This is a genomic window from Methylorubrum thiocyanatum, from assembly GCA_014138645.1.
GTDB lineage: Bacteria > Pseudomonadota > Alphaproteobacteria > Rhizobiales > Beijerinckiaceae > Methylobacterium > Methylobacterium thiocyanatum.
In genome coordinates, this window is sequence record JACJIB010000004.1 from 617817 (window position 1) to 672100 (window position 54284).

57 protein-coding genes and 2 tRNA genes (2 of these 59 cut by a window edge) are annotated in these 54284 nt (G+C 68.7%); 27 read left to right on the top strand and 32 right to left on the bottom strand.

Going from position 1 to position 54284, the window contains the following annotated elements; all coding sequences use genetic code 11:
• Positions 1-487: the 3' portion of a cytochrome b/b6 domain-containing protein gene (locus tag HNR51_RS14115; RefSeq protein WP_182555312.1), read on the top strand. The gene continues 203 nt to the left of window position 1, outside the view; 487 of the gene's 690 nt are visible here — the last part of the coding sequence; its start codon lies off the left edge, out of view; the stop codon is at positions 485-487.
• Entirely contained in the window at positions 484-1227 is a 744-nt protein-coding gene (locus HNR51_RS14120) for a molybdopterin-dependent oxidoreductase (RefSeq protein WP_012456015.1), read from the top strand. The genes HNR51_RS14115 and HNR51_RS14120 overlap by 4 nt, the downstream gene beginning before the upstream one ends.
• 103 nt (positions 1228-1330) lie before the next feature.
• On the opposite strand, the gene HNR51_RS14125 is transcribed toward HNR51_RS14120, so the two are convergent.
• Genes HNR51_RS14125 through HNR51_RS14135 form a run of 3 tightly spaced genes read right to left on the bottom strand, consistent with a single transcriptional unit; the run spans position 1331 to position 4181 of the window.
• A complete protein-coding gene (locus HNR51_RS14125) occupies positions 1331-2101 on the bottom strand; it encodes an ABC transporter ATP-binding protein (RefSeq protein ID WP_012456014.1) in 771 nt (256 codons plus the stop codon).
• Positions 2098-3147, bottom strand: a complete 1050-nt coding sequence (locus HNR51_RS14130; protein ID WP_182555313.1) for a FecCD family ABC transporter permease — start codon at positions 3145-3147, stop codon at positions 2098-2100. Before HNR51_RS14130 ends, HNR51_RS14125 begins: the two co-directional genes overlap by 4 nt.
• Positions 3144-4181 (bottom strand): ABC transporter substrate-binding protein, encoded by a 1038-nt coding sequence (locus HNR51_RS14135; protein WP_182555314.1) that lies wholly within the window; start codon positions 4179-4181, stop codon positions 3144-3146. The genes HNR51_RS14130 and HNR51_RS14135 overlap by 4 nt, the downstream gene beginning before the upstream one ends.
• A 150-nt stretch (positions 4182-4331) precedes the next feature.
• Here HNR51_RS14135 and HNR51_RS14140 point away from each other — a divergent pair, with 150 nt between their 5' ends.
• Positions 4332-5198: an alpha/beta fold hydrolase gene (locus tag HNR51_RS14140; protein WP_182555315.1), complete on the top strand. Its 867-nt coding sequence runs from the start codon at positions 4332-4334 to the stop codon at positions 5196-5198.
• Positions 5199-5274: 76 nt separating this feature from the next.
• Here HNR51_RS14140 and HNR51_RS14145 read toward each other — a convergent pair whose 3' ends face one another.
• The gene (locus HNR51_RS14145) at positions 5275-6417 is read right to left on the bottom strand and encodes a hypothetical protein (RefSeq protein WP_182555316.1); all 1143 of its coding nucleotides are present in this window, start codon (positions 6415-6417) and stop codon (positions 5275-5277) included.
• Between the two features lie 467 nt (positions 6418-6884).
• On the opposite strand from HNR51_RS14145, the gene HNR51_RS14150 reads away from it, so the two are divergent.
• Positions 6885-7265: a hypothetical protein gene (locus tag HNR51_RS14150; RefSeq protein ID WP_239681596.1), complete on the top strand. Its 381-nt coding sequence runs from the start codon at positions 6885-6887 to the stop codon at positions 7263-7265.
• 102 nt (positions 7266-7367) lie between these two features.
• Positions 7368-7649 carry a hypothetical protein gene (locus HNR51_RS14155; protein ID WP_182555318.1) on the top strand — a complete coding sequence of 94 codons (282 nt, stop codon included), beginning with the start codon at positions 7368-7370 and terminating at the stop codon, positions 7647-7649.
• Positions 7650-7906: 257 nt separating this feature from the next.
• Here HNR51_RS14155 and HNR51_RS14160 read toward each other — a convergent pair whose 3' ends face one another.
• The 6 genes from HNR51_RS14160 to HNR51_RS14185 form a co-directional block, all read right to left on the bottom strand.
• Complete coding sequence (locus HNR51_RS14160; protein WP_182555371.1) at positions 7907-9286, bottom strand: HD-GYP domain-containing protein; 1380 nt, start codon at positions 9284-9286, stop codon at positions 7907-7909.
• Positions 9287-9521: 235 nt separating this feature from the next.
• A complete protein-coding gene (locus HNR51_RS14165; protein WP_182555319.1) occupies positions 9522-10064 on the bottom strand; it encodes a YciE/YciF ferroxidase family protein in 543 nt (180 codons plus the stop codon).
• A gap of 197 nt (positions 10065-10261) precedes the next feature.
• Complete coding sequence (locus HNR51_RS14170; protein WP_012456005.1) at positions 10262-11266, bottom strand: magnesium transporter CorA family protein; 1005 nt, start codon at positions 11264-11266, stop codon at positions 10262-10264.
• A 25-nt stretch (positions 11267-11291) separates the two neighbouring features.
• Positions 11292-12161 (bottom strand): SDR family oxidoreductase, encoded by an 870-nt coding sequence (locus HNR51_RS14175; RefSeq protein WP_182555320.1) that lies wholly within the window; start codon positions 12159-12161, stop codon positions 11292-11294.
• Positions 12158-13009, bottom strand: coding sequence for an SDR family NAD(P)-dependent oxidoreductase (locus HNR51_RS14180; protein ID WP_182555321.1), 852 nt, complete (start codon positions 13007-13009; stop codon positions 12158-12160). Before HNR51_RS14180 ends, HNR51_RS14175 begins: the two co-directional genes overlap by 4 nt.
• Positions 13010-13016: 7 nt before the next feature.
• Positions 13017-13781: an enoyl-CoA hydratase-related protein gene (locus HNR51_RS14185; protein ID WP_182555322.1), complete on the bottom strand. Its 765-nt coding sequence runs from the start codon at positions 13779-13781 to the stop codon at positions 13017-13019.
• Positions 13782-14228: 447 nt separating this feature from the next.
• Between HNR51_RS14185 and HNR51_RS14190 the strand changes: the two genes are divergently transcribed.
• The 3 genes from HNR51_RS14190 (at position 14229) to HNR51_RS14200 (ending at position 16641) form a co-directional block, all read left to right on the top strand.
• A complete protein-coding gene (locus tag HNR51_RS14190; protein WP_182555323.1) occupies positions 14229-14672 on the top strand; it encodes a DMT family transporter in 444 nt (147 codons plus the stop codon).
• A 351-nt stretch (positions 14673-15023) separates the two neighbouring features.
• Positions 15024-15554 carry an ImmA/IrrE family metallo-endopeptidase gene (locus HNR51_RS14195; protein WP_182555324.1) on the top strand — a complete coding sequence of 177 codons (531 nt, stop codon included), beginning with the start codon at positions 15024-15026 and terminating at the stop codon, positions 15552-15554.
• Between the two features lie 277 nt (positions 15555-15831).
• Positions 15832-16641, top strand: a complete 810-nt coding sequence (locus tag HNR51_RS14200) for a hypothetical protein (RefSeq protein ID WP_182555325.1) — start codon at positions 15832-15834, stop codon at positions 16639-16641.
• A gap of 882 nt (positions 16642-17523) precedes the next feature.
• On the opposite strand, the gene HNR51_RS14205 is transcribed toward HNR51_RS14200, so the two are convergent.
• Positions 17524-18549 (bottom strand): KpsF/GutQ family sugar-phosphate isomerase, encoded by a 1026-nt coding sequence (locus tag HNR51_RS14205; RefSeq protein ID WP_182555326.1) that lies wholly within the window; start codon positions 18547-18549, stop codon positions 17524-17526.
• A gap of 271 nt (positions 18550-18820) precedes the next feature.
• Between HNR51_RS14205 and HNR51_RS14210 the strand changes: the two genes are divergently transcribed.
• Positions 18821-20626: an outer membrane beta-barrel protein gene (locus HNR51_RS14210; RefSeq protein ID WP_182555327.1), complete on the top strand. Its 1806-nt coding sequence runs from the start codon at positions 18821-18823 to the stop codon at positions 20624-20626.
• A 9-nt stretch (positions 20627-20635) separates the two neighbouring features.
• On the opposite strand, the gene HNR51_RS14215 is transcribed toward HNR51_RS14210, so the two are convergent.
• From HNR51_RS14215 to HNR51_RS14245, 7 genes are all read right to left on the bottom strand, one after another.
• Positions 20636-21199: an AprI/Inh family metalloprotease inhibitor gene (locus tag HNR51_RS14215; protein WP_012455996.1), complete on the bottom strand. Its 564-nt coding sequence runs from the start codon at positions 21197-21199 to the stop codon at positions 20636-20638.
• Between the two features lie 269 nt (positions 21200-21468).
• Complete coding sequence (locus HNR51_RS14220; RefSeq protein WP_012455995.1) at positions 21469-22293, bottom strand: succinate dehydrogenase iron-sulfur subunit; 825 nt, start codon at positions 22291-22293, stop codon at positions 21469-21471.
• Positions 22294-22361: 68 nt separating this feature from the next.
• On the bottom strand, positions 22362-22931 hold the full coding sequence (locus tag HNR51_RS14225) for a hypothetical protein (protein ID WP_239681597.1): 570 nt from the start codon (positions 22929-22931) through the stop codon (positions 22362-22364).
• Positions 22932-22953: 22 nt separating this feature from the next.
• Positions 22954-24771 carry a succinate dehydrogenase flavoprotein subunit gene (gene sdhA / locus HNR51_RS14230; RefSeq protein WP_182555328.1) on the bottom strand — a complete coding sequence of 606 codons (1818 nt, stop codon included), beginning with the start codon at positions 24769-24771 and terminating at the stop codon, positions 22954-22956.
• A gap of 32 nt (positions 24772-24803) precedes the next feature.
• Positions 24804-25223, bottom strand: coding sequence for a succinate dehydrogenase, hydrophobic membrane anchor protein (gene sdhD, locus HNR51_RS14235; RefSeq protein WP_012455990.1), 420 nt, complete (start codon positions 25221-25223; stop codon positions 24804-24806).
• A gap of 11 nt (positions 25224-25234) precedes the next feature.
• Complete coding sequence (gene sdhC / locus HNR51_RS14240) at positions 25235-25636, bottom strand: succinate dehydrogenase, cytochrome b556 subunit (protein WP_182555329.1); 402 nt, start codon at positions 25634-25636, stop codon at positions 25235-25237.
• 133 nt (positions 25637-25769) lie between these two features.
• On the bottom strand, positions 25770-27095 hold the full coding sequence (locus tag HNR51_RS14245) for an SLC13 family permease (RefSeq protein WP_182555330.1): 1326 nt from the start codon (positions 27093-27095) through the stop codon (positions 25770-25772).
• Between the two features lie 173 nt (positions 27096-27268).
• Between HNR51_RS14245 and HNR51_RS14250 the strand changes: the two genes are divergently transcribed.
• Positions 27269-28162: a LysR family transcriptional regulator gene (locus HNR51_RS14250; RefSeq protein ID WP_012455987.1), complete on the top strand. Its 894-nt coding sequence runs from the start codon at positions 27269-27271 to the stop codon at positions 28160-28162.
• A gap of 12 nt (positions 28163-28174) precedes the next feature.
• On the opposite strand, the gene HNR51_RS14255 is transcribed toward HNR51_RS14250, so the two are convergent.
• Complete coding sequence (locus HNR51_RS14255; protein WP_152278178.1) at positions 28175-29509, bottom strand: Nramp family divalent metal transporter; 1335 nt, start codon at positions 29507-29509, stop codon at positions 28175-28177.
• Between the two features lie 407 nt (positions 29510-29916).
• Between HNR51_RS14255 and mntR the strand changes: the two genes are divergently transcribed.
• From mntR to HNR51_RS14270, 3 genes are all read left to right on the top strand, one after another.
• Positions 29917-30453, top strand: a complete 537-nt coding sequence (gene mntR, locus HNR51_RS14260) for a manganese-binding transcriptional regulator MntR (RefSeq protein WP_041371650.1) — start codon at positions 29917-29919, stop codon at positions 30451-30453.
• A gap of 44 nt (positions 30454-30497) precedes the next feature.
• On the top strand, positions 30498-30806 hold the full coding sequence (locus HNR51_RS14265; protein WP_141953126.1) for a hypothetical protein: 309 nt from the start codon (positions 30498-30500) through the stop codon (positions 30804-30806).
• A gap of 101 nt (positions 30807-30907) precedes the next feature.
• Positions 30908-31111, top strand: a complete 204-nt coding sequence (locus tag HNR51_RS14270) for a hypothetical protein (protein ID WP_012455983.1) — start codon at positions 30908-30910, stop codon at positions 31109-31111.
• A 37-nt stretch (positions 31112-31148) separates the two neighbouring features.
• On the opposite strand, the gene HNR51_RS14275 is transcribed toward HNR51_RS14270, so the two are convergent.
• Positions 31149-31361 (bottom strand): hypothetical protein, encoded by a 213-nt coding sequence (locus tag HNR51_RS14275; protein WP_012455982.1) that lies wholly within the window; start codon positions 31359-31361, stop codon positions 31149-31151.
• A 183-nt stretch (positions 31362-31544) separates the two neighbouring features.
• Between HNR51_RS14275 and HNR51_RS14280 the strand changes: the two genes are divergently transcribed.
• Both HNR51_RS14280 and HNR51_RS14285 read left to right on the top strand, forming a co-directional pair.
• Positions 31545-31736, top strand: a complete 192-nt coding sequence (locus HNR51_RS14280; RefSeq protein WP_012455981.1) for a hypothetical protein — start codon at positions 31545-31547, stop codon at positions 31734-31736.
• A 272-nt stretch (positions 31737-32008) separates the two neighbouring features.
• Positions 32009-32084, top strand: a tRNA-Ile gene (locus tag HNR51_RS14285).
• Between the two features lie 62 nt (positions 32085-32146).
• Here the strand turns inward: HNR51_RS14285 and HNR51_RS14290 are convergent.
• A complete protein-coding gene (locus HNR51_RS14290; RefSeq protein WP_012455980.1) occupies positions 32147-32584 on the bottom strand; it encodes a DUF3597 domain-containing protein in 438 nt (145 codons plus the stop codon).
• A gap of 197 nt (positions 32585-32781) precedes the next feature.
• On the opposite strand from HNR51_RS14290, the gene HNR51_RS14295 reads away from it, so the two are divergent.
• From HNR51_RS14295 to HNR51_RS14315, 5 genes are all read left to right on the top strand, one after another.
• Positions 32782-33807 carry an ABC transporter substrate-binding protein gene (locus HNR51_RS14295; protein WP_182555331.1) on the top strand — a complete coding sequence of 342 codons (1026 nt, stop codon included), beginning with the start codon at positions 32782-32784 and terminating at the stop codon, positions 33805-33807.
• A 16-nt stretch (positions 33808-33823) separates the two neighbouring features.
• Complete coding sequence (locus HNR51_RS14300) at positions 33824-34576, top strand: ABC transporter permease (protein ID WP_012455978.1); 753 nt, start codon at positions 33824-33826, stop codon at positions 34574-34576.
• Positions 34577-34614: 38 nt separating this feature from the next.
• Positions 34615-35382, top strand: a complete 768-nt coding sequence (locus HNR51_RS14305; RefSeq protein WP_182555332.1) for an ABC transporter ATP-binding protein — start codon at positions 34615-34617, stop codon at positions 35380-35382.
• Positions 35383-35489: 107 nt separating this feature from the next.
• Positions 35490-35924: a tellurite resistance TerB family protein gene (locus tag HNR51_RS14310; protein WP_012455976.1), complete on the top strand. Its 435-nt coding sequence runs from the start codon at positions 35490-35492 to the stop codon at positions 35922-35924.
• A 106-nt stretch (positions 35925-36030) separates the two neighbouring features.
• Positions 36031-36222 carry a hypothetical protein gene (locus HNR51_RS14315; protein WP_012455975.1) on the top strand — a complete coding sequence of 64 codons (192 nt, stop codon included), beginning with the start codon at positions 36031-36033 and terminating at the stop codon, positions 36220-36222.
• Between the two features lie 49 nt (positions 36223-36271).
• Here HNR51_RS14315 and HNR51_RS14320 read toward each other — a convergent pair whose 3' ends face one another.
• Both HNR51_RS14320 and HNR51_RS14325 read right to left on the bottom strand, forming a co-directional pair.
• Positions 36272-37894, bottom strand: a complete 1623-nt coding sequence (locus HNR51_RS14320; protein ID WP_182555333.1) for a peptide chain release factor 3 — start codon at positions 37892-37894, stop codon at positions 36272-36274.
• A 104-nt stretch (positions 37895-37998) separates the two neighbouring features.
• Entirely contained in the window at positions 37999-38748 is a 750-nt protein-coding gene (locus HNR51_RS14325) for an SDR family oxidoreductase (RefSeq protein WP_210280012.1), read from the bottom strand.
• A 184-nt stretch (positions 38749-38932) separates the two neighbouring features.
• Here HNR51_RS14325 and HNR51_RS14330 point away from each other — a divergent pair.
• Positions 38933-39007 (top strand) — tRNA-Gln (locus HNR51_RS14330).
• Positions 39008-39153: 146 nt separating this feature from the next.
• The gene (locus tag HNR51_RS14335) at positions 39154-39342 is read left to right on the top strand and encodes a hypothetical protein (RefSeq protein WP_182555374.1); all 189 of its coding nucleotides are present in this window, start codon (positions 39154-39156) and stop codon (positions 39340-39342) included.
• A 97-nt stretch (positions 39343-39439) separates the two neighbouring features.
• Here HNR51_RS14335 and HNR51_RS14340 read toward each other — a convergent pair whose 3' ends face one another.
• The 3 genes from HNR51_RS14340 to HNR51_RS14345 form a co-directional block, all read right to left on the bottom strand.
• Positions 39440-41455 (bottom strand): hypothetical protein, encoded by a 2016-nt coding sequence (locus HNR51_RS14340; protein ID WP_182555334.1) that lies wholly within the window; start codon positions 41453-41455, stop codon positions 39440-39442.
• Complete coding sequence (locus HNR51_RS27010) at positions 41374-41589, bottom strand: hypothetical protein (protein ID WP_373325223.1); 216 nt, start codon at positions 41587-41589, stop codon at positions 41374-41376. The genes HNR51_RS14340 and HNR51_RS27010 overlap by 82 nt, the downstream gene beginning before the upstream one ends.
• A 238-nt stretch (positions 41590-41827) precedes the next feature.
• Complete coding sequence (locus HNR51_RS14345) at positions 41828-42730, bottom strand: LysR family transcriptional regulator (protein WP_182555335.1); 903 nt, start codon at positions 42728-42730, stop codon at positions 41828-41830.
• 95 nt (positions 42731-42825) lie between these two features.
• Here HNR51_RS14345 and HNR51_RS14350 point away from each other — a divergent pair, with 95 nt between their 5' ends.
• Entirely contained in the window at positions 42826-43938 is a 1113-nt protein-coding gene (locus HNR51_RS14350; protein ID WP_182555336.1) for an aldo/keto reductase, read from the top strand.
• Positions 43939-44254: 316 nt separating this feature from the next.
• On the opposite strand, the gene HNR51_RS14355 is transcribed toward HNR51_RS14350, so the two are convergent.
• Both HNR51_RS14355 and HNR51_RS14360 read right to left on the bottom strand, forming a co-directional pair.
• Positions 44255-44728 (bottom strand): SRPBCC family protein, encoded by a 474-nt coding sequence (locus tag HNR51_RS14355; RefSeq protein ID WP_182555337.1) that lies wholly within the window; start codon positions 44726-44728, stop codon positions 44255-44257.
• Between the two features lie 41 nt (positions 44729-44769).
• Positions 44770-45636, bottom strand: coding sequence for an SDR family oxidoreductase (locus HNR51_RS14360; RefSeq protein ID WP_182555338.1), 867 nt, complete (start codon positions 45634-45636; stop codon positions 44770-44772).
• 102 nt (positions 45637-45738) lie between these two features.
• On the opposite strand from HNR51_RS14360, the gene HNR51_RS14365 reads away from it, so the two are divergent.
• Together HNR51_RS14365 and HNR51_RS14370 are read left to right on the top strand one after the other, a co-directional pair.
• Positions 45739-46629 (top strand): LysR family transcriptional regulator, encoded by an 891-nt coding sequence (locus HNR51_RS14365; protein WP_182555339.1) that lies wholly within the window; start codon positions 45739-45741, stop codon positions 46627-46629.
• 227 nt (positions 46630-46856) lie between these two features.
• Positions 46857-47513 carry an NAD(P)-dependent oxidoreductase gene (locus tag HNR51_RS14370; RefSeq protein ID WP_182555340.1) on the top strand — a complete coding sequence of 219 codons (657 nt, stop codon included), beginning with the start codon at positions 46857-46859 and terminating at the stop codon, positions 47511-47513.
• Between the two features lie 35 nt (positions 47514-47548).
• Here HNR51_RS14370 and HNR51_RS14375 read toward each other — a convergent pair whose 3' ends face one another.
• Positions 47549-48301, bottom strand: a complete 753-nt coding sequence (locus HNR51_RS14375) for an SDR family oxidoreductase (RefSeq protein ID WP_182555341.1) — start codon at positions 48299-48301, stop codon at positions 47549-47551.
• Positions 48302-48396: 95 nt separating this feature from the next.
• Here HNR51_RS14375 and HNR51_RS14380 point away from each other — a divergent pair, with 95 nt between their 5' ends.
• A complete protein-coding gene (locus tag HNR51_RS14380) occupies positions 48397-49302 on the top strand; it encodes a helix-turn-helix transcriptional regulator (protein WP_182555342.1) in 906 nt (301 codons plus the stop codon).
• Positions 49303-49502: 200 nt separating this feature from the next.
• On the opposite strand, the gene HNR51_RS14385 is transcribed toward HNR51_RS14380, so the two are convergent.
• Complete coding sequence (locus tag HNR51_RS14385) at positions 49503-49895, bottom strand: winged helix-turn-helix transcriptional regulator (protein ID WP_182555343.1); 393 nt, start codon at positions 49893-49895, stop codon at positions 49503-49505.
• 82 nt (positions 49896-49977) lie between these two features.
• On the opposite strand from HNR51_RS14385, the gene HNR51_RS14390 reads away from it, so the two are divergent.
• Complete coding sequence (locus tag HNR51_RS14390; RefSeq protein ID WP_182555344.1) at positions 49978-50709, top strand: SDR family NAD(P)-dependent oxidoreductase; 732 nt, start codon at positions 49978-49980, stop codon at positions 50707-50709.
• Positions 50710-51190: 481 nt separating this feature from the next.
• Here HNR51_RS14390 and HNR51_RS14395 read toward each other — a convergent pair whose 3' ends face one another.
• Both HNR51_RS14395 and HNR51_RS14400 read right to left on the bottom strand, forming a co-directional pair.
• Positions 51191-53278 carry a response regulator gene (locus tag HNR51_RS14395; RefSeq protein WP_182555345.1) on the bottom strand — a complete coding sequence of 696 codons (2088 nt, stop codon included), beginning with the start codon at positions 53276-53278 and terminating at the stop codon, positions 51191-51193.
• Positions 53275-54284, bottom strand: partial view of a HAMP domain-containing protein gene (locus tag HNR51_RS14400; protein WP_182555346.1) — the end only. Its footprint extends 4804 nt past the window's final position; only the last 1010 of its 5814 coding nucleotides appear in the window; its start codon lies beyond the right edge, outside the window; the stop codon is at positions 53275-53277. Before HNR51_RS14400 ends, HNR51_RS14395 begins: the two co-directional genes overlap by 4 nt.

The window sequence follows — 54284 nt, forward strand, 5'->3', positions numbered from 1 at the left end:
CTGGGGCCGCAACCTCCACTTCCTCGCCGCCTGGATCTTCGTGATCAACGGCGCGCTCTACGGGCTCGCCGCCCTGGCGAGCGGCCATCTCCTGCGCCGCCTGACCCCCGACCGCGACCAGCTCCACCCCCGCCACATCGCGGCCGACCTGCGCGCCCACCTGCGGCTCACGGGCTCGGGCGCGGCCGGAGCGTCCCGCTACAACGTCCTGCAGAAGCTCGCCTATCTCGCCGTGCTGCTCGTGCTGGCGCCGGTGATGCTGCTCTCGGGCCTCACCATGTCGCCCGGCGTCACGGCGGCCTATCCGGAGCTGTTCACCCTGTTCGGCGGGCGGCAATCGGCGCGCACGGTGCATTTCCTGTCGGCCGCCCTGCTCGTCGCCTTCCTCCTCGTCCATGTCTGGCAGGTGCTCGCCAACGGGCCGCGCGCCCTGATGCGCGGCATGATCACCGGGCGCCCGGTCGCCCCGCGGGAGGAGACCCGATGAGCGCGTTCACCCGCCGCCGGCTGCTCCTCGGCTCGTCCGCGTTCGGGCTCGGCGGTGTTCTGGGGGGCTGCGAACTGATCGAGCAGGGCCCGCGCCGGCCGGGCCTCTACGGCTTGAGCGACACCCTGACCCTTGCCACGCAACGCTTCCTCCTGCGCGACCAGCCGCTGGTGCGGGAATTCGGGCCGGAGGCGATCTCGGCGGTGTTTCCCACCATCAACACCACCGATCCGGACGATCCCGCCTATCGCCGCTCGAAGGCGTCGGGCTTCGCCGACTGGCGCCTGCCGGTGCGCGGCCTCGTCGAGCGGCCCGCCGCCTTCTCGCTCGCCGAGCTGAAGGCGATGCCGGCCCGCACGCAGGTGACGCTGCACGCCTGCGAGCAGGGCTGGTCGGCGATCGGCGGCTGGACCGGGGTGCCGCTCTCGCACGTGCTGGCGAGCGTGGGGCTCAAACCGGAGGCGCGCTTCATCGTGATCCGCACCGTGGACGGCTGGTGGGACAGCTACGACCTGTTCGATGCCCTGCACCCGCAGACGATCCTCGCCTACGGCATGAACGGCGGCGATCTGCCGGTGGCCCACGGCGCCCCGGTGCGCCTGCGGGTGGAGCGCCAGCTCGGCTACAAGTCGCTCAAGTACCTCGCCAGCATCGAGGCGACGGACCGGGTCGACGGCCTCGGCCAGGGCCGGGGCAGCATGGTCTCCGAACTCGGCTTCTCGTGGTACGCGGGGATCTGAGCCGCTTCCCGTGTCATTCGGGAGAGTGCCGCTGGGTTCCCCCTCTCCCCGCACGCGGGGCGAGGGGATGCGCTCGGCCGGATCGGGCAAACCGGAAGCAGGCTCACCCGATCACCGGCGTGCAGACCGCCCGCCCCCCCGGCAGCGGCAGCACCGCGACCTCGACCCCGTAGAGCAGCCGCAGGGTCTCCGGCGTCACCGTCTCCGCGGGCGGCCCCAAGCCCGCGAGGCGCCCGCCATGCAGCAGCGCCACCCGGTCGGCGCAGAGGAAGGCGTGGCCGGGATCGTGGGTGGAGAGCACCACGGCGATGCCGGCCTCCGAGAGGCGCCGCACCTGGGTCAGCACGCGCGCCTGGTTGCCGAAATCGAGGCTCGCCGTCGGCTCGTCCATCACCAGGAGCCGCGGCTCGCCCGCCAAGGCGCGGGCGATCAGGGCGAGCTGGCGCTCGCCGCCGCTGATCTCGGTGTAGATGCGGTCCGCCAGATGGCCGATGCCCAGCGTCGCCAAGGCCCGCTCGGCCGCCGCCCGGTCGGCCGGGCCGGGGCTGGCGAAGGCGGACAGCCGGCTGGCGCGGCCCATCAGGACGACGTCGCGCACGCTGAAGGGGAAGAAGGCGGCGTGCGCCTGCGGCACGTAGGCGATTCTTTTTGCGATCTCGCGGCGCGGCCGCTCCGAGAGGTCGCGGCCGTCCAACAGCACTCGCCCGGCGAGCGGGCGCAGCAGGCCGAGCAGGGTCTTGAACAGGGTGGTCTTGCCGCCGCCGTTCGGCCCGAGCAGGCACAGCGCCTCGCCCTCCCCCACGGTCAGGCTGACCCCGGAGCCCACCGCGCGGGCGCCGTAGCCGAAGGCGAGGTCGCGGGCCTCCAGGATCACGCCCAGCCTCTCTTGCCCGCGGCCAGCAGCCAGAGGAAGAACGGCGCCCCGACGAGCGCGGTGAGGATGCCGAGCGGCACCTCGATCGCGGCGACCGTGCGGGCGAGGAGATCGACCGCGGTGAGGTAGCCCGCGCCGAGCAGCATCGAGGCCGGCAGCAGGCGGCGGAAATCCGGCCCGACGAGGAGCCGGGCGACGTGGGGCACGATCAGCCCGATCCAGCCGATCACCCCCGTCACCGAGACCGCGGCGGCGGTCACCAGGGTCGCGCCCGCCACCAGAACCGGGCGGAGCCGGCGCGTCTCGAGCCCGAGCGCCCGGGCCTCCTCGTCGCCGAGGCTCATCAGGTTCACGCGCCAGCGCAGCAGCACCAGCGGCGCCAGCCCGAGGCCCAGCGCCGGCAGGATCGCGGCGATGTCGCCCGTGGTGACCGAGGCGAGGCTGCCGAGCAGCCAGAAGGTGATGGCGGGGAGTTGGTTGTAGGGATCGGCGAGCACCTTCAGCAGCGAGATGCCGGCCCCCAGCAGCGCGCCGACGGCGACGCCCGCGAGCACCAGGGTCAGCACCGGATCGTGCCGCCGCACCGCGAGGCCGACGGCGTAGACCGCGCCGACCGCGGCGAGCCCGCCGGCGAAGGCGAGCCCCTGGATCGCCGCCACCGGCAGGGCGAGCACGATGCCGAGCACCGCCCCGAGGCTCGCCCCCGCCGAGACGCCCAAAATGTCCGGCGAGACGAGGGGATTGCGGAACAGCCCCTGATAGGTCGCTCCTGCCGCCGCGAGCCCGGCGCCGACCACCAGCGCCCCGAACACCCGCGGCAGGCGCACGGACCACACCACGGTCTGCGCGGCCGGGTCGAGGGTCGAGGTCTGGTTGAGGAGCTTGGCGACGAGCACCGCGACGACGTCGGCGGGCGGCACGGGGTAGCGGCCGATGCCCAGCGAGACCAGCACGAGGAGGAGCAGCGCCGCCGGCCCCAGCACCGCCAGGGACAGGCTGCGCCGCCGCGCGGGGGCGACGGAGGCGGGGCTTGCGGCCTCGCTCACCGGGTCGGCCCCGGCCCGGCGGCGTCGCGCAGCAGCTGGTCGAGCTGCTCGGGCGTGAGTTCGACCCGGTAGAAGCGGCGGTAGAAGTCGCGCACGGCGTCGCCCAGCGTCTGCGGGAACTGCTCGGGGAAAAACAGGCCGGCGAGCCAGCGCAGGCCAATCAGGCGGTTGACCCCCGGCGGCGCATCGACCCAGCCGAAGGGCAGGGTCGGGATGGCGTGGACGCGGCCCGCCCGCACCGCCGTGAGCCCGTTCCAGAGCGGGTCGGCGGCGGCGAGCTTGGGGAAGTCGGGGTCGAGGGCGATGATCACGTCCGGGTTCCAGACCAGCACCTGCTCCGGCGAGACCGCGGCGAGCCCGCCCGCCCCGGCGCCCGCCACGTTGCGCCCGCCCGCCGCCTCGATGATCTCGGTGTTGATCGAGCCGGCAAGCCCCGTCTCCAACCCGCGGGGGCCGCGCCCGTAATAGACCCGCGGGCGCTTCTCCTCGGGGACCGCCTCCACCGCCGCGGCCACATTCCGCAGGATGGTCTCGGCTTCCGCGGCGAGCGCCTCGCCCTCCTCCGCCGCGCCGATCAGCGCACCGAGGCTGCGGTAGGTCTCGGGCGTCGCCTTGAACCGCCCGTCGAGCAGCAGGTAGGGGATGCCGGTCTGGGCCTGCACCCGGTCGGCGAGCGAGGCGTAGGTCGCCGCCGTGCTGCCGACATCGACGATGAGGTCGGGCTTCAAGGCCAGCACCGCCTCGACATTGGCGCTGCCGCCGCGGCCCGTCAGCCGCCCGGAGGCCGGCAGGTCGCGCAGCGCCGGGTTCAGGAAGGCCCGCTCCTCCGGGCTCGGGGCGCGGGGCCATGCGATCATCTTGTCCGGCGCCAGGGTGGCGAGCAGCACCGCGGCGGGCGGGCCGGCGGCGAGCACGCGCGTCACCCGCTCCGGCACCTCGACCCGGCGCCCGGCGGCGTCGGTGAAGGGCCGTGCCGCGGCGAGGCCGGAGGCGCACAGGCAGGCGAGCGCGAGAAGGCAGCGGAGCAGCGGCATCGGCGAAGGGCGTCCCCCGTGATCGAGGATGACCTATAGCGCGTCCGCACCCGAACCGCTCCGGCCCTCTCGGGTTGGCCCATCACATTGACCAAGCACCGAGACCCCGATCCGTATCCCGATCGATAATCTGCGAGTTCACCCCGACCGATGCCCGATCCGGCCGCCAGCCATCGCCACGTCGACCTCCGCGGTCTGCGCCTGCACCTCGCCGAGGCGGGCCCGGCGGACGGGCCGCCGACGATCCTGCTGCACGGCTTTCCCGAATCGAGCTACGGCTGGCGGCGCCAGATCGGGCCGCTGGCGGAAAGCGGCCTGCGCCTTCTCGTCCCCGACCAGCGCGGCTACGGCCTGAGCGACCGGCCGAAGGGCATCGCCGCCTACCATCTCGACCGGCTCGCGGGCGACGTGATCGCGCTCGCCGACGCCTGCGGCGCGACGCGGTTCAACCTCGTCGGGCACGATTGGGGCGGGCTCGTCGCGTTCTGGGTCGCGAGCTTCCATCCCGAGCGCGTCGAGCGGCTCGCGGTGCTGAACGCCTGCCATCCGGGCGTGTTCGGCCGCTATCTCCGGCGGCATCCGGGCCAGGCGCTGCGCAGCGCCTATGCCGGCTTCTTCCAAATCCCCGGGCTGCCCGAGCGGCTGCTGACGGCGCGCCGGGCCCATCTCCTGCGGGAGCTGATGCGGCGCTCGAGCCGTCCGGACACGTTCAGCGCGGCCGATCTCGACACCTATGCCCGGGACTGGCTGCGCCCCGGCGCGGTCACGGCGATGCTGAACTGGTACCGGGCGCTCGCCCAGTTGCCCCGCGCACGCCATCCGCCGCGGATCACGGCGCCGACCCTGATTCTGTGGGGCGAGCGCGACCAGGCGCTCCAATCGGGGCTCGCCGAGGCGAGCCTGGACCTCTGCGAGCGCGGCCGCCTGCAGCGGTTTCCGCAGGCGACCCACTGGGTGCAGCACGACGCGCCGGAGGCGGTCAACGCCGCGCTGATCGGTTTCTTGCGGTCGTCCTGAACGAAAGAAGGCCGGGGCTTTCGCCCCGGCCCCCGCCGAAGGGAAGATCCCTTCGGTCGTCCCTTCGGCAATCGAATTAGCGGCCGCCCATGCCGGCGCCGCCCTCGGCACCGCCGCGCGAGCCGGATTCCATGCCGCCGCGCTGCGCGCCGCCACGGTTGCCGCCGCGCTCGCCGCCGCTCATGCTGCCACCCTGCTCGGAGGCGTTGCGGACGCCGCCGCGCTCGCCGCCCTCGCCGCGCATGCCGACGTTGCGCATCCCCTCGCCGCCGCGGCCCTGCTCCATCGAGCGGCCGCCGCGCTCACCGCCCCGCTCGGTGTTGCGGGCCTGCTCGGAGCCGCGCATCTCGTTGCGCTCGCTGCCGCGGGTCTCGCTGCTGCGAACGTCGGTGCGGGTCGCCGATCCGCGGATCTCGCTGCGCTCGCGGAAGCCCGCGTTGACGGTGCCGCCGCGCCGCTCGGTGGTCGAGACGGTGGTGGAGAGGCGGCGGTACTCGGGCGAGCCGTAGAGGACGCGCTGGCCGCGGATCGTGACGTAGCGGCGGGTCTCGCCGACGCTGACGAGGCGGCGATATTCCGGCGAGCCGTAGATCACCCGCTGGCCGCGGATGGTGACGTAGCGGCGCGGACCGGTGCTGCGGCGCTCGGTGACGATCAGGCGGCGATATTCGGGCGAGCCGTACACGACGCGCTGGCCGCCGATGAAGACGTAGCGGCCCTCGCGGCGATAGCCGCCGTCGACGGTGGTGGAGCGCACGTCCGTGCGGCTGCTGACATGGGTGCGGTCGTGCGTGCGGTCATGGATGCGGTCGGTGCGCTCGGCGCGCGCGCCGCTGCGGACCGTGTCGCTCCGGTCGCCGCGCTCGGCGGTGTCGCGGCCGGCCCGGCCGTCCACGCCCCGCTCGGCACCGCGCTCGCCGCGGGCCATGTCGCCGCGAGTGGCGTCGCCGCGGTTCGGATCACCCCGGTCGGCGCTGCGCTCGCCCCCCATGGTGCTCCCGCCCCCGCGGGCCTCGCCGCCGCGTGTGCCCGTGTCGCCGCGGGCCGCCATGCCGCCGCGCTCGCCGCCCGACATCGCACCTTGTCCGGCACCTTGTCCGCCGGACTGCTCGCTGCCGGCCCGCATGCCGCCGCGCTCCGACCCGCCGGTCGCCGCGCCCTGAGCGTAGACCGACGTGCTCACCAGCAGCGCGGCGAGACCCATCGCAATCGTCTTCATAGCGTCACCTCCAAATTCTCAAGTCGCCTCAAAACGTCACAAGTGTCGAAAGGGTTCTGCGGGAAAATTCGAAATGAGAAAAAGTCCGATGCCAGGAATCGGGGTTGCTCTTTGTGAATAAGCTTGGCCGTATCGAGTCATGAACGTTGCGGTTGTTCTGTTATTCATCCTCGATTACGGCGCGAATGCTGTCCTATGCCGGGGATGGTCAATCCTCGCCTGCCCCGCGCCGCTCCGGTGCTGGGGCGTCCGGTCTCCTCGGAGGACTGCGCGGCGCTCGAGCGAGGACTCGATCCGCCCTCCCGGAGGGATCGAACGGATCGGGGATGAGACGATCTCCACAGCCGCTTGCGACGGCGGCCTCGACGGCTTCGTCGGCGCCGTGCCACCCTCACCCGGTGAGGACAGCCAAGCATCAGCTCGCCGCCCTGCTCGCCGGCGCGCATCACGTCCCGGAGCGTGCGCGCGTGGCGGCGTTCCTTGAGGATACGGCGACGCAGCTCATCGACAACCCGTTCCCCTCCGCCCGCGCCGCGGCCGCGCGCAGTATCTGGGCCGGCCGCGGCTTCGACCTCCGGGCGATGGGGGCGGAGATCGCCGGCCTCGCGGACCTGCTGGGCGCGCTCGCCGCTTTGCCCGCCTCCGAGCCGCTGATCGAGGAGGTCGCGCGATCCGGCCCGCACACGGCCTCCGTCTTCCTCTCGGCCGACCGCGGCCGCGTCGTCGGCGTCGCCCTCTACGGCAAGCCCGGCACTGCGCTCCCGGGCTTCACGCCCCCCCGCACCCGCCGCCGCACCCGCAGCCCGGCGGCGTCGGCGCAGCTCGACCTGTTCGCCGACTTGCGCTGAGGCGGGCCGATCCCCGAATCCTGTCCCCGAAACCTGCCCAGCTCGCGCGGAACGGGACCGGCGACGGCGTCGTTTCCCTCGCCACGACCTGGGAGGAGCAGCATGCGGATTTTTGCGACGGCGGCGATGCTGGCGGTCATGACGGGCCTCGGCGCCGGGGCCGCCGAGGCCAAGGGATGCATCAAGGGCGCTATCATCGGCGGCGTGGCCGGGCATTATCTGGCCGAGCGCGGCGTGGTCGGCGCGGTGGCCGGCTGTCTGGCCGGGCGCGCCCTGGCGAACCGGCGGGCGCGGCGGGACGTCGATTACGGCTCCCGCGTCCAGCCCCGCGGGGCGGGCTATGGCGGCGGGCCAGCCTATCCGCGCCGGGACTATCAGTACTGATGCAAAGGGGCGCCCGACGGCGCCCCTTTTTGTTCCGGTTGCGGCGCGGCGCGAACCGTGTGCGGACTTCGGATGTCCGACGGCCCTTCAAAACACGGCGGGTGAGACGGTCCGAAACGGTTGTGTCGTTGACGGATTCGCGATGCGGCCGGTGGATCGGCTGCAACGAGGACCGGGCCGGACGGTGCCGATCCGGCCTCGACTCCTGACGGGTCTGCACGCCTCTCGGCTGCCCGGCTTGAGCGGCGTGCTTCGCTTCAGGCTGCCTTGCTGAACGGCTTCAGCTCCGTATCGAGTTTGGCGATCGCCCGTTCCAGTGCGCCGAAGCAGTCCGCGTCGAAGGCCGTATCGACCTCCCGCCGCATGATCTCGACGGCCTGCTCAACGGGCATGGCCTTGCGGTAGGGACGATCGGCGGTCAGCGCGTCGAACACGTCGGCGACCGAGACGATGCGGGTCTCGAGGGCGATCTCATCGCCCCTCAGCCCGCGCGGATAGCCCTTGCCGTCCAGCCGTTCGTGGTGGCCGCCGCCGATGCGGGCCATTTCGTGGAAGGCGGCGACGCGTGTGAGGATGGTCTCGGACAGGGACGCGTGGTTGCGCATGTCTCGCCACTCCGCATCATCCAGCTTGCCGTTCTTGTCGAGGATCGCGTTCGAGACCCCGAGCTTGCCGACGTCGTGCAGCAGCGCCGCGCGCTTGAGCCAGCGACGGCGTTCCGGCGTATAGCCGAGTTCGGCCGCGATCATGTCGGCGTAGACCGCAACGCGTTCCGAATGGCCGGAGGTGAACGGACTCTTGGCGTCGATGATCTGCGCGAAGGCGCGGGCGACGTCGTCGAGGTAGTCTTCGTCCACGAGGATCGGGCTGCGGGGGGCCAGAGCGAAAACCGCCGCCTCGACGTCGTCGGAGGCCAGGGTCTCCCAGAAACCGGGCTCGTCCGAGGCCCGCTCGAAGCAGGCGACGACCTGCGGATCGAACCATGTGCCCGAGCGTGCCCGCACCTCAGCGATCGCTGCCGCAGGTCCGGCCGCCGTATGGAAGACGTCGACCACCTGGGCGAGCAGCGCGACGCGTGCGTAGAGCGGGATCGCCGGGCCGGCGAGTCGGTCCGGCCGGCCGCCGCCATTCCAATGCTCGTCGAGTGCATGGATCGCATCGCAGACGCTCCCGGGGAAGCGGAGCTGCCGAGCGATCTCGGCGCCGCGTTGACAGCGGGTCTGGATCAGCTCGTCGACGATCGCGCCCCCATTCTGCAGGATGTTGAGCACCGCCCGGAAGCGCTCGGCCAGCCCTGCCTTGAGACCCGTATGAGAGAAGACGAAGCCGAGCACCTTCGGAAGGCTATCGCTTACAGTCTTGAAATCACGCTTGAAGCTGAGATCGTCCGAGAGATAGAGTTCGCAGATGCGTGCCGCATTGCTGGAGCAGCCGAGATCCTTCAGCATGACGGTGTGGTAGAGTTCCCAGAGCTGCAGCTCCGGCAGGCCCATGTGCCGGCCGACGTGGAAACCGATCCAGGTCGCGCGCACGCAATGGCCCACGGGCTGCCCTTCCGTCAGGTCGAGGGCATGGCTCAGGGCGCCGAGGATCTCCGAGAGGCGAACCGTCTGAGGTTCCGCCGCGCCTTCCAACATGACCCGCATCCTGCCCGCCGCATCCTGACTTCGTCGGGCGGGAGCATTGCCGGTTGAGCCTGATCAAAGTGTTGCGCGGCAACAGCCGTTCAACCGCATGGTGAACGGACACTGAGCCTGGCGCATCTCGCAGGGCCTGCGGGTGCTTGCACGCGCCGGCCCGCGCCTCCACGTGCGATCCAAAGGGAAGGGGCGCTCCCGCGGAGCGCCCCTTCCCGTCGCGACCGGACCCGCCTCAGGCGCTCTTGCGACCGCCCTTGCCCTTCGCGGCATCGGCTTCCGCCGACTCGGAGCCCTCGGCGTTGATGCGCTCGGCGAGCTGCGTCAGCAGCTGATCGGTCTTCTTCTCCTCCTGGAGGGTCTCGTCGAGGAGCTTGGCGGCGTCGGCGTAGCCGAGCTGGGTTGCCCAGGTCTTGAGCGTGCCGTAGCGGGCGATCTCGTAATGCTCGATCGCCTGGGCGCAAGCCGCCAGCACCGCGTCGGCGGCCGGGCTGTCCTCGAAATCCTCCAGATCCTCCTCCATTTCGGAGGTCAGCCCCTGCATCGCCTCGCAGGTCTTGCCGCGGGCCGGCTTGCCGATGATGTCGAACACCTGCTGCAGGCGCTCCACCTGGGTCGCGCTCTCCTCGGCATGGGTCTCGAAGGCTTGGCGCAGCTCCTCGTGCTCGGCGGACTTCGCCGACTTCTTCAGCGCGCGCACAGACTGTCGTTCGGCGTAATACACGTCCTTCAGCGTCTCGTAGAACGCATCCTGCAAGGTCTTCTGCTTGGTGGCCATGGTGAAGTGTCTCCCGATGCTTGAACGCGTGGGGCTGCGGGAGTGATCTCACCGGCAGCCGGCATCGTAAGAACGTGATCTCGGGCGACAGGGTCCGAAAATTAACCTGGGAAAGGCCGGAAAAATCTTGGAACTCCGGCCTGCCGTGAGGGGATGTCCGGGATTCGGGCGGGCGGGACGCCGGCCGTCGGCGCGCGCTACAGCCACTTCTTCCAGCGGAAGAACACGTAAGGCAGCACGGCCGCCACCACCATCATGCCGACCGCGGCCGGATAGCCGAAATGCCAGTCGAGTTCCGGCATGGTCTTGAAGTTCATGCCGTAGATCGAGGCGATCAGGGTGGGGGGCATGAACACCACCGCCATGACCGAGAACAGCTTGATGATGTTGTTCTGCTCGAGGTTGACGAGGCCGAGCGTCGCGTCGAGCAGGAACTGGATCTTGGCCGAGATGAAGGTCGCGTGCTCCTCCAGCGATTGCAGGTCGCGCAGGGTCGAGCGCACGTCCTCGCGCAGCTCGCGGGGCGCCTTGGCCGTGCGGTAGGTCGCCGAGAGCGAGAGCAGGATGCGCTCCATCGAGACCAGGCTCTCGCGCTGCTTCGAGATCAGGTCGCCGTGCCGTCCGAGCGAGCGCAGCGTGTCCTGCAGCGCGGTGTTGCGCGAGGACGGGTCGCCCTTCTCCTCGAAGATCTTTCGCGAGAGGCGGTCGATCCGCTCGCCCTGGAGCTGGAGCACGTCCGCCGCGCGGTCGATCACCGCCTCGATCAGCCCGGCCAGGATCGACTCGCCCGAGACCGAGCGGGACGGGCCGTTGCCCGTCGCCCGGCCGGCGCGCTGGGTGTACATCCGGAAGGCCTGCGGCTCCTCGTAGCGCACGGTGATGAGCCGGTTGTCGCGCAGGATGAAGGTGATGCCGGCCAAGCCCGGCTCCTCGGAATCGTGGACGCGGGAGAGCACGCGCCCCGTCATGTAGCGGGCGCCGGCCTCGACATAGAGCAGCTCCGAGGGCTCGATGTCCTTCATCTCCTCGCGGGTCGGCACGGTGATGCCGAGGAAGGATTCGACCTTCACCTCCTCCTCCCGCGTCGGACGCACGAGGTCGAGCCAGACCGTGTCCTCGGGGATCGGCTCCTGCAATTCGAGGTAGCGGCGCTCCAGCACCGTCTGGGAGCCGCCCGCGACGGGCTTGTGGGTGAAGATCAACGGATGTGACCTGTCGGATGGCGATTCAGTCGAGCGCCCCGGGCGGGGCGAGGCTTGTCTCCGGCACGAAGAAGTCCGGCGCAAGCGGGACGCCCGCTGTGACGCGGTATTTTGAAAACTCCGTGACGCCTTCCTCGGAGAGGAACGTGTCGTCGATCAGGAAGCGCCCGGTGAAGGCCTTGGCGTCCTTCAGGAACACGGCGTGGGCGGCATCCGCCATGATCTCGGGCCGGCGGCTCGCCTGCATCAGGGCGTCGCCGCCGAGCAGGTTCTGGACGGCGGCCGTGGCGATGGTGGTGCGCGGCCACAGGGCGTTGACCGCGATCCCCCTGCTTCGGAGTTCGCCGGCAAGCCCCAGGACGCAGAGCGACATGCCGAACTTCGCCATGGTGTAGGCCAGATGCGGCGCGAACCACTTCTCCGCCATGTCGAGGGGCGGCGAGAGCATCAGGATGTGCGGGTTCTCGGCCCGCTCCAGATGGGGAATCGCGTATTTGCTGGTCATGTAGGTGCCGCGCGCGTTGATCTGATGCATCAGGTCGAAGCGCTTCATCTCGGTCTTGGGCGTGTTCGACAGCGAGATCGCGCTCGCATTGTTGACCACGATGTCGATCCCGCCGAATTCCTTCGCGGTGCGGTCGAGGGCGTCCTTCACGGCGTCTTCGTCGCGGACATCCACGGTGAGCGGCAGCGCCCGGCCGCCGGCCCGCTCGATCTGTTCGGCGGCGGTGAAGATGGTGCCTTCGAGCTTCGGGTGCGGTTCGGCGGTCTTGGCGGCGATGGCGACGTTGGCGCCGTCGCGGGCGGCGCGCAGGCCGATGGCGAGCCCGATGCCGCGCGAGGCGCCGGTGATGAACAGCGTCTTACCCTTCAGGCTCTTGCCCTTGAGACTCATGGCATCTCCTCTCCGATCCGGAAGCGCTCCGGCTGGCGTCCGTCGGCGTCGGTGAACCCGTAGGCGCGGGCGAGGTCCCCGACATGCAGCGTCGCCCCGGCCCGGTCCAGCACGGACGGGTCGGCGGCCAATGCCGCGAGCGCGCGGCCGGCATAGAGCGGGCTCTCGGTGGCGAGCGCCTCCTGATCCAGGTCGCGCACCCGCTCGGTGGCGACGAAGCCCGGCGAGAGCCCCAGCGCGCAGACCCCGTGCGGCGCCAGTTCGGCGGCGCAGGCGAAGGCGAGGCGGTTCGTCGCCGCCTTGGCGAGGTCGTAATAGAAGTCCCCGAGAAACCCGTCCTCGGTGCCGAAGGAGACGAAGGCGATCAGCCCCTGCCGGGCCGCCACCATGGCCGGCGCCACGGCCCGCGCCAGCAGCAGGGCCGGATACGGCCCGGTGCCGAGGAACTGCGCGAACGGCTCGGCCGAGCGGCGCCAGAACGGCGTGCCCCAGGCGGCGCCGTCGGGGTAGCGCGCGCCGTCATAGCCCTCGTTGCCGCCCCAGACCGAGGAGGCCGCGACGTCGATCCGCCCGAACCGGCGCAGGCACCAGTGCACGAGTTCGTCCACCGCCCGCTCGCTGGTGTGGTCGCACAGGTAATGGTGCCCCTCGCCGCCCGCTGCGTCGACGGCGCGGGCGGTGTCCTCGATCGTCTCGGGCCGGGTCTCGGTGCGCCGCCCGGTCTCGGAGGAGCGGGCGGTGACGATCACCGTGGCGCCGGCCTCCCCCAGCCCCCGGGCGAGCCCGCGCCCGACCCCGCGCGAGGCCCCGGCCACGAGGCAGACCTTTCCCCGCAACGACGGCACCATGCCGCGCTCACGCCTTGCCGGAGAGGAAGCGGGCGAGCCGCGCTTGCGTCTCCGGATCGCGCAGGCCCGCCTCGAAGGCCTGCGCCTCGGCCTCGATCGCCGCCTCGACGGCACCCTGCTCGCCGCGCATCAGCGCGCGGGTCGCCTGCACCGCCCGGCGCGGCAGGGCGGCAAGCCGCGCGGCCTGCGCCAGGGCGTGCGCTTCCACCTCCTCGGAGGGCAGCAGCCCGTTGGCGAGCCCCATCGACACCGCCGCCGCCCCGTCGAACGGCTCGCACAGGAGCAGCAGCGCCGCGGCGCGGGCAGGCCCGATCCGCCGCGGCAGGAGGTGGCTCGCGGCGGCCTCCGGCACCACGCCGAGTTCCACGAACGGCATGCGGAAGCGCGCCTGCGGCGAGACATAGACGAGGTCGCAATGCAGCGTCAGCGTCGTGCCGACGCCGATGGCGAGCCCGTCCACCGCCGCGACCAGCGGCGTGCGGGTGCGGGCGAGCTGCCGGATGAAGCGCAGGGCCGGCATCTCCGCAAACGCCGCCCGCGGCTCCGTGCCGGCGGCGAAGAAATCGCCGAGGTCGTTGCCGGCGGTGAAGGCGCCGGGCAGCCCGGCGAACACCACCGCCCCGATTTTTTCCGCATTGGCGTCGGCGTCTTGCAGGGCCGCGGTGGCGGCGTCGTACATCGCCCCGGTCAGCGCGTTCTTCTTCGCCGGCCGGTTCCAGCGGATCAGCCGGACCCCGCCCGCGACATCCTCGATGGTGATGGCCTCAGTCATCCGCCCTCGCATCCGCCCTCGCCCCGCGCGCTCGGTCCCAAGACGTCCGAGCCGTCGCCCACCCTTCTTCCCACCGCACCGCTTTGTCGAGGGGCCATCGGCGGCGCTCGGGCCGCGCCGCGGGCGGCGTCGCCTGACCCGAGCGCCGCCCCGGTTCTTGGAGCTATCCTTTGGGCCTGTCCTTCCGGGGCCGCGGAGCGGAACCCGGAACCCACCCGTGAGGCACCGTGCGCCGCGGGTGGGTTCCGGGTTCGCTTGTCAGCGCCCCGGAATGAGGGGGGAGGATCCAGGCCGAGCGGTTTTCCGAAAAGGCCCTGCCTCGACCCGCCCACTCGCTCGATCCAGTGGCGCGACCCTGGCCCCGCCGCGCCGGGCGGATCACGCGGCCGGGACGGCGCCGGTGTCGCACCCCCGAAACTTGAGGGGAGGCCCGCCGGATGTCCGGCCATGTGGTTCCTCTACGCTCTCACCATCGCCGCCGGGCTCGCCAACGCGATCCAGCCGGGACAGAACGCGACGTTGTCGAAGTCGCTCGGCCTGCCGGTCACGGCGGCCCTCCTGACGCTGCTCGTCAGCACCGCCGGCCTGCTCGCCGGCGGCCTCGCGCTCGGAAAACTCGAAATCCCCACCGGCCAGCAGCTCGCACAGGTGCCGTGGTGGGCGTGGCTCGGCGGCTTCCTGAGTATTTTGCTGATCCTGGCTCAGCTCTACGCCTCCCCCGCCATCGGCGCGGCGACCTTTTTGGGGATCATCGTGACGGTGGGCGTGCTCGCCTCGCTCGTGTTCGACCACTTTGGGTGGATCGGATTTCAGGTGCACCCGGCGAGTTTTTGGCGCGTCGCCGGGGCGGTGTTGATGGTGGTTGGGGTGGGGTTAGTGGCCGTGTTTTGATTTGAGGCCGCAGGATTTTATTTTTACATTGCATGTGCCCTTTTCCGCATTATAGTTATATCTGTGCTGTAAAATTTGATGATAAAGATTCTATGATGCTAGGAATTGTTCGACGGAATTGTCTTTGAAAATTTTAACTAAATGAACTTTGTATTGAAAATATGGTCTATAGCTTTGCTGTGAGCCAACGGTCCAAGTCCAGATGGCCCGATGTGGCATTTCGATCACCGTCACCCGCCGGGTGTGAGAAAGCACCAGCTAGGCTCGAATGCTGCTATATGGGTGTGCGTTCTTGCTTTGTTCTGCTAGACAGCGGAGATCCGCCATCGGCATCGTGAATCGAGGTGCGACGTGGAGCCGAAACAACCCATACCTTCAAGGCTGCTAAAGCCGCAGGTGCATAGATTCGCCGAGTCGGTTGCTTCCGAGCTCGGATATGCCCCTGGCGCAGCGCTTGAGCCTATACTGGGCCGCCTCAACGGCAGCCTAGAGTATCGGTCTTTGTTTGGTTCTAGCGATAGTGCAGACTCAATCCATGTAACTCCTGACGGCAATTTCACTATTTTTATGTCTGGTCTCACGTCTAGTGAGAGAGACCGGTTCACCATAGCTCATGAATTGGGGCATTATTTTTTACACTTTCCTCTTGTTCGTAAGAAATTCCCTGGCGCCTCGATGGTCGCGACGCGTTGGGTGGATGAAACAGATACAGATCAGCGTAGAGCTGAGTGGGAAGCAAACTGGTTTGCGGCAGCATTTTTGATGCCCAATGATTTATTTAAAGCTGATGCTGATCTAAGTAGCAATGACATTCAGTATCTTTCTTTGAAATATGGCGTAAGCATGCACGCGGCGCAAATTCGGCTTGCCACTCTGTCTTGAGGCATACGTTTTGTCAGGCTGTCCAAAATACCGGATTAGGCTGTTTCTGTCCGTCGATCTTGTTGGTTCAACCTCTTATAAAGCTGGCGTTGGTCGAGAAATAGTACGAAATACTGCCCGGCAGAGATGGGTCGATGAAACTCGCCATTTTTATCGAGAGTTTCCTAAGTATCTTGAGCAGCAGTTCAGAGTGTTTCCAACCAGCGGTGACCTAAACGATGGGCTATGTCCGCAAATTTGGAAGACTGTAGGTGACGAAATAATATTTTGCGTTAGGTTGGATCATCTTCAGCACCTTGGAAGATGTATATGGGCATTTATCAGGACGTTAGAGGTATATTCTAAATATCTTGAGGCTTCTAGCATCGAGCTCGATGTAAAAGGTGTCGCCTGGATTGCTGCGTTTCCGGCGCCAAACGTTACTGTACCAGTTTCTTCAAAACATGTCGAAAGTGCGGAGGACGAGTCCGGATTAAGGGATCACGAGCAAACTGAGATCGAAGCAGACAAGGAGCCATCAAATTTCGAGTTTTTGGGAAAAGAGATTGATATCGGGTTCAGGGTTGCAAAGCATTCAGGATCAAATAGACTTGCGCTCTCGATCGAGGTCGCTTATTTGTTGTCGACTTTATGTGCAAGAGGCGATTACAATTTTATTTTCACGTATTCTGGTCGAGAGAGCTTGAAGGGAGTGATTGGAAGCCGCCCTTACCCGATACTGGCAATTGATACGGAACGCCGAGAGCATCGGCGGCAAGTCCAGGCATTCGAACAAGCTCTGATTGGCGACAAACATGCACCTCCGCACCTACTTGAGAGTTTTCTTGGTGCGTTCATGCAGGATGAAAAGATAGAATTTCCTATTCTGACTTCCAAAGGGTCGGAATCCGCAGAAGAAAACCTACCTGATAGTTACAGAAATTTCGCTGTTTTATGGCTTGCTGGTAATCGAGAGGATAAACAGAGAATAAAAGTCGAGGAGCAGTCAAAAGAGGCTGAAGAAGTTGCCGAGCCGGACGCAGAATCTCTTGCTGCCATAGAGGCTAGTGCGCAAGAGGTATTTAAGAGATTTAGGGAACCCGGCTGATTAAATCGGAATGAGCAAACTTAGGTCTATATCTGCATTTTGTTATATTTATTTACTTTCGATTACTTTAATTCTAGACCAGTCCTGGTTTGCGTGCTGAATTTCCTAGGTCTCTTGACACCATAGACAAAAAATCCTACAACCAGCGCGCTCACCTCCCGGACCAACCGGGGGAGCTTTTCCGGTGACCGGCCGGCGAGGCTCGCAGGGAGGTGGGGCGGTTCCCGCGTCGGTGGCCCGGTCGCCATCGCCCCGGGCGCTGTGCGCGACACAACGCTGTCTCGGGATGGGGCCATAGGCCGGTCTCGGGTCGGCGCCCAGGAACAACCGGAGCCGGGCCCACTACGAGGTCCGGTGCGGACGAGACCGACGAAGCCGGTTCCTGGCCGAGGCGTCCTCGCCCCTCACGGGGCGGCGCGCCGGAGAGCACCAGGCCCGCGGGTCCGGGGTCGATGCCGGTGGAGCGACCGTGACGCAAAAACGGAAGGGCGGCGTCTCCTGATAAGGACGCGGCCCCTCCGCGGGACGCCGGGAGACCGGCACAGTGTCAAACAAGCATCCGGAGGTCTCGCGGCGTCCCGCGTCCCCCTCGGGGTCTTTTGAAGCGTGTGGCGTTCCCAGCCGGCCGATCGGCCAGCCGTCCTCCGGGCCTTCAGGCCGCGGGGGGAACCGTGTTTTTCCGCAGACGCTCTTTGACCGGTCGGGGAGACGGGCGCGATGTTCGAGCCGCGGTTCCAAGCCTCGGCCTCATCCTGAGGTGCCGGCGCGGAGCGGCGGCCTCGAAGGGTCCCCCAGAGCCCGCGCGATCCCTGGAGCACCGCTCAAAGCCGCGGCGCGGCCCCTCAGGATGAGGGCGTGAGTGGGCGGACGGTGCGAGGCGCCTCAGGCCACGCCGGTGCGCAGCAGGTCGTGGTAATGGACGAGGCCGACGGGGCGGCCGTCCTCCACCACCACCAGGGCGGTGATCTTCATCGCCTCCTGGATCTGCAGCGCCTTGGCGAGCAGGGTCTCGGGGGTGATCGTGCGGGGATTCTTGGTCATCACCGCCTCGACCGGCATCCGGTCCAGGCCCTCGCGGGAGAAGATGGCGCGGCGCACGTCGCCGTCGGTGAGGATGCCGGCCAGCGCGCCCTCCGCATCGACCACGAGGACGGAGCCGAACCCCTTGGCGTCGATCTCGGCCACCGCCGCCCGCATCGCGGTGCCGAGCGCCACCACCGGGAGGTTGGCCCCGCCATGCATGACCTCGCGCACCTGCCGCAGGGAGGCGCCGAGGCGGCCGCCGGGATGGAACACGGAGAAGTCGCGGGCGGAGAAGCCGCGGGCCTCCAGGAGCGCCACGGCGAGCGCGTCGCCGAGCGCGAGCTGCATCGCCGTCGAGGTGGTGGGGGCGAGCCCGTTGGGGCAGGCCTCCTTCGCCTTCGGCAGGGCGAGGCAGGTATCGGCCTCGCGGCCCAGCGTCGAGGCGGCGTTGGAGGTGATCGCCACGAGGCCGACGCGGTAGCGCCGCGTGTAGCCGATGATGTCGGCCAGTTCCGTGGTCTCGCCCGACCACGACAGCGCCAGCACCACGTCCTCGGGCTGGATCATGCCGAGATCGCCGTGGCTCGCCTCGGCCGGGTGGACGTAGAGGGCCGGCGTGCCGGTGGAGGCGAAGGTCGCCGCGATCTTGCGGGCGACGTGGCCGGACTTGCCCATGCCGGTGCAGATCACCCGGCCGCGGGCCGCGCCGATCCGCTCGACGGCCTGGGCGAAGGGCTCGCCGAGCCCGTTGTCGATCGCCGCCATCAGGCAGGCGAGGCCCTCGCGCTCGGTCTCGATGGTGCGCAGGGCCGAGGCGATGGCGGGCGCCCGCACCGTCGCCTCGCGCGCCTCGTCTCGATCCTCGATCCGCTGTGCCAGGGCCATGAAGGGTTCGTTCCGTCTCGGGGCCGGGCGCCGCGCACGGGCCCAGGGTCTCTCGTCGGCGCCGCGCGGCGCGAAGCGCCCTCTTCGCCCGCGACTGTGGCCGCAAGGCGGCTGCGAGGGCCGCGACGAGGGCGGGACAGGGCGGGGGGACGCGCCGCAACCGGGCGTTAACCATGTCTGGCGCAACGCTCTTAACCATGGAGCGCCGGCCGGACAGGGACGCCGCTCCGTCGACGGGCCGCCGGCCGCATCCAGGGAAAGAGCGCTGCCGGTGTCACGCGAGCGGCCGAACGGGGACAGGCGCGAGGGGCACCGCGGCAGGTCGGGCAGCGCGGGCGCGCTTGCTCCGGTGCTGTTGCCGGCGCTGCTGGCCGCCCTGCTCGCGGCCCCTGCCCTCGCCCAAGACCGCGACGCCCGCGACGCCCGCGACGCCCGCGACGCCGCGCCTTCCGACACCGCGCAGCAGGCCGCGCCGAACCTGCGCGGCACCGGGCCGGCCCCCGCCGGCCGCCCGCGCGCCTCCGCCTTCGACGCGCCGACTTCCCTGCGCGGCTCCGGCGCCTTCCCCGCCCCGCTCGGCAGCGGCGGGCCGACCAATCCCGCCGCCACCTCGCCCTCCGAGGAGGAGCCGACGGTGGCGCGCCTGCCGCGCTTCCGCAGCGCGACGAGCCTGCCCGGCTCCACCGCACAGGGCACGCCGGCCCGGCCCTCGCTGCTGCGCCTGCGCGCGGCGCCCCCGCGCCGCCTCGGCTCGGCGACCCGCCAGATCACCCAGACCCGCACGCAGCAGATCGTCACGGATCTGCGCCTCACGCCGGTGATCCAGAACCCGGTCTCCGGCGTGCCGCTGCCGACGCCGATCCTCGGGCTCGGCCTGCCGAACGCCGCCGGGCTGCTGCTCGGCAACACCTTGCGCCGGCCGATCCCCGCCGACAGCGCCTACGCGCCGCTCGGCATCCGGCTCGGCACCTTCACGCTGCTGCCGGCCTTCACCCAGAGCATCGGCTACGATTCGAATCCGGACCAGATCGGCGGCACCCGCCCGCGCTCCTCCCTGGCGCTGCGCAGCGAGGCGGAACTGGCGCTGCGCAGCGAGTGGTCGGCCTCCGAACTCACCGCCGAGATGCGCGGCAGCTACCTCGAATATCCGCAGAACCCCGAGGCGAGCCGCCCCAACGCGGTGGGCACCGCGCGGATGCGCATCGACGTCGACCGCGACACCCGCGTCGATCTGGAGACCCGCTTCCTGCTCGACAGCCAGCGCCTCGGCAGCCCGGATCTCGGCGCGGGCGGGGCGACGAGCCGGCCGCTCTTTGCCACCTACGGCGCGACCGCGGGGGTGCAGGAAAGCTTCAACCGGCTGCAACTCTCCCTGCGCGGCTCGATCGACCGCTCGGTCTTCGAGGATGCGCAGCTCGGCGACGGCACCACGATCATCCAGAGCGACCGCAACGCCAACCAGTACGGTCTGCGCCTGCGCGCCGGCTACGAGATCTCGCCGGCGATCACCCCCTTCGTCGAGACCTTCCTCGACACCCGGGTCTACGACACGCCGGTGGACCAGTTCGGCCTGCGCCGCGATTCCGACGGCATCGCCTTCGCCGTCGGCGCGGCGGTGGCGCTCAACAGCACGCTGACCGCGGAGATCTCGGGCGGCCTGCAGCACCGCTCCTACATCGACCGCACGCTGCAGGACATCACCGCGCCGGTCCTCAACGCGACGCTCGTCTGGTCGGTCTCGCCCCTCACCACGGTGCGGTTCAACCAGCAGACCGGCGTGATCGAGACCTCGGTGCCGGGCTCCAGCGGCGCCTTCACCGAAGCCGCCACCCTCGAAGTGCAGCACGACCTGCTGCGCAACCTCTCGATCACCCTGGGCGGTGCCTACCTGTCCACCGACTACGACGGCGTGCGCATCCGCGAGCGGGGCTTCTCTGCCATCGCCCGGCTCGACTACCGCTTCAACCGCTGGCTCGCCCTGCGCGGCAGCTACATCTACTCGACACTCAACAGCACCATCCCGCTCTCGACTTACGACGCGCACACGGTGCTGCTCGGCGTGCGGGTGAACCCCTGACCGAAGCGGCTAGCGGGCGAGCGAGAGCGGCGCGCCCGATTTCGAGAGGGCGCCGTCGAGGCTGCCGCCGGCCTGCCGCAGGCGCGCGGCCACCGTGCCGCCCGGCTGGTAGAGGTAGACCTCGCCATCGCGAAAATCCCAGGCTGAGACTTTGGCGAGATCCTTGTTGCCGCACCCCGCGGTCGTGGCCTTGTAGAGGTCGAGCGAGGGCGTGCTCGACAGGGAGACCTTGCAGCTTCCCGCCGCGTCGGTGGCGTTCCACGAGCCCACCACCGCGGAGCGGCCGGTCGCGACCACCGGCGGTGGCGCGGGCGGGGGGGGCGGTTCGAGCGCCGGGGACGGTGCGGCCGCGACGCTCGGGGGCGGCGGCTCGCCCGGGGCGGCGGAGGCGCCCGGCGGAGGCGCGAGCGGCTCGCTCGTGACCGTGCCGGCGGGCAGCGCGGGCGTGGCGGGTTCGAGCGCCGCCTGCGGCCGCGGACGCTCGCGCGGCCCCTCGAAGCGGTTCGAGGCGCAGGCGCCGACGCTCGCGGCGAGCGCGAGACAGGCGGCTTTCGACAGGAACCCACGCGTCATCAAAGACCCCTCACCCCAAACACGCAACGGTCGCGCTTGCCCTCGCGAGCAAATGCGCTTGCGGCAAGGCAGGCTGCACGGCGAGGCCGGGAAAAGCCGCGCTTGAGCCGGTTTTCGAGGGGGTGTGGCGGTGCTGCCGCACTCGGAGCAACCGCTCGCGGCACGGGCTGTTCGTGGCGGGCTGAAACCGCAAAGAGCCGCGCCCGGATCGGAACGCGGCTCTCGCGAAAGGCGGGGTGCTTGGAGAAAAGCGGTGTGCTTGGAGAAAATCAGACCTCGCGTTCGACCATCATCTTCTTGATCTCGGCGATGGCTTTTGCCGGGTTGAGGTTCTTCGGGCAGGTGTTGGCGCAGTTCATGATCGTGTGGCAGCGGTAGAGCCGGAACGGATCGTGCAGCCCGTCGAGGCGCTCGCCGGTGTTCTCGTCGCGGCTGTCGATCAGCCAGCGATAGGCCTGGAGCAGCGCCGCCGGACCCAAAAACTTGTCGCCGTTCCACCAGTAGCTCGGGCAGCTCGTGGTGCAGCAGGCGCACAGGATGCACTCGTAGAGGCCGTCGAGCCGGGCGCGGTCCTCCGGGGTCTGCTTCCACTCCTTCTCGGGTGCGGGCGTCTCGGTCTGGAGCCAGGGCTCGATCGCCGCGTGCTGCGCGTAGAAGTTGGTCAGGTCCGGCACGAGATCCTTGAGCACCGGCATGTGCGGCAGCGGATAGATCCGCACCGCACCGTCCTTGTCCTTGCGGGTCAGGAACGGCAGGGCGTTGTCGGGGGTCTTGCACTCGTCGATGCCCATGGTGCAGGCGAGCGCGTTCTGGCCCTCGATGTTCATGGCGCAGGAGCCGCAGATGCCCTCGCGGCAGGAGCGGCGGAAGACCAGGGTCGGATCGACCTTGTTCTTGATCCACAGGAGCGCGTCGAGGACCATCGGGCCGCAATCGTCGCGATCGACCCGGTAGGTGTCGATGCGCGGGTTCTTCCCGTCATCCGGATTCCAGCGGTAGATCCGGAACACCTGCACGTTCTTGGCGCCGTCCGGCGCCGGCCAGCTCCTGCCTTCAGTGACCTGGGAGTTCTTCGGAAGATTGAACTGGGCCATGTCCTGTGCCTTGTTCCTTTGCCTTCGAGGTGCGGCGGCCTTGCGGCGCGCTCCGATCTTGAGAAAACCTATTGCCGGTCGAGCCAGTCGGTCATGAACCGCTCGGCCTCCGCCTTCGGAAGCGGCTTCGCGGCGGGACCGGACAGGCGGAATTTCACGAACTTCCCGCGCAGGCCGGTGAGGCAGAGCAGGCTCTCGGTGGGGCCAAGGGCCGGATGGTCGATGGTGAAGCCGCGGCAGGCGAGCCGGGCTCCGGCAGAGCCGGGCACCTGCACCGCGCCGCGATAGATGCCCTGCGCCACCGCCGTTCCGATGTCGGCGGCCGCCTGCGTGAGCTGCCCGGTCACCGGGGGCGAGGACGGCCCGTCGGGGATGTTCCCGACGCCGCCGTCATAGACGTAGATGTCCGCCTTCCAGCGACCGTTGGTGTAGGCGACGGAGGTGCCGAGGCCCGGCGCGCGGGACTCGTAATCCGTACGCGGGCCACGGGCGAAGCCGGCGACCGCCGCGGGGAAGTCGAAGTCCGGCCCCCGTGCCGCCGCCGGCAGAGGCGACAGCAGCGCTGCCGCGGCGCAAAAGGCAGCGCGGGCGATCGGGCGCGAGGCCGGGATCATCGCCCGCAGAGCCCCCCGTTCCACCGCTTGGCCGCCGCGCACCGCATCAGTACACCCGCGCCTTCGGCTCGATGTACTGGATGTCGTTCGACATGGTGTAGGTGTGGACCGGACGGTAATCGATCTCGACGCCGTGCTTGGACTGATCGAGCCACGCCAGGGTGTGCTTCATCCACTCCTTGTCGTCGCGGTCGGGGAAGTCCTCGCGGGCATGCGCCCCGCGGCTCTCCTTGCGGTTGACCGCCGATTCCATCGTCACGACCGCCTGGCCGATCAGATTGTCGAATTCGAGCGTCTCGAGCAGGTCGGTGTTCCAAACGAGCGAGCGGTCGGTGATCTTGATGTCCGAGACGCCGCGCCAGACGTCGTGGATCAGACCCTTGCCCTCCTCCAGCACCTCGCCGGTGCGGAAGACGGCACAGTTGTTCTGCATCGTCCGCTGCATCCGGTCGCGCAGCTGCGCGGTCGGGGTGGCGCCGTCGGCGTAGCGGAAGTGGTCGAGGCGCGCGAGCGCCTTGTCGGCCGAGTCCTTCGGCAGTTCCGGCTGGCGAGCATCGGCCTCGACGATGTCGGCGCAGCGCAGGCCCGCGGCGCGGCCGAACACCACGAGGTCGATCAGCGAGTTCGAGCCGAGGCGGTTGGCGCCGTGCACCGAGACGCAGGCCGCCTCGCCCAGCGCCATCAGGCCCGGCACGACGGTGTCGGGGTCGCCGTTCTTGAGGGTCAGAACCTCGCCGTGGAAGTTCGTCGGGATGCCGCCCATGTTGTAATGGACCGTCGGCAGGACCGGGATCGGCTCCTTGGTCACGTCCACGCCCGCGAAGATCTTCGCGCTCTCCGAGATGCCGGGCAGGCGCTCGTGCAGGATCTTCGGGTCGAGATGGTCGAGGTGCAGGAAGATGTGGTCCCCGTCCTTGCCGACGCCGCGGCCGTCGCGGATCTCCATGGTCATCGAGCGGGAGACCACGTCGCGGGAGGCGAGATCCTTGGCCGACGGCGCGTAGCGCTCCATGAAGCGCTCGCCCTCGGAATTCGTCAGGTAGCCGCCCTCGCCCCGCGCCCCTTCGGTGATGAGGCAGCCGGCGCCGTAGATGCCGGTCGGGTGGAACTGCACGAACTCCATGTCCTGCAGCGGCAGGCCGGCGCGCAGCACCATGGCGTTGCCGTCGCCGGTGCAGGTATGGGCCGAGGTCGCCGAGAAGTAGGCGCGGCCGTAGCCGCCGGTGGCCAGGATCGTCTGCTGGGCGCGGAAGCGGTGGATCTCGCCGGTGGCCTGATCGATGGCGATGACGCCGCGGCAGCGTCCGTCCTCGTCCATGATCAGGTCGAGGGCGAAGTACTCGATGAAGAACTGGGTCTTGTTCTTCACCGCCTGCCCGTAGAGCGTGTGGAGCATGGCGTGGCCGGTGCGGTCGGCCGCGGCGCAGGTGCGCTGCGCGGTGCCCTTGCCGTAATCGGTGGTCATGCCGCCGAAGGGCCGCTGGTAGATCTTGCCTTCCTCCGTCCGCGAGAACGGGACGCCCCAATGCTCCAGCTCGTAGACGGCGGCGGGCGCGTTGCGCACGAGGTACTCGATCGCGTCCTGGTCGCCGAGCCAGTCCGAGCCCTTCACGGTGTCGTACATGTGCCAGCGCCAGTCGTCCGGGCCCATATTGCCGAGCGAGGCCGAGATGCCGCCCTGCGCCGCAACGGTGTGCGAGCGGGTGGGGAAGACCTTGGTGATGCAGGCGGTGCGGAGGCCGGCTTGCGAGCAGCCGACCGTGGCGCGCAGGCCCGCGCCGCCGGCGCCGACGATCACCACGTCGAAGGTGTGGTCGGTGATGGCATAGGCGGGGGTGCCGCCGTTCGATCCGTTGGAGGCCATGGGCGATGAATCCTCGGTTTCGATGACGGCGATCAGGCGAGGCCGCCCAGGCTCACGCGGATGATCGCGTAGAGGCAGGCGGCGGCCACCGCGACCGCGTAGAAGGTGTTGGCGATGAGCGCCGCGAACTTGAGGCCGTGGCTGTGGACGTAGTCCTCGATCACCGTCTGCATCCCCAGACGCATGTGGATCGTCACCGACACCACGGCCAGGATCAGGATGATCGCAACGAGCGGGTGCGACACCAGCGCGACCGCCTGCGGGTAGGTCCGCCCGGCCATCAAGGCGATGATGACGACGAAGGCGAGCATCAGGAGGGCGTTCGAGGCGCCGGTCAGGCGCTGCAGCCAGAAATGACTGGCCCCGTGGCCCGAGGCGCCGAGCCCCTTCACCCGGGCGCGGGGCGTGCGCATCGAGAGCGCGGTGTTCTGGCGGTTATCGACCTGGGACATGGGCGAGCCTCTCAGCGCACGAGCAGGGCGATCGCCCAGATCACGACGGTCAGGGTGACGGAGCCGATCAGCGTGGCGCGGGCGAGCCCGAGGCGCCGGTCACGGTCGAAGCCGTAGCCCGCGTCCCAGATGAAGTGGCGGATGCCGCCGAGCATGTGGTGCATCAGCACCCAGGTGTAGGCGAACAGGATCGCGCGCCCGATCAGCGAGCCGAAGAACCACGCCACCGTGTCGTAGGCGCGCGGACCGGAGGCGAGCGCCACGAGCCAGACCGCGACGAGGAAGGTGCCGCCGTAGAGCGCCGTGCCGGTGATGCGGTGGAACACCGACATCGCCATGGTCCAGGTCCAGCGGTAGATCTGGAGATGGGGCGAGAGCGGCTGGGCGACCGTAGGTCTGACGGTTGGGTTCATCGCGGCTCACGATCCTCGCGTCGAAGACTGGATAAATTCCAGGGAAGGGTTAGGGCGGCGGGCTCTGTGCGGCAATGGCCGTGCTGCAGTGCAGCATTGGTCAAGCTGACGATCGCGCGGATCTGTCTCATGCTCACGCGAGCCTCCCGGTCAGCCTGAACCAGAGATAGGCGAGCGGGGTCGCGATCAGCAGCGACGCGACGCCCGTGGCCAGCGTCAGCTTGGTGGCATCGGCGAGCGAGAGGCGCCCGAGATCTATCGTCATGATGATCGGCGGGGCCTGATAGGGCAGGAACAGGGTCGAGTAGCCGACCACCTGAACCATCAGCACGCTCATCAGGTCGAAGCCGCTGGCCTGCGAAAACTCCTCCGCCAGCGCCGTGTAGAGGGCCGGCGCGCCGTTGGCGGTGGCGGTGAACAGGAAGCCGATCGACAGGCCGGTCAGCGTCGCGAAGTTCTTGGCGGGTGCGCCCGGCTCAAGCGGGGCGACCGAGAGGAGCGCGTGGCCGAGATCGGCCCCGAGCCCGGTCTCGTTGACGGTGGCCGTCAGCCCGAACAGGGCGGCGACGTAGAAGCAGGTTCGTAACGGGATCTCACCGAAGCTCTGGGACGACAGGACGCCGATGCGCGGCAGCAGGCAGATCACCGCCGCGGCCAGACCGATCCAGGCGGGCGGGATGCCGTGCCAGCCGTCGGTGAGCCAGAGTGCCAGCATCACCGCGAGGATCACGGAGAGGCGCCGCTCCGCGCCCGAGGGCGGCGGCAGCGGGGCCAGTTCGGGCCGCTTCCCGTCGAGTCGATCGGGGAAGATCAGCACCGTGCAGGCGACCAGCAGCGCGCCCTTCACGAACCCCAGAACGGGAGCGTGCAGAAAGAGATAGGGCAGATAGTTGAGGTGGATCCCAAACAGCGTCTCGGCGGTGCCGGCCATGACGAGGTTGGGCACGTTGGCGGGCAGGATTGCCGCCGAGAGCATCGGCGTCGCCACGCCGAAGGCGAGCAAAGCCCCCGTCCGGCCCGGCCGCCCGGCCTCGAGCCCGAAGGCGTCGCACAGCGCGATCACCACCGGCACCATCAGGGCGATGCGCCCGAGATTGGACGGCATGACGAAGGCGAGCGCGAAGGAGAAGGCGACGAGCCCGGCGACGAAGCCCGGATAGGAGGCCGGCAGCCGCACGGCCAGCGCGCGTGCCAGCCGGTCGCCCAGGCCGGTGCGGTTCATGGCGAGCCCGACCACCATGCCGCTCGTCACCAGCCAGAAGGCGGAGGAGGCGAAACCGGAAAACACCGTCTGCGCCGGGGCGAGCTTGAGCAGCATCGCCAGGGCGAAGAACATCAGCGCGGTGACGATCTCGGCCACGAGGCCGGTCGCCCACAGCCCCATGCACAGCACGAGCAGGCCCCCGGCCGCGACGACCGTGCCCTGTCCCCCGATGATGCTGGCGGCTGCAGCTCCCATGGGCGCGCTTCAAACGCGAATTGGAACCGTTCGCAATTCGGCTTTGGTGGTGGGTGCCTTCGCCGTTCGCGAAGGCTGGTGCCGCGCTCACGAGGGCGTGATAGACCGTATGGCGGATCCTGGCTCCACGTCGCGCGAAAGCAGGCATCCGAGGTTTGTAACCGGGCTCACCCATGATGCGCTTCGACCTCGTCGATCTGAGCCTGTTCCGTCACATCGTCGAGGCGGGCTCGATCACACACGGCGCGGAGCGGGCGAACCTCGCGCTCGCCGCCGCCTCGGCGCGGGTCAGGGCGATGGAGGCGTCGCTCGGCGCCGCCCTCCTGCTGCGCGGGCGCCAGGGCGTGACGCCGACGCCCGCCGGCCGCGCCCTGCTGGCCCATGCCCGCGAGATCTTGGGGCAGATCGAGCGGCTGCAGGGTGATCTCTCTGTGTTTGCCGGAGGTGCGGTGGGCCAGATCCGGGTCCTGTCGAACACCAACGCGCTCACCGAATTCCTGCCCGAGGCGCTCTCCGCCTATCTGGCGCTCCACACCGGCATCAGCGTCGATATCGAGGAGCGCACCTCCGACGAGATCGTCGGCATGGTGGCCGACGGGGCGGCCGATCTCGGCATCGTCGCGGGCACCGTCGACACCGGGACGCTCCAGACCTTCCCCTTCCGCCACGACCGCTTCGTCGTGGTGATCGCGACCGGCCATGCCCTGGCCCGCCGCGGCAGCCTCGGCTTCGCGGAGGTGCTGGAGCACGACCTCGTCGGCCTCGACCGGCCGAGCGCGCTGACTCGCTTCCTCGCGGAGAAGGCCTCCCGCATCGGCCGGCCGATGCGGCTACGGGTGCAGTTGCGCAGCTTCGATGCCGTCTGCCGCCTCGTGGAATGCGGCGTCGGCCTCGGCATCGTGCCGGAGACCACGGCGCGGCGGGCGTGGCGCACGATGGAGATCGCCCTCGTACCCCTGGAAGACGCTTGGGCGGCGCGCGACCTCAAGCTCTGCCTGCGCGATCTCGCGGGCCTGCCACCCTTCGCGCAGGACTTCGTGGCACACCTGCGCGCCGCCGACGCGTGAGGCGAGGCGGCGTCAGCTGCCGGCGAGCGTGTCGACCAGCAGCTTCAGGTTCAGCACCACGATGATGGCGGCGATGACCCAGGACAGCCCCTTCAGCCAGCCCGGGATCACGAAGCGGCCCATCAGCCGCCGATCCGAGACGAAGTGCACCAGCGGGATCACCGCGAAGGGCAACTGCATCGAGAGCACGACCTGGCTCAGCACGAGAAGCCGGGCGGTGCCCTGCTCGCCGTAGAGGGCGGTGACGACCACCACCGGCACGATGGCGATGCCCCGGGTCACCAGCCGCCGGGCAAACGGCGGCAGGCGCAGCCGCAGGAATCCCTCCATCACGATCTGGCCGGCGAGCGTCGCCGTCACCGTCGAGTTGAGGCCCGACGCCAGTAGGGCCACGGCGAACAGGGTCGAGGCGAGGCCGACGCCGAGCAGCGGCGAGAGCAGTTCGTAGGCCTGCTCGATCTCCTCGACATCGGTGCGCCCGCCCGCGTGGAACACCGACGCCGCCATGATCAGGATCGCGGCGTTGACGAACAGCGCCAGCATCAGCGCCACCGTCGAGTCGGTGACGGCGAAGCGCAGGGCCTCGCGGCGGCCCTCGTCGGTGCGGGGATAGGCCCGCGTCTGCACGATCGAGGAGTGGAGGTAGAGGTTGTGCGGCATCACGGTGGCCCCGATGATGCCGATGGCGATGTAGAGCGCGGCCGGGTTGGTCACGATCTCCCTCGAGGGCACGAAGCCGCCGAGCACCGCCTGGAGCGGCGGCGCGGCCATCGCGATCTGCAGGCCGAAACAGACGAAGATGATCGTCAGGAGGCCGATCACGAAGGCCTCCAGCGCCCGGAAGCCCCGGCGCAGGAGCAGCAGCACCACGAACACGTCGAGCGCGGTGATGAGGGCGCCCAGCGTCAGCGGGATGCCGAACAGCAGCTTGAGGGCGATCGCCGTGCCGATGACTTCGGCGAGGTCGCAGGCGATGATCGCCGCCTCGCAGATCAGCCACAGGGCGATGCTGACCGGCCGCGAGGTGCGCTCGCGGCAGGCCTGGGCGAGGTCGAGGCCGGTGGCGATGCCGAGCCGCGCGGCGAGCGCCTGCAGCACGATCGCCATCAGGTTCGAGAGCAGGATGACGGAGAGCAGGGTGTAGCCGAACTGGGCGCCGCCGGCGATGTCGGTGGCCCAGTTGCCCGGGTCCATGTAGCCGACCGAGATCATGTAGCCCGGGCCGAGGAAGGCGAAGAGCCGCCACAGCCAGGACCCGCCCGCGCGCACCGGCACGCTGCCGTTGAGGGCGCCGAGACTCGGCTCCGCGGAGGCCTGCCCGGGCGGCGCCGGCCGAACCTGATCCATCACCGCTTCCATTCGCATCGGGGTGTTCGCCGTCCCCTGCCCCGGTGACGACGCTCCCGGATGAGAGGGCCGACACGGCGGTGCGAGGCGGGAGAGCCGGCCCCCCGATCCGCGGGCGGTGCGGGCGGCACGGTCTTATAGCTTCAGCTATAAAGCTGTGCCGAAGCTGAGATCAAGGGCGGATCGAAGGCGGGATCAGGAGAGTGGATCGCGAAGGGCCTTGCCGGGTTTCCGGCCGCGGGGCGCATAGGTTAAACAGCTCGGCACGAACCGCCCCACGAGACACCGTCGGATCGGTCGCCCTCACCGGGCGCGACCGGGGCACGGGACGTGTCGGACGAGACTTTCGACGATGATGGGGGCCGGCCGGCCAGGCCGCGCCCGGCAATGGAGGAGCCCGCCGCCCGATGCAGGATGCACCGCGAGAGATGGGGCAAGAGGCGGCAAGGGAACCGGCAGGAGAACCGGGAAGGGAGCCGGGAAGGGAGCCGCTCCGGGCGGGTGCGGACGCGCCGCTCGTGGATGCGGAGGTCCATGTCGAGAGCTTCCGCCAGGCCCGCGAGGCGCGCCGCCTCGAACTCGTCGAGGATTACGTCGAGCTGATCGCCGACCTGATCGGCGACGGCGGCGAGGCCCGGCAGGTCGATATCGCCGCCCGCCTCGGCGTGGCCCAGCCGACGGTCGCCAAGATGCTCAAGCGTCTGGCCGAGGATGGCCTCGTGCAGCAGCGTCCCTATCGCGGCGTCTTCCTCACGGCGGCGGGGCAGGCGCTGGCCGAGCAGTCGCGGGAACGCCATCGCATCGTCGAGCGCTTCCTGTGCGCCGTGGGGGTCAGCGCCGAGACGGCGCGCCGCGATGCGGAGGGCATCGAGCACCATGTGAGCGCCGAGACGCTGGAAGCGTTCCGCCGCTTCGCCGACGCGAAGCTTTCGGCTTCATCCTGACCGCTGGATCCTGACCGCCCGCGCCTTCCGAGGACCTGATTCCGATGGACCAGACCCAGCAGCTCGCCGCGCTCGCCGCCGTCAGTGCCCGGCACGATGCGGCGGTGACGAACCTCGCCGAGGGGCTCGCCGAACTCGGCGCCAAACAGGTGGCGCACCAGATGGCGGTGGGCTTCCTGGCGAGCGTGCTGCGCTCGATCGATTCCGACCATTACGACGAGCGCCTCGAAGGCTATCTCGCCATGCTGCGCGACGTGCTGTTCCGCGACGATCCCGACGCAGTGCTGGCGAAGACCGTTCTGGAGACGATCGAGCGGTCCCTGCGGCCGGCGCAGGATCAGGACGAGGCCTGAGGACCGCCCGTCGGCACTGACGCAGGCGTGCAAGCAAATGTGAGGGCCGCGTGGCGCCGCGGCGCCTTGGTCGAGGCCGGGGGGCATGGCACCATGCCCGGATGGCTGACCGGAACGACCACCCCTACTCCATCGACGTGCGGCCCTGCTGGCGGCGTCCGGGCCGCTTCGTCTGTTCCATCATCGAGAAGGGCGCGCCGCGGCGCTACGGTCCGCAGAGCTACGCGACCTTCGACGAGGCCCGCCGGGCCGCCCAGGCGCGGCTGCGCCAGCTCGTCTTCGAGTGGCAGCTCATCGGCGCCTGATCGCCCCGGCCGGGCCAAGCCGCGGACGCCGCGCGGCTCAGACCTGATCGGCGTCGGCGGTCTGCGCGTACTGGACGAGGGCGGCCATCTGCGCCGGCGCCCGGAACACGCGTCCGTCGTTGGTCTCCACGTAGACATCCGCGGCACCCATGCTCGCGAAGGTCATGGCCCGCTCGGCCGCCCGGGTGCCGAGGGCGTGCGGCTCCCTGGAGGGGCCGGACGGCGCGGTCCAGTGAACGGTGTAGCGCATGGCATTCTCCTGCTGTGAACGTCGAGCATAGGGCAGCCGGCCCCGGATCGCGAGCGCGCGACGGGAAAAGCCGCCTGCTCCGCCCTCCAATTCTGCATCATAATGCAAATTGCGCGGTTCCAAAGGGCCCCGCCGCGCGTTCTCCGGCGGTGAGGCGCTCGGCGCCGCGAGCGGGAGGACGTCATGAGGAAGCCGGAGAAGCCGGGCGCGGAGGCGGGCAGGACGCGCGAAGGCGGCGCCCTCGGCAACATCGACGAGCAGACGGGCCATCCCGGCAAGGGCACGCCCGGGGCGACGGTCAGACCCGAGGACAACCCCGATCCCTCGAAGGATCCCAAGCCGGAAACGCAGGAGGACCGGCGGCCGAAACGCTGATCGCCCCACCTTTGCTCCGGGCCGAGCGCTGCTTCAGCACGACACGATCCGTCCGAGGGGCAGGTGTCGGCGCTTGGATGGATCGAGACCCCCGGAGACGGCGACGGTCCGAACGGATCCGCAGGTTTCGGTGCGGGGGCGCCGGCAGCCTCAGGGCTTGCCGCTGGCCCCCGCCCCGGCTACTCACACGCGGGGTTTCTGTCGTCGTTTCTGTTGCCCAAGCTGTCTTCGAAGGTCAGTCTCGGGTGTAAGTTGATGGCAGGCAAGCCGAAGGGCCTGTAGCTCAATGGTTAGAGCCGACCGCTCATAACGGTCTGGTTGCAGGTTCGAGTCCTGCCGGGCCCACCACCCTTCCCCGATCGATCAGCCGTTCGCGCGGTCCCGGATCGGACCGCGCGCCGGATCGCGGATCAGTCCTTGAGGTCGGCCGGGACCTTGCCGCCGTTCTCCTCGAGCTTCTTGATGACCTGCTTGTGCAGCCAGACGTTCATCGAGGCCGAGTCGTTCTTGTCGCCGGTGTAGTGCAGCTCGTCGGCCAGCTGCTGGCGGGCGTGCAGGCTCGAATCCAGGTCGAGCAGCTTCATCAGATCGACGATCGAGGTGCGCCAGTTCAGCTTCTGCGGGTTCTTCGCGGCCAGGTCGTTGAGCACGGCCTCGACATCGACCGATCCACCGGAGGACGTGCCGCCGCTGGTGGGGGTGGAGGCCGGGGCGCTGCCGCCGCCGGAGGACGGCTGGGCCTGGGTCTCGGAGGGCTTCGACGACGACGTGTTCGCCTCGGCGGCCTGCGCCTCCGACGAGCCGAACGGATGGAGGATCTTGCTGACGATGCTGCCGATGAGGCTCATGGCGTGAGGTTTCCCGTTGCTGTCGCGCGACCTGACCGGCCGCTTCGGCTCAGTTAACGGCAGGAATCGAAGCGCCGTTCCGTCGCAGGCCGGCAAAGCATCGGGGCCGGCAGGCGGCCCGATCGGGCCGCGGCAATTGGAAGATTGCGCCCGCTGTGCCATGGGAAGCGCCATCCGGCCCCCTGGAACCCGTTTCGATGCGCAATCCCTTCAAGGCCTTCGCCCTGGTGGCAGGGCTTCTCGCCCTTTCCACGCCGCTCGCCGCGCAGACCGTGCCCGTTCGCATCGGCGTCATCCCCGTGATCGGGGCTGCACCCGTCTTCGTCGCCAACGGCGAGGGCTGGCTGAAGGAGGCCGGGCTGGCGCCCGCCTTCACCACCTTCGAGTCGGGCCCGAACATGATCCAGGCGCTGGCGTCGGGCACGATCGACGTCTACGTCGCCGGCATCGCCCCGCTGGCGGTCGCCCGCACCAAGGGGATCGACGTGCGGGTCGTAGCCGCCACCGCCGTCGAGGAGATGGTGTTCGTGGCAGCCCCCAAGCTCGCGCCCTATTTCGCCTCCGCTCCGAGCAAGGCCGAGGCGTTCAAGCAGTTCAAGGCCAAGGAGGGCCGCCCCGCCCGGCTCGCCACGCAGCCGCCGGGCTCGGTGCCCAACACCACCCTCCAGCACTGGCTGTGGCAGGTGGCGAAGGCTGACAAGGCCGATGTCGAGATCGTCGCCATGGGCATCGACGCCACCCAGCAGGCGCTGCTCGCCGGGGCCGTCGACGGCGCCTCGATCCGCGAGCCGGCGCTCACCATCGTCCAGGGCCGCAACCCGAAGATCACGCTGATCGCCACGGGGGCTGAGATGTTCCCCGACCAGCCGGGCACGGTGGTCGCCGTCTACGGCAAGTTCGCCGATGCCAACCCGAAGGCGGTGGAGGGCCTCGTCTCGGCGCTCGTGAGGGCGACCGATCTCCTCAAGGCCGATCCGGCCCGCGCCGCGCCGCCGGTCGAGGCGGCGCTGGGCAAGGGCATCACGGATGTCGCCACGATCCAGAAGGCCCTCTCCTCGCCGGCCGCGAAGTTCGTCGCCGACCCGCGCACGATCATCGAGGCGACGAGGCAGATGCAGGCCTACCAAGTCTCGATCGGCACCCTCGACAAGGAGGCGCCGATCGACGGCCTGTTCGACACCAAGCCGTTCGACGCGGCCAAGAAGCCTGCGCCGAAGCCCTGATCGCGATCGCCCCGTCATGACCTCGTTCCGCTCGGCCGCCCTGGCGGCCGTGGGGCTCGCCGCCTTCCTCGCTCTGTGGGAGGCGGCCCCCCGGCTCGACCTCGTCAATCCGGCCTTCCTGCCGCCGCCCTCCTCCATTCCCGCCGCCTTCGCCCGGGAGGTGTCCGGCGGGGCGTGGCCGCGGGCGGTCGTGGAGAGCCTGAGCCACTACGTCGTCGGGCTCGGCGCGGGCGCGCTCGCGGGCATCGCCCTCGGTCTGGCCTCGGGCATGTTCGGCTGGTTCGAGAGCCTGACCGCCTGGGTCGTGCGGCTGCTGCGCCCGATTCCCGGCCTCGCCTGGGTGCCCTTCGCCATCATCTGGTTCGGCGTCCAGCCCTCGGCCGCCGTGTTCATCATCGCCATCGGCGTGTTCTGGATCGTGTTCTTCGCCACGCAAGGCGCGGTGCGCGGCGTCGATCGCGACCTGATCGAGGTGGCCCAGGCCTTCGGCTTCCGCGGTCCCCTCGCCCGGCTCACCAAGATCCTGCTGCCGGCGGCCACCCCCGGCATCCTCGTCGGCCTGCGCACGGCGCTCGGCCAGGCTTGGATGGCGGTGGTCGCCGCCGAGATCTTCGGCGTGCCCGGCATCGGCGCGCGGATGATGCAGGCCTCCTCGCTCCTCTCCACCGATATCGTCGTGGTCTACATGCTCACCATGGCCGCGCTCTACGGCCTGTTCGATACCGGCTTCGTCGCCCTGCAGGGCTGGCTGCTGCGGTGGCGCGCATGAGTTCGGCTCAGACGAGTTCGGCTCCGATGAGTTCGACGATGAGTTCGACGCAACCGCCCATCATCGACATCCGGGGCCTGAGCCTCGCCTACGCGCGCGACGGGCGGCGCACCGAGATCCTCTCCGCCCTCGACCTCGCGGTGCCGCGCGGACAGTTTCTCGTCATCGTCGGCGAATCCGGTGTCGGCAAATCGACGCTCCTGCGGGTGCTGATCGATCTCGCCAAGCCCAGCAGCGGCACGGTCCGTCTCGAGACCGATCCCGGCACGCTCACGCCGATGGCGCTCGTGTTCCAGGATGCGCGGCTGCTGCCCTGGCGGCGGGTGATCGACAACGTCGCCTTCGGCCTGGAGCGGCACGGCCTGTCGAAGCCTGAGCGCCGCGCGCGGGCGGCGGCGATGCTCAAGCTCGTCGGGCTGTCCGACCTCGCCGGGCGCTGGCCGCACCAGCTCTCCGGCGGTCAGCGCCAGCGCGTCGCCATCGCCCGGGCGCTCGCGGTGGAGCCCGAGGTGCTGCTGATGGACGAGCCGTTCTCGGCGCTCGACAGCTTCACCCGCGAGGGCCTTCAGGACGAGATCCAGCGCATCAAGGCGCAGACCGGCAAGACGGTGCTGTTCGTGACCCACGACATCGACGAGGCGGTCTACCTCGCCGATCGGGTCGTGGTGCTGGCCGGCAGCCCCGGCCGGATCGCGGCGGACGTCACCCTCGCCCCGCCCCGTCCGCGCCAGCGCCGGGATGCCGCCCTGGTCGAGGCGGCCCGCCATCTCCGGGCGGAACTGTCGCGGCGCTCGGCGGAACTGTAGGGCGTCCGTCAAGCTTGACACCTTGACGGTTGGCCGTCCGCATTGGAACCATCGTCCCGCTCAAGGGCCCCGGCAAGGGGCTCGAATCGGGTCTCGGAGAGGGCAGGATGGGGTTTTTTCAGGACGCGCTCGTCCGCCTCAACCGGGTGGTGATGTCCTATGCGGGCGATGCCACGTTCATGCAGGCGGCGGTCTCCGCCGCGGCCAACGTGATTGTGGCCGACGGCGACACCGATGACGAGGAGATCGAGGCCGCCCTCGTCAGCATGCGGGCCAATCCGATCCTCCAGAAATCCTACGACACGCTCGCTCTGGAGCAGGCGCTGTTCGAGGCGCTGGCCCGCGCGGAGCTGCGCGCCGGGCGCCTGGAGAACAGCCAGCACGTCGCCGCCATCGCCGACCGCCCCCTGGAGCAGCGCCAGCACGTCTTCCTCATCGCCGCGGACGTGGCCGACAAGGGCGGCATCACGCAGAGCGAGCACGCGGTGCTCGACGAGCTGGCCCGGGCGCTCGACGTGGACAAGGCGGCGCTGCTGGGCTGACGCCGGGCGGACGCGGCCTTCCCCTGCCCCACCGCAACGACGTCCGCGCGACCCCATCGCCGGGACGGCGCGCGGGATGTATCACCGCTCGGACAGGAGAGCGGCCATGTACAAGGTGACGGGAACGGATCCCGCCGGCCGCACGCTGACCTTCGCGTGCGGCACGGACGAGCAGGCGCTCGAGAAGACCTGGGAACTGGCGGGGCGCGGCTTCCGCAACATCTCCGTCGCCGATCCCAAGGGGCGGGAGATGAGCGCCCTCGCCTTCGAGCGCTCGCTCGATCTCGATTACGATTGAGCGCCGCCGGGGCGGGCCGGGCGGGGCCGGGAGGCCCCGGTCGTTCCGCTCACGCCGCCCGCTTCTGATAGTCCTTCACGTCCGTGAACCGGATCTTCTCCCAGCGCTCCTCCTCGTAGCGCAGCGAGAAGGCGGTGGTGGCCATGAAGACCGGCGCGCCGTCGAGGTCGCTCGCCATGGCCGAGCCGTGAGCGTTGACGAACTTGTCGATCTCGGCCTCCGACTCCGACTCGATCCAGCGGCAGACGGAGAACCGGCTCGTCTCGAAGTCGATCGGCAGGCCGTACTCCGCCTGAAGCCGTTCCTTCAGCACGTCGAGCTGGAGCGCGCCGACGACCCCGACGAGGGCGGGCGAGCCGTCCTGCGGGATGAAGACCTGCACCACGCCCTCCTCACCCATCTGCTGGAGAGCCTCCTTCAGCTTCTTGGCCTTCATCGCGTCGGTGAGCTTGATCCGCCGCATGATCTCGGGGGCGAAGCTCGGCACGCCGCGGAAGACGATCTCCTCGCCCTCGGTGAGGGTGTCGCCGATGCGCAGCGTCCCGTGGTTGGGAATGCCCACGACGTCGCCGGCATAGGCCTCGTCGGCGATGGCCCGATCCTGGGCGAAGAAGAATTGCGGCGCCGAGAGCGACATCGGCTTGCCCGTGCGCACCAGCTTGGCCTTCATGCCGCGCCGGAGCATCCCTGAGCAGACCCGCATGAAGGCGATGCGGTCGCGGTGGTTGGGGTCCATGTTCGCCTGGATCTTGAACACGAAGCCCGTCATCTTCGGCTCGGTCGGCTCGACCGCGCGCTTGTCCGCCTCCTGGCCGCGCGGGGGCGGGGCGAAGCGGGCGAGCCCGTCGATGAGGTCGCGCACCCCGAAATTCCGCAGCGCCGAGCCGAAGAAGACCGGCGTCAGGTGGCCCTCGCGGAAGGCGGCGAGATCGAAGGTCTTGAGCCCGCCCTCGGCCAGCTCCACCTCCTCGCGCCACGCATCGGCCGCACCGTTCTCGGTCAGCAATTCGTCGAACAGCGGATCGTTGAACCCCGCAACGGGGATCGTGCCGGCATCGTCGGCCGCATCGAGCCGGCGCACCCGGTTGCCGCCGAGTTCGTAGGTGCCGGCGAAGTTGCGGCCGAGCCCGATCGGCCAGGTGATCGGCGCCACGTCGAGGGCGAGCGTCTTCTCGATCTCGTCGAGCGTCTCGAACGGATCGCGCGCCTCGCGGTCGAGCTTGTTCACGAAGGTGACGATCGGGATGTCCCGCAGGCGGCACACCTCGAACAGTTTTCGCGTTCTGGCCTCGATACCCTTGGCCGCATCGATCACCATCACGGCCGAGTCGACGGCCGTCAGGGTGCGATAGGTGTCTTCGGAGAAGTCCTCGTGGCCCGGCGTGTCGAGCAGGTTGAAGACGCAATCGCCGTACTCGAACGTCATCACCGAGGTGACGACCGAGATGCCGCGCTCCTTCTCGATGCCCATCCAGTCGGAACGGGTGGAGACCCGGTTGCGCTTGGCCTTGACCTCACCCGCGAGCTGGATGGCGCCGCCGAACAGCAGCAGCTTTTCCGTCAGCGTCGTCTTGCCCGCGTCCGGGTGCGAGATGATGGCAAAGGTGCGCCGCCGCGCGACCGGATCGGCGGATTTCGGGTCGGCGGGTTTGGGATCGGTCTGCATCAGCATGGCGGATATCGGCCGCCCCGTCGCGGGCGGCCGCTCGTCTCGAAGGGGGCCGGGCGGTGATCCGCTCTCTACGCGTTCCGCGCGGCCGACGCAAAGCTGCTCCTCTACCCTCGCCCGACGAAGGGCATGCCCGTGGCCATGACGGTCATGAACAGCACGTTGGCCGAGAGCGGCAACCCGGCCATGTAGACGACGGCCTCGGCGACATGCACCGCCTCCATGTACGGTTCGGGCCGGATCGAACCGTCGGCCTGCCGCGCCCCCTGCCCGAAGCTCTGCGTCATCTCGGTCTCGGCATTGCCGACATCGATCTGGCCGCAGGCGATGTCGAAGGGCCGCCCGTCCAGCGCGGTCGCCCGGGTCAGCCCGGTGATGGCGTGCTTGGTGGCGCTGTAGGGCGCCGACATCGGCCGTGGCGCGTGGGCCGCAATCGAGCCGTTGTTGATGATCCGTCCGCCCCGGGGCGACTGCCGGCGCATCATCCCGAAGGCGGCGCGGGTGCAGAGGAAGGCGCCGGTGAGATTGACGTTGACGCTGGCGAGCCAATCCTCGACCGGGATCTCGTCCACCGTGGCCGCGGGGGTGAAGATCCCGGCATTGTTGAACAGCAGGTCGATCCGCCCGAAGCGCGCCCCGACCGCGGCAAACAGGGTCTCGACGGCGCGCGGATCGGACACGTCGGTCGGCACGCATAACGACGCAGCCGGCAGTTCCGCGGCGACCCGCTCCAGCGCCTCCCCTCGCCTTCCGGCGAGTACCAGCTGCCACCCAGCCCCCGCCAACCCGAGCGCCACCGCCCGCCCGATGCCGGATCCCGCCCCGGTCACCACCGCCACCCGATCCGCCATCGCCATCCTGCTCCCTCCCCCGGCCTCGACCTCAGGCCCGGCCCCGTTCCCGTGCAGGGGAAGCGCCGGCCCCCAACCCGCAGGCGCCCGGGCCATCCTTTCGAAAACGCTGACCGGTTCAAGACGGAGGCGCCCAACCCAGTTGCCAGCCCCGTTCGGCCCGTCTAGAGAACCGGCGGCTTTAAGCCGATGGGGCGTCGCCAAGTGGTAAGGCAGCGGTTTTTGGTACCGCCATTCCCAGGTTCGAATCCTGGCGCCCCAGCCAATTTCTCTAAGCCAATCAGCGATTAAGCGGCCCCGACATATCGGACACACCGGAACAAACGGTGTCAGAGCGCTGCACAAGAGTCGGCACAGTCTCGCGCGGGTATGTCGCCGCGCTGATCCGCGGCTGACGCGGTAGGCTGTCGCATGGCTGATTCGAATCCCACCGTCGGCGAACTTTTCAAGGCCAAGGCCGTCACCGACGAGCAGGTGATTGCGGCCGTCGATGCCTACCGCCGGGCCGAGACCGGAGAAGCTGGCACGAAGCCCGCTTCGTCATTTGGGGTTGATAGGGCGATTTCCGCCTCGGCCTGTCGGATGGCAGGAGGCACGTAATCGGGATGGTGGCGCGCACAGTAGCCGTCGCGAACGGCCTCGCGCCCACATCGAACTGTCTCCAATATCTTCTGACGCCTGTGCTTGCACCGGGCCATCACGCGGTCCTCCGGCGCGACTGGCGCTTTGCCAGCATCGCCTCAAGTTTCCGCCTGCCGCTCTCCCACGCGTCATACATGCGGTCTCGCTGAGTCTCGTTGTCGAGATATTCAAAGCTGGCCGCAGCATCCACGTCGCCTGACGTGTCGAGCAGCGCCTTGGCCGTGGCCGCGCTCTCCGCCGACATCCCGAGGTCGATCAGAACCTGCGTCAGCCCGGCGGCGGTGCCTCGGATCTGGCTCAAGCGCTGCTGCGTCTCGGACAGCGTCGGGGGCAGGTCGAGACTGGCCAGCGCCGCCTCCTGCGCCGCAGCGCGGGCGCGCGCGGCTTTGCTCTCAGCCTCGGGCAGCTTCATCGCGTCGGCGACGAACGCCTTCAGGCTCTCGCCCAGCGTCGTCGCCGCTGCAGCGGCCTGGGCGAAGGGGCCGTTCGTGCCGAGGCCTTTACCGACCTCCGTCAGCGTGCCCTCGAACGCGCGGATGAACTGCCAGCGCAGGCGGTCCGCGTACTGCACGAACTCCTGTATGATCTTGTCGACGGTCGCCTGATCGCCGGCCTTCGAGGCGGTGACGTTAGCCTGATAGGCCTGCTGGACGGCGGCATCGATCGACATGCCGACATTGCCGATGGACTCGTCCCGGAACGTCGCGCGGAGCTTCTCGATCTCGGGCTGCGCCTGCCGGTAAGCCTCCTTGTAGGCCTCCAACTGCTCCTTGATCCGCTTCTCGGCTTCCTTCTTCGCCTGGGACTTGCCGAAGATGCCGCCGAGCAGGCCGGCCGCGCCACCGATGAACCCGCCGACCGGGCCGCCCATGGCAAAGCCGGACGCGGCGCCGCCGATCGCTCCCATGAGGGGGCTTTGGCTCTGATAGCCGATGGAGGCACCGACGCCGGCCGACATAAGTCCGGAGCCGAGCTTGGAGGTGGCGAAGCCTCCCGCTGCCTTGCCGTCCGCGCCATGCGCCGGCTTCAGCCACGTGCTGAAAGCGTCGAAGATGCCGCCCTGCGAGCCCTTGTTGACGGCCTTCTCAATCCCGCCGGTGTCGAACAGCTTCCCGAAACCGTCGAGCATGCCGCCGATTCCGCCTGATGCGCCGCCTTCCTTGCCGCTGAGGAGCGGGGTCAGAAAGGTCGTCTCCAGCATGCGAGAGCCGACGCGGCTGAGGCTCTTGGTAAAGCTCGAAAACAGACCATTGAAGCCCTTGTTGCCCGCCGAAAACATCTCGTCGAACACGCCTGAGAAGGCGCAGGACATCTCCTTCGAGAGGTCGTCTGTCTTCGCTTTGACCCCCTCCAACTCCTTGCCATCGAGGTTCAGCTTGATCTGCGTCTCGATGACCGTGACGTAGCGCGGATCGACCGCGGCCAGCTTGTCTCGGTATTTATCGAGCAGGCCTTGCAACTCCTCACCCTTCTTGCGCAGGGCGTCCTCGGGGAAGAGCTTCTTGAAGGCGTCCTCGGCCGCGCTCTTGAGCTTCTCGAACTCCTCCTTGGCCTGCTTGGCGGCATCTGCGGCCTTCTTCGCGCCGTCGGCGGCCTTGTTCAGGCCCGCGCCCGCGCCGCTGGCCGCGTTCTCGGTGTCGCCGTGCTGCTGAGCGAGCTTCCGCGCCTCCTCGCGAGCCTTGCGATAGCCCTCGGTCAGGTCGCCGCATCGCTTCGAGAGTGCGCTGCCAGCCTCGCCGAGGTAGTCGCGGGACATTGCCCCCTTCGGTGCGGTGAGCACGACCTCGTGGCGCCCGTCGGGTCTGTCGAGCACCAGGGCGGGGGCAAAGCCCGCCGCCTGCAATCGGCCGACATTCTCCAGACGTGCCCCCGAGAGCACGATGTGATGCCGCTCGTCTGAGAACGGCGTCAGATAAATGGCACTGTCCCGCCCGGCCGCCTGCTCCAGCGCCGACCAACCGGCGGCAATCCCGGCCATCGGTCGCGGCGTCAGTTGCACCAGCCGGTCGGGAGCCAGCCGATGCCGTCCGTCCTGATCAGGTGACAGCGGCGAGCGATTGCGCTCGGCCACCACCCGATAGCGCGGCAGGTCGAGGCCTTCAGCACGATCCCGTTCACGATGAACACCGCGCCCGAACCCTTTGCAGCGTAGGCGACGCCGTGTTCGGCGAGGCTCGTGTGCAGGTCGGCCCACGATCGGGACAGCGTACGGGCACATTAGCGACCCCGTCGCGCTCATCCGAAGAACGTGCGAGGTTCCTGGTGCCCGCAGGACCGTTCAAGTCGGACAAGCCCATTCGGTCCTTCAGTCGCGTGAGGTTCCTTCGGGCACCCATGGGCTCTCATCGCGCGTGTACTGCCGTCGCCGAGACATACCGCCATTTCTCGGCGGAGGTCGCTCGCGACTGGCGCGGCGCCTGAGTGCCCGTGAGGCGAGGCGGCCTTATCGGGTCGCCCCGTCTCGCCAGCGAAGGGCCTCGATCAGGCTTCGCATCGCCGGGCTAACTTGCCGGTCCGGGTAGTAGAGGTGGCAGCCAGGGAACGGTGGGCACCAAGAATCGAGTACCTGAACCAGCCGGCCGGCCGCGATGTCGTCGGCGACCTCGTCCTCCAGCATGTAGCCGAGCCCGGCCGCGGCCCTGACGGCGGCCGCCGCGAGGTTCCCGTCGTTCGCGATCAACTGCCCGCTGGCGCGGACCCGAACCTCCCGGCCGTCGCGGGCGAACTCCCACGGCAGCAAGCCACCTCCGCCGACCAGGCGGTAGTTCACGCAGCGATGCGCCTCCAAGTCGGCCGGCGTGTCCGGTCGCGGGTGGCGCGCGAAGTAGTCCGGGGTCCCGACCACCACCGTGCGCAGGTCGGGCCCGACGCGCACCGCGACCATGTCCCGCTCGACCGTTTCGCCGAACCGGATGCCGGCGTCGAAGCCCGCCGCCACGATGTCGGTCAGCCGGTCGTCGACGATCACCTCCACCGAGACGGCCGGGTGGTCGATGAGGAAGCGGGGCAGCCTCGGTTCGAGGATGGTCCGCGCAGCATAGGGGAACGTCGTCAGGCGCAAGCTGCCCGACGGCTCGCCCCGCCAGTCGGCCAGCGCGTCGAGGCCCCGGGCAACCTCATCGAGGGCGGGGGCGACGGAGCGCAGCAGCCGCTCGCCGGCAGGGGTCGGGGCGACGCTACGCGTAGTGCGAGCGAGGAGCCGCACACCGTACCGCTCCTCCAGTGCCCGCACGGTGTGGCTGAGGGCGGAGGCCGACAGTCCCATCTCGGCCGCCGCCCGGGTGAAGCTGCGATGGCGCGCCACCGCCGCGAAGGCCGCCAAATCGTCGAGTGTGCCGCGTCTCATTCCTGAGCCATGCTCATAAGCCCTTCCCGTTCATTGTCGCTAATCGCGGTGCCAGTCGCGGATTATCTCTCACCCTTCAACAGAAAGGCGCGACGATGGACCTGACGCAGTATCGGACCTTGGGGCGCTCGGGCTTGGCGGTGAGTCCGCTCGCTCTCGGCACTATGACCTTCGGCGCGGGCCGTTGGGGCTGCGACGTGGCGGCCGCGGGCGCGATCCTCGACCGCTATGTCGAGGCGGGCGGCAACTTCATTGACACGGCGGACGTCTATTCGGGTGGCAGGAGCGAGACGATGCTCGGCGACATGGTCGCGGAGCGCGGGCTGCGCGACCGTCTCGTCATCGCGACGAAGTCCGGCTTTTCCCGCGCGCAGGGCACGCCGCTCGCGGGCGGCAACAGCGCCCGCAACATCCGCACGGGCTTGGAAGGCTCGCTGCGCCGCCTCAAGACCGGCTGGATCGACCTCTACTGGACGCATGTCTGGGACCGGACCACGCCACCCGAGGAGGTGCTGCGCGCCCTGACCGATGCCGTCACGCGCGGCGACATCCTCTACTATGGGTTCTCGAACGCGCCGGCGTGGTACGCGGCGCAGATCGCCACCCTGGCGCGCGCCCACGGCCTGCCGGAGCCGGTCGGCCTGCAATACGCCTACTCGCTGGTCGACCGCGGGGTGGAACTCGACGTGCTGCCCGCCGGCCGGGCGCTCGGCATGGGACTGGTGCCGTGGAGCCCCCTGGCGGCGGGCCTGCTCACAGGCAAGTACGGGCGCGACAAGCTCGCCGAAGCCGGGCCGGCGGGGTCGCTCCCGGACCGCGCGGGCGACGCGGCTGCCGGCGGCAGCGACGGGCGGCTGAACGGCGACAACCCATTCGGCGGCATGCTGTTCACGGAGGCCAACTTCGCGGTGGTGGACGTGCTGCGGGCCGTGGCGCGGGAGAACGGCCGGCCGATGGCACAGGTCGCGCTCGCCTGGGTCGCACGTCGGCCCGGCGTCTCGTCGGTCCTCGTGGGCGCGAGCCGCCCGGAGCAGCTCGTTCAGAACATCGGCGCACTCGACATCACACTGTCCCCCGAGCAGCAGGGCCGCCTGGATGCGGCGGGGCGACCGCCGAGCCTCAACCCCTACTTCATCTTCGACCTGCCGATGCCGACCATCTTCGGGGGACAGGCAGTCGAGGCTTGGCGGGGCTCTCCGGCGTCCTGACGTCCCCGCCATTCCGGAGGGAGCGGGAGCACCCACCCTTTGCAGAAGCTGGGAACCTCCACTTGCGGGCTGGCTGGCGAGGCAGTGATGTACGACCGGAACGGGTGGATTCGATGCAATCCGCTTTCGGGCTCCTGGGTGTTCGCCGACGCCATAGCGTGCGATCAGGTCATCTCCGGGGAGAAGGCGGAGCGCGAACTCGGTTGGCGTCCGTCTCGCCGCTCCATCATCGACGAACTGCGGTCCTACCGGTCGGCATCCGACTGAGGCCGGCCGGTATCCGCCCCAAGCACCTGGCGGCCCCGCCTCGGCGACCTTAAAGCGCGCCCTCGGCGAGCAGCTCGCGGGTACGCTTCAGCGTCGACAGCAGCGCGGCCTTGTAGCCCTTGCTGCCGTCGAACTGCGCCTGCTCGGCCTGCTCCTCGGGACCGCCCGATTCCTTCCCGCGCAGGCCGAGGTAGCAGTAGAACTGAAGCTGCAGCGCGCCCTCCTCGTCCTCGAACAGCTCGTTGACGATGGCCCCTTCCCGCGGGCCGGTGGCCTGGAAGAAGGTCACCTTGGCCCCGGGCTCGAAGGCGATGATCTCGCGCAGGTCGACACCCCCGATGGTGGCCTCGCGCACGAGGTGGGTGGCGCTTTCCTCCACGACGTCGCACCGACTGCAGAGCCCCGGCGGCAGGAACTGGCGCGCGTCGCGGGCCTTGAGGACGAGGCCCGCCCAGGCCTGCGTGCGGGTCAGGGGAGCCTCCCCGTCCGGGTTCACCGGGACGGTTGCGGTCGAGTAGATCATGACGATGGTCCTTCCGATGGAGGTTGAGTGACGCTTGGGCGTCAGGCGGTCGCGATCTCGGCGGCGAGCGCGCGGTAGGTGCGCAGCGGGCGGCCCAGGAGCGAGGTCAGGCGCTCGACGTCGCCGGCCTCCGGGACCATGCCGTCGGTCAGGAAGCGCTCGGCCATCAGGCGCATGTCGTAGGCCATCCAGACCGGCATGAACTGCCGGAGGTTCCGCTCGAACCCGGCGCTGTCGTCGCCGCCATAGGCGACGGGGCGGCCCAGCACCTCCGACCAGATCGCGGCCACGCCCTTGCCCGTCAGCGTCTCGGGCCCGACGACGTTGATCCGGTCCAGGGGAAGCGGCCCGTCGGCCCGCTCCCGGCGGATGAGTTCGAGGGCGGCGACCTCGCCGAGGTCGCGCGCGTCGACCATGGCCAAACCCCTGGCGCCGATGGGCATGGGGTAGACGCCGTGCTGCAGGACGACGTCCTTGACCGTCATCTCGTTGCTCATGAAGTAGGCGGGGCGCAGGATCGTGGCCTCGAAGCCCATCGCCTCGATCATCCGCTCGACGCCGAACTTGCCCCCGAAGTGGGGCACGTTCACGTAGACGTCGCTGTGGATCACCGACAGGTAGACGACCCGCTTGATCCCGGCTTCCCGGGCGACGTTGAGAGCAATCAGCGCCTGGGTGAATTCGTCGGGCACCACGGCGTTGAGCAGGAAGAGTGTGGAGACGCCCTGGAAGGCGCCGCGAAGGGCGTCGACGTCGAGCAGGTCGCCCTGCGCCAGGGCCACGCCGGCCGGAAGTCCCGCCTTGGCCGGATCGCGGACGAGGGCACGCAGGTCGGCGCCGCGCTTCGCGAGATTGTCGACGACATGGCGGCCGATGGTGCCGGTGGCGCCGGTGACGAGGATGGTCATGGGGTTTCTCCGGGTTGCTGCTGTTGACAGGCCGGAAATTAGCGATCCACGTTCTTACCAATAGACGCTATATCTGGACGGTCCGTCTCGCTGGTGGAACGCATGGACCTTCTCGCCCTCGCCGATTTCAACCTCGTTGCCCGCCATGGCGGGTTCGGGCGCGCCGCTCGGGCGGCCGGACGCCCGAAGGCGACGCTGTCGCGCCGGGTCTCGGAACTGGAGGGCGCGCTTGCACTCCGCCTGTTCGAACGCGGCGCCCGCACGCTGACGCTCACCGAGGAGGGGCGGGCCCTCCACGAACGGACGGGGATGCTGCTGGCCGAGCTCGACGAGACCGCGGCAGCCATCGCCTCGGGCGGCGCGAATCCGCGCGGCCGGCTGCGGGTGAGCGCGCCGCTCCTGTTCTCACAGGTGGCCATGGGAAAGCTCGCGGCCGAGTTCGCCGTGAAGCACCCGGAGGTCCGGCTGGAGGTCACGACGGATGACCGGGCCGTCGACATGGTCGAGGAGGGCTACGACGTCGTGATCCGGGTCAACCCGGAGACCGACGAAAGCCTGGTCGGCCGCGTCTTCCTGCGCGACAGGCTGGTCGTCGTGGCCAGTCCAGCCCTCGGGCAGCCTCAGGGCAACCGGCCGGTTCCGGCGGTGGTGCGCGGTTCGAGCGGTGGAGATACCTGGAAGGTGAAGGTGCCGGACGGGAGACCGCGCATCCCGTTCGAGCCCGTCCTCAGGCTGTCGTCGATGATCATGGTGCGCGACGCGGTCCGGGCCGGCGTCGGGGCGGCCTGCCTGCCCGTCTCGCTCGTGAGCCACGACATCGCCGCGGGCAGGCTGGCCCACTGGGGCGACGTCGAGGGGCCCGAGATCGCACTCTGGACGCTCTACCCGTCCCGCCGGCTCCTCAGCGCCCGCGTCTCGGCCTTCCTCGACCACCTGAAGCAGGCGTTCCCGCAGGGCACGCCGGACGAGTTGGCGTCTTACATCGGCACGTGAGTACGGGCCGGCGCCCCGAAGCCTGCGCGTCGTCGAAGGTGCGGCGGGCGTCCTCGATCAGCGGCTCGTGCTCCCTTACCAGCGCGCGAAGCTTTTCGAGGTTGGCAGCCAAGGTGCGCCAGCCGTCTCGCATGCGGAACGGTACGTCTATATTGTACAACTATTCGCCCATTCGCGGACCGCTAGCTTTGGCCACGTGAGAAGCAGCCAGCTTCCCGGAGGCAGCCATGCAAACCGTATCGAGCGAACCCCGACCGAAGATCCTGGTCCTCGGCGCCACCGGCGGGACAGGCCGGCTCATCGTCGCCCAAAGCCTGGCGCGCGGCTACGACGTGACGGCGCTGGTGCGCTCGCCCGGGAAGGCGAAAAGCCTTCCCGGCGCCAAGCTGGTGGTGGGCGACGCCCGTGACCCGAAGGTGCTGCGCGAGGCGCTGAGGGGGCGGGACGCGGTGGTGAGCGCGCTCGGCACGCCGGCAAGCCCGTTCAGGGAGGTGACGCTCCTGTCCGAGGCCACCCGGACCCTGGTCGGCGCCATGAGGGACGAAGGCGTCGCGCGCCTGGTCGCGGTCACCGGGATCGGCGCCGGCGACAGCCGGGGGCATGGCGGCTTCGCCTTCGACAGGCTGATCCTCCCGCTGCTCCTGCGCCATGTCTACGCCGACAAGGACCGCCAGGAGGACATCGTGAGGCAGAGCGGCCTCGACTGGGTTCTCGTCCGTCCCACCGTCCTGAGCAACAAGCCCGGCCGCGGCGCGGTCCGCGCGCTCGTCGACCTCGCCGGCTTCCATGGCGGGAGTATCGCCCGGGAGGACGTCGCACGCTTCGTTCTCGACCAAGTCGAGACCGACGCCTGGATCGGCCGGACGCCCCTAATCACGTGGTGAGCGCCGGCCCATTTCGGTGGGTCGGGGAGTGCCGGTCAGGCGCCCTGGCCGGCCAGCGCCACGGCGTCGGCTCCGGCGGGCAGGCGCATCGGGCAGGCCGGGTCGGTCGCGGCGCGCCAGACCGCCTCCGCCACGTCGACGGAACGCGTCACCTCGTCCGGGGGCTGCTGCTGCCAAGCCGCGAACACCTCCTGCACCAGGCCAGCGTAGGGTTCGGGGAAGCCCGTCGTCATGCGAGCCCGTGCGGTTTGGCCAAACGCGGTTTCAGGCGCCCGCCCGGGGATGACCAGGCGCACCCGCACGCCGAACGGCTCCAACTCCAGGGCCAGGGACTCCGTGAAAGCGTTCACGGCGGCCTTGCTCGCCGTGTAGACGGAGAGCAGGTGCAGCGGCTTCTGCGTGACGCTGGAGGTCACGTTCACGACGACGCCGGCCCGGCGCTCCCGGAACTGTGGCAGCACCGCCTGGGTCATGGCCATCGTACCGAACGTGTTCGTCTCGAAGACCTCGCGTACGACGTCCATGGGCGTGCCTTCGAGGGCGTTAAGCCAGCCGATGCCGGCGTTGTTGACCAGGACGTCGATGGGTCCGGCGCTGTCGACCGCCCGCTGGATGCTCGTCGCATCGGTGACATCGAGGGCGAGGACGCGCAGGCGGTCGGAGGCGGGCAGGTCCACCGCGCGCGGCGTACGCATGGTGGCTACCACGTTCCAGCCCCGGTCGAGGAAAAGGCGGGCGATCTCAAGACCGAACCCGGACGAGCATCCAGTGATCAGGACGGTTTGCATGTCGGCTCCGTCAGGTTGTGACCAGCGATGGATAGATCCGGTCAGCGGGACGATCTACAATTGTGCGTCCTGATCTCATTAGCGACAGTCCGGAAATGTCCGATCCGCTCGCCGACGTCGTCACCCTGCTCCGTCCCAGAGCCGCGTTCTCCAAATCCGTGAGCGCCTCGGGTCCCTGGCGCGTTCGCCGGGTGGAGCACGGTCGTCCGTTCTACTGCGCCGCGCTGGAGGGCTCATGCCGCCTGACGATCCGGGACCGCGATCCGGTAGTCCTGGAGCAGGGGGACTTCCTCCTTGTACCGGCTGCGGACGCGTTCGATATGTCGAGCCTCACGCCCCCGACCGAAGGCTCCGAGACGATGCCGGTCGAGGTGGAGCCCGGCGAGTTCCGGGTCGGGCGGCAGGACGGCCCGGCGGACGTCCGCATGCTCGTGGGCTACTGCACCTTCGGCTCGCCCGACGCAGGCTTGCTGGTGTCGCTCCTGCCCAGCCTCGTCCACGTCCGAGGCGAGACCAGGCTGGCCTCCCTCATGTACCTCGTCGGCGAAGAGGCGCGTCGGCGCAGGCCCGCGCGGGACCTCATCTTGGAGCGGCTTCTGGAGGTCATGCTGATCGAGGCGCTGCGCTCTATGGGCGGCCCCGCGCTGTCACCGGGCCTCCTGCGGGGACTCGGCGACGAACGCTTGGGTGTGGCCTTGCGCAGGATGCACGAGATGCCGACCGCCGCCTGGACCGTTGCAGGGCTGGCGCAGGAGGCGGGGCTCTCGCGCTCCGTGTTTTTCGAGCGCTTCAGGCGCGCAGTCGGTGTCGCGCCGATGGAGTATCTCCTTGCTTGGCGAATGGCCCTGGCGAAGGACCTTCTCCGGCGCGAGGGCGGCGGCATCGCCGAGGTGGCCATGCGAGTGGGTTACGGCTCCGCGAGCACGTTCAGCGTGGCGTTTTCCCGCCATGTGGGCTTGCCGCCGGCGGCGTATGCGCGGGAGCACAGTCAATCGGCTTGACCAGCGCACAACGGCAGGTGCTGGGGCCATCAACGAGGCCTACTGCGCCTTTCCAGTGTCTGGCTGCGAGCGCAACACGATTTCAGCAGACCTCGCCGGTGTCTCGATCCGAGGTATCTCCGAACAGATGCAGGCGTTCCTCAAGGCCTGCCTTCACGTCACCGTGGCGTTCGAAGCGTTGCCCGACACGGCGCGCTTCCTCACGGCTTCGGTTTGGAGCAGTCATGCTCGTGGTTGGCCGCCTCAATCGCCGCTCCGTTGGTCAGTGCCCATGCGCAGAGCGCCTCGAAGGGTTGGCGCAGCGAGTGGCCAAGCGGGGTGATCGCGTACTCGACACCGATTGGTGCGGTCGGCAGCACCGTCCGGGTCACCAGACCGTTGCGCTCCAACCGCTTCAGCGCGTCCGCCAGCGCCTTATGCGTGATGCCATCGAGCCGCCGCTTGATCGCATTGAAACGTGACGGCCGCGGGCAGAGCACCGTGAGGATCAGGATCGTCCACTTGTCGGCGATCTTGTCCAGCACAGGGCGCACCCGCGCCATGTTGGCGAGCGCGCACTCGGACGCAGCATCGAGATCGGTATCGTCGGCCATATCTAGGCTACTCTAAGTGCGTTCTTGATAGCAGATATACGTTGTGTATCCCCTGCGCCCTCGCAGATGAAGGGATTCCGAAATGGCTCGCATGGTGGACAAGGTTGCTCTCGTGGTCGGCGGAGCAAAGGGCATCGGCCTTGCGGTCGCCGAGCGACTGGCGATCGAGGGCGCTTCGGTCGTGCTCACCGGGCGGCGCGCCGACGATGTCGAGGCCGCCGCTGCAAGGATCGGGCGCGGTGCACGAGGTCTCGTCGCCGACGCAGCCCTACGGGAAGATTTGCACCGGGTCGTGGAGACGGTGCGGGAGACGCATGGCCGGATCGACGCGCTGGTCCTCAACGCGGGCATCTCGGAACCGGCAACCCTGCGCGCCTCGACGCCCGAGCATTTCGACCGGCACTTTGCAGTCAACGTCCGTGGGGCCGTCTTCGGGTTGCAGGCGGCGCTGAGCGCGATGGGGCGGGGTGGGTCGGTCGTGCTGATGGGATCAATCGCCGATGCCGCAGGCCTCACGCCCTACGGGACTTACTGTGCGACGAAAGCGGCACTGCGCTCCTATGCGCGCACGTGGACAGCGGAACTGGCCCCGCAGGGTATCCGTGTGAACGTGGTGGCCCCCGGCCCAACCGACACCGCCATGATGGCGAGCGTGCCTGAGGAGGGGCGGGCCGCACTAATCGCGCCGATCCCACTGGGCCGCATGGCGCGTCCCGAGGAGGTGGCGGCGGCCACGCTGTTCCTCCTAAGCGACGAGGCGAGCTTCGTCGCAGGTGCCGAACTGTGCGTCGATGGCGGGATGCGACAGGTATAGTTTCTGAATAGCAGTTTCAGCGTGTCCGCTTCGGCCGGTTTGCCCGAAGCGGAGGATGCTGTGGCCGCCGGAGCGATCATTTCACCTCAATGGCAGCCATCGGGCTCTAAGCGGGCATTCGCGTGGTTGCAATTGAAGGTCCACTGATGGTGGATTTTGTCGAAAACTCGGGACCGGCCCGAAGCGGCACCGAAAGCTGCGCTTGTCGTAGAAAGTTCTACTTCCGCATCATACAGAAGGCGCCGCTGTCGCGGGGTCGCACTACAGGATAGAGGCAAAAACTCTGCAGCGCCCTGCCTTGAGCGATGCTCAAGGCGCTGCCTCTGCGTTTTCAACGAAATCGGCGCCTTGCTGACCTCGCTCTATGTCCGAATCCTTCAGTCCTGGCCGATCCGCTCAATCAGCACGGCTCAAAGCCGGTCGGTCACGGCATTACGCTCGTCGGGTCGGGCGGCACCAGGAAGAAGTACATTTCCACTTCTTATTCGAGTAATATCGTCTCATAGGCATTGCTGAGCAGACTACGAAGAACTTCGATCAATTCAGCCGCGCGATACGGCTTCTGCAGCAATGAGAATCCGTTCGTGTCCTGATCTTCCCGAAGGTAGCCAGAAGACAATAAGATTGGCATGTCTGGCCATCGCTGGCGGATGATGTGACCAAGCTCAATGCCGCTCATCGTGCCGGGCATATTCACGTCGCTGAAGACGAGGACAATATTCGCCTCTGCTTGCAGGAGCCGGAGGGCCTCGTCGACGTCCTGCGCACTGAATACCGTGAATTCGAGCGCTTCGAAAGTCGATATTACGGTGGAGCGAACATCAGCGTCGTCCTCGACGACGAGCACGCCTCTCCCTGCACCATTCATCGGGTTCAGCGCTCCAGGGGCGTCCCCTGGATCGAGTTCGTTAGACGAAAAACTCTGCCCGGCAATGCCCGGCAACGTGATAACGAACCGGGTGCCTTGGTCCGGATTGCTGTCAACGGCGATCGTGCCACCGCTCTGCTGTACGAAACCATAGACCATGCTCAGACCAAGCCCGGTGCCTTTACCGGCCTCTTTTGTCGTAAAGAAGGGTTCGAATACACGGGCGAGGACCGCTGGAGACATCCCTGTGCCCGAGTCGGTGACCGTGATCTCTACTGAGTGCACTTGCTCGGACCCCTCCTGCGCGACCGCCTCATGACGCTTGATGCGAATGCCCAAAGCTCCCCCGTCCGGCATCGCGTCCCGCGCATTCACAGCGAGGTTGATGAGAGCGGCCTCGAACTGAGCGTGATCCACGCAGACTTCCGGCAGTCCATCCTCAAGGTCGGCGGAGATCGCAATCCGCTCCCCAAGAGTGCGTTCCAGGAGCTTGATCAGGCCAGGTATGAAGCTCGTGAAGTCCAGCGCTCTCGGCTGGAGAGGAGAGCGCCGGGAGAAGGCCAGCAGTCGGCTGGTAAGTTCAGCGCAGCGGTGGGCTCCCTCAATGGCGCTCTCGACGCGGCGGAGCGCTTTCTCGTTGCCCAGCAACGAGCTCTTCACCAAGTCAAGGTTGCCGATCACAATGCTCAGCATGTTGTTGAAGTCGTGCGCGATTCCGCCTGTCAGACGGCCAACCGCTTCAAGCTTTGAGGCATGCTGCAAGCTGAGTTCAAGCTCCTTGCGCTCTGTTACGTCGAACCACATCCCAAACAGTTCGACTGGCGTTCCGTTTTCATGACCGTTGATCACGATCTGATCGAGGATGTGCCGCTCCCTGCCGTCTGCGTTGCGCCATCGATATTCGAGAGTTACCGCGCCAGCTTCCAAGACCGTGCTCAACTCCGCAGAGATCCTGTCGCTGTCATCCGGTTCAAGCTGTCTTCCCCAGAGGTTTGAGTCAGCAAAGGCCTCGCGCGAGAAGCCGGTGATGCGCTCAATGCTGTCATTCGTGAATTGAAGTCGTCGATCGTCTCCACTGAACGGCGAGGTGTAAAGAGCAATGGGCAGGCCGCGCAGGACAGCGGCCTGATGTTCCTCTCGCCGGCGCAGAGCCTGCTCAGCTGCAAGCTTCTCGCCACGTACGCGCAGGTTTTCCAGGAGCAGCTGCTTCTCGGCCTCCGCCTTGCGCTGGATCTCCGCGGTCTTCAGGTATAGGTCGACGAAGACATCGACCTTCGATTTGAGAACGAGTGGTTGGATCGGCTTGAACACGTAGTCCACCGCTCCGGCGGAGTATCCGCGGAAGATGTGGATGTCCTCCTTGTTGTGAGCCGTGAGGAACAGGATCGGGACACGGGACGTGCGCGAGCGGCTTCGGATCAAGGAGGCGACCTCGTAGCCGTCCATGCGCGGCATCTGCACGTCGAGCAGGATCAGGGCGAAATCCTCCCGGAGCGCCTGCCTCAGGGCTTCTTCCGGCGAGTTCGCCAGCACGAGGTCGATCGCCGGATCGGCGAGGACCTCGGAGGCGGCGAGGAGATTGCGCTGATCATCATCGACGATCAGGATCTTGGCCCGAACCGGATTGAGCTCAAGGCGAGCGCTCAGCTCCTCGGCGGAGCTGCCGGTCCGGGTTGGAAGGAGACTCAGCCCGTCCTTCATTGTGGTTGCCGATCGAGAGTCGTCGCGTCTCCGAGCATGGGCGCGGCGCCATGTGCGACCTCGCCACGCCGGGCCAACTGCACCCGCAGCACCGCGAGGAGCTGATCCAGGTCGATCGGCTTTGAGACGTAATCAGACGCGCCCGCCTCGAGGCACTTCTCGCGGTCGCCCTTCATGGCCTTCGCGGTGACCGCGACGAGCGGCAGGCTTTGGAAGGCGGACTCAGCCCGGATCGCGCGCATCGTCTCGTAGCCGTCCATCCCGGGCATCATGATATCGACCAGCATCGCATCGACGTTCGGGTTGGACTTGAGGAGGGCGATGCCGTCCTGCCCGTTCTCGGCAAACAAGACTTCCAGTCCGTGCTGCTCGAGGGCGCTTGTGAGCGAGAAGATGTTGCGCAGATCGTCATCGACCAGGATGACCCGGCAGCCCTGAAGCGACACCGCGTCCTTCCGCTCGACAAGGATCTGCTCCTCGACTGGAAGACGATTGATAGCGCGGTGCAGGAACAGCGCAGTCTCGTCGAGAAGACGCTCGGACGAGCGCGTGTCCTTGAGGATAATCGTTGAGGCGGTGTGCCTCAGCTGCTGCTCCTCGGCGGCCGTCAGCTCCCGACCCGTATACACAATGATTGGCAACTCCTCCCCGTCCTGGGAGGCGCGGATCTGCTCGATCAGCTCGGAACCGCTGATATCGGGCAGGCCGAGATCGATGATCGCGCAGTCGAACCGGCCGCCTGTCAGGGCTTCCAAAGCGGCGGAGGCCGTGCCGACCCCGAAGATCTTGACGTCCTCTTCGCTCAGGAGCGCTGTGATGCTGGCGCGCTGGTTCTCGTCGTCTTCGACGAGCAGGAGGTTGCGCACGGGCCGCGTGATGAACTCCTTGGAGCGCTCCAAGGCGCGCATCAATCCCTCGCGCTCGACCGGCTTCTCCAGAAACCCGAATGCGCCCGCGCGAAGGCCGCGCTTCTTCTCGTCGTTGACTGAGATCACATGGATCGGGA

Excerpts from the sequence above, each read along its gene's own strand:
- HNR51_RS14350 (WP_182555336.1), top strand. The coding sequence starts at position 42,826 with ATGGACCTGACGCAGTATCGGACCTTGGGGCGCTCGGGCTTGGCGGTG.
- HNR51_RS14375 (WP_182555341.1), bottom strand. The coding sequence starts at position 48,301 with ATGCAAACCGTCCTGATCACTGGATGCTCGTCCGGGTTCGGTCTTGAG.
- HNR51_RS14355 (WP_182555337.1), bottom strand. The coding sequence starts at position 44,728 with ATGATCTACTCGACCGCAACCGTCCCGGTGAACCCGGACGGGGAGGCT.
- HNR51_RS14175 (WP_182555320.1), bottom strand. The coding sequence starts at position 12,161 with ATGAGTCTCAAGGGCAAGAGCCTGAAGGGTAAGACGCTGTTCATCACC.
- HNR51_RS14295 (WP_182555331.1), top strand. The coding sequence starts at position 32,782 with ATGCGCAATCCCTTCAAGGCCTTCGCCCTGGTGGCAGGGCTTCTCGCC.
- HNR51_RS14335 (WP_182555374.1), top strand. The coding sequence starts at position 39,154 with ATGGCTGATTCGAATCCCACCGTCGGCGAACTTTTCAAGGCCAAGGCC.
- HNR51_RS14135 (WP_182555314.1), bottom strand. The coding sequence starts at position 4,181 with ATGCCGCTGCTCCGCTGCCTTCTCGCGCTCGCCTGCCTGTGCGCCTCC.
- HNR51_RS14300 (WP_012455978.1), top strand. The coding sequence starts at position 33,824 with ATGACCTCGTTCCGCTCGGCCGCCCTGGCGGCCGTGGGGCTCGCCGCC.
- HNR51_RS14185 (WP_182555322.1), bottom strand. The coding sequence starts at position 13,781 with ATGACTGAGGCCATCACCATCGAGGATGTCGCGGGCGGGGTCCGGCTG.
- HNR51_RS14315 (WP_012455975.1), top strand. The coding sequence starts at position 36,031 with ATGTACAAGGTGACGGGAACGGATCCCGCCGGCCGCACGCTGACCTTC.
- sdhA (WP_182555328.1), bottom strand. The coding sequence starts at position 24,771 with ATGGCCTCCAACGGATCGAACGGCGGCACCCCCGCCTATGCCATCACC.
- mntR (WP_041371650.1), top strand. The coding sequence starts at position 29,917 with ATGCAGGATGCACCGCGAGAGATGGGGCAAGAGGCGGCAAGGGAACCG.
- HNR51_RS14120 (WP_012456015.1), top strand. The coding sequence starts at position 484 with ATGAGCGCGTTCACCCGCCGCCGGCTGCTCCTCGGCTCGTCCGCGTTC.
- HNR51_RS14145 (WP_182555316.1), bottom strand. The coding sequence starts at position 6,417 with ATGAAGACGATTGCGATGGGTCTCGCCGCGCTGCTGGTGAGCACGTCG.
- HNR51_RS14140 (WP_182555315.1), top strand. The coding sequence starts at position 4,332 with ATGCCCGATCCGGCCGCCAGCCATCGCCACGTCGACCTCCGCGGTCTG.
- HNR51_RS14280 (WP_012455981.1), top strand. The coding sequence starts at position 31,545 with ATGAGGAAGCCGGAGAAGCCGGGCGCGGAGGCGGGCAGGACGCGCGAA.
- HNR51_RS14320 (WP_182555333.1), bottom strand. The coding sequence starts at position 37,894 with ATGCTGATGCAGACCGATCCCAAACCCGCCGACCCGAAATCCGCCGAT.
- HNR51_RS14220 (WP_012455995.1), bottom strand. The coding sequence starts at position 22,293 with ATGGCCCAGTTCAATCTTCCGAAGAACTCCCAGGTCACTGAAGGCAGG.
- HNR51_RS14365 (WP_182555339.1), top strand. The coding sequence starts at position 45,739 with ATGGACCTTCTCGCCCTCGCCGATTTCAACCTCGTTGCCCGCCATGGC.
- HNR51_RS14360 (WP_182555338.1), bottom strand. The coding sequence starts at position 45,636 with ATGACCATCCTCGTCACCGGCGCCACCGGCACCATCGGCCGCCATGTC.
- HNR51_RS14255 (WP_152278178.1), bottom strand. The coding sequence starts at position 29,509 with ATGGATCAGGTTCGGCCGGCGCCGCCCGGGCAGGCCTCCGCGGAGCCG.
- HNR51_RS14155 (WP_182555318.1), top strand. The coding sequence starts at position 7,368 with ATGCGGATTTTTGCGACGGCGGCGATGCTGGCGGTCATGACGGGCCTC.
- HNR51_RS14265 (WP_141953126.1), top strand. The coding sequence starts at position 30,498 with ATGGACCAGACCCAGCAGCTCGCCGCGCTCGCCGCCGTCAGTGCCCGG.
- HNR51_RS14395 (WP_182555345.1), bottom strand. The coding sequence starts at position 53,278 with ATGAAGGACGGGCTGAGTCTCCTTCCAACCCGGACCGGCAGCTCCGCC.
- HNR51_RS14345 (WP_182555335.1), bottom strand. The coding sequence starts at position 42,730 with ATGAGACGCGGCACACTCGACGATTTGGCGGCCTTCGCGGCGGTGGCG.
- HNR51_RS14160 (WP_182555371.1), bottom strand. The coding sequence starts at position 9,286 with ATGTTGGAAGGCGCGGCGGAACCTCAGACGGTTCGCCTCTCGGAGATC.
- HNR51_RS14385 (WP_182555343.1), bottom strand. The coding sequence starts at position 49,895 with ATGGCCGACGATACCGATCTCGATGCTGCGTCCGAGTGCGCGCTCGCC.
- HNR51_RS14250 (WP_012455987.1), top strand. The coding sequence starts at position 27,269 with ATGATGCGCTTCGACCTCGTCGATCTGAGCCTGTTCCGTCACATCGTC.
- HNR51_RS14305 (WP_182555332.1), top strand. The coding sequence starts at position 34,615 with ATGAGTTCGACGCAACCGCCCATCATCGACATCCGGGGCCTGAGCCTC.
- HNR51_RS14245 (WP_182555330.1), bottom strand. The coding sequence starts at position 27,095 with ATGGGAGCTGCAGCCGCCAGCATCATCGGGGGACAGGGCACGGTCGTC.
- HNR51_RS14205 (WP_182555326.1), bottom strand. The coding sequence starts at position 18,549 with ATGGCCCTGGCACAGCGGATCGAGGATCGAGACGAGGCGCGCGAGGCG.
- HNR51_RS14370 (WP_182555340.1), top strand. The coding sequence starts at position 46,857 with ATGCAAACCGTATCGAGCGAACCCCGACCGAAGATCCTGGTCCTCGGC.
- HNR51_RS14390 (WP_182555344.1), top strand. The coding sequence starts at position 49,978 with ATGGCTCGCATGGTGGACAAGGTTGCTCTCGTGGTCGGCGGAGCAAAG.
- HNR51_RS14310 (WP_012455976.1), top strand. The coding sequence starts at position 35,490 with ATGGGGTTTTTTCAGGACGCGCTCGTCCGCCTCAACCGGGTGGTGATG.
- HNR51_RS14290 (WP_012455980.1), bottom strand. The coding sequence starts at position 32,584 with ATGAGCCTCATCGGCAGCATCGTCAGCAAGATCCTCCATCCGTTCGGC.
- HNR51_RS14215 (WP_012455996.1), bottom strand. The coding sequence starts at position 21,199 with ATGACGCGTGGGTTCCTGTCGAAAGCCGCCTGTCTCGCGCTCGCCGCG.
- HNR51_RS14180 (WP_182555321.1), bottom strand. The coding sequence starts at position 13,009 with ATGGTGCCGTCGTTGCGGGGAAAGGTCTGCCTCGTGGCCGGGGCCTCG.
- HNR51_RS14325 (WP_210280012.1), bottom strand. The coding sequence starts at position 38,748 with ATGGCGATGGCGGATCGGGTGGCGGTGGTGACCGGGGCGGGATCCGGC.
- HNR51_RS14380 (WP_182555342.1), top strand. The coding sequence starts at position 48,397 with ATGTCCGATCCGCTCGCCGACGTCGTCACCCTGCTCCGTCCCAGAGCC.
- HNR51_RS14190 (WP_182555323.1), top strand. The coding sequence starts at position 14,229 with ATGTGGTTCCTCTACGCTCTCACCATCGCCGCCGGGCTCGCCAACGCG.
- HNR51_RS14165 (WP_182555319.1), bottom strand. The coding sequence starts at position 10,064 with ATGGCCACCAAGCAGAAGACCTTGCAGGATGCGTTCTACGAGACGCTG.
- sdhD (WP_012455990.1), bottom strand. The coding sequence starts at position 25,223 with ATGTCCCAGGTCGATAACCGCCAGAACACCGCGCTCTCGATGCGCACG.
- sdhC (WP_182555329.1), bottom strand. The coding sequence starts at position 25,636 with ATGAACCCAACCGTCAGACCTACGGTCGCCCAGCCGCTCTCGCCCCAT.
- HNR51_RS14275 (WP_012455982.1), bottom strand. The coding sequence starts at position 31,361 with ATGCGCTACACCGTTCACTGGACCGCGCCGTCCGGCCCCTCCAGGGAG.
- HNR51_RS14270 (WP_012455983.1), top strand. The coding sequence starts at position 30,908 with ATGGCTGACCGGAACGACCACCCCTACTCCATCGACGTGCGGCCCTGC.